The organism is Shewanella maritima, assembly GCF_004295345.1.
In the GTDB taxonomy this organism is placed as follows: domain Bacteria; phylum Pseudomonadota; class Gammaproteobacteria; order Enterobacterales; family Shewanellaceae; genus Shewanella; species Shewanella maritima.
Genome location: NZ_CP036200.1, coordinates 3,287,501 through 3,345,171, shown reverse-complemented (window position 1 = coordinate 3,345,171; position 57,671 = coordinate 3,287,501). Strand labels below are relative to the sequence as shown.

General features: G+C 46.1%; 45 protein-coding genes and 1 tRNA gene (2 of these 46 running past the window's edge). 21 read left to right on the top strand and 25 right to left on the bottom strand.

Annotated features, from left to right (window positions below; genetic code table 11):
- A protein-coding gene (locus EXU30_RS14250; protein WP_242620216.1) for a M16 family metallopeptidase crosses the window boundary here: on the top strand, positions 1-859 show its 3' portion. Its footprint begins 668 nt before the window's first position; only the last 859 of its 1,527 coding nucleotides appear in the window; its start codon lies beyond the left edge, outside the window; its stop codon occupies positions 857-859.
- On the top strand, positions 856-2,535 hold the full coding sequence (locus tag EXU30_RS14245) for a M16 family metallopeptidase (protein ID WP_165399025.1): 1,680 nt from the start codon (positions 856-858) through the stop codon (positions 2,533-2,535). Before EXU30_RS14250 ends, EXU30_RS14245 begins: the two co-directional genes overlap by 4 nt.
- A gap of 257 nt (positions 2,536-2,792) precedes the next feature.
- On the opposite strand, the gene EXU30_RS14240 is transcribed toward EXU30_RS14245, so the two are convergent.
- From EXU30_RS14240 to EXU30_RS14220, 5 genes are all read right to left on the bottom strand, one after another.
- On the bottom strand, positions 2,793-3,986 hold the full coding sequence (locus tag EXU30_RS14240; protein WP_130601119.1) for a polymer-forming cytoskeletal protein: 1,194 nt from the start codon (positions 3,984-3,986) through the stop codon (positions 2,793-2,795).
- Between the two features lie 122 nt (positions 3,987-4,108).
- Positions 4,109-4,489, bottom strand: coding sequence for a response regulator (locus EXU30_RS14235; RefSeq protein ID WP_130601117.1), 381 nt, complete (start codon positions 4,487-4,489; stop codon positions 4,109-4,111).
- On the bottom strand, positions 4,486-7,908 hold the full coding sequence (locus EXU30_RS14230) for a hybrid sensor histidine kinase/response regulator (protein ID WP_242620415.1): 3,423 nt from the start codon (positions 7,906-7,908) through the stop codon (positions 4,486-4,488). Before EXU30_RS14230 ends, EXU30_RS14235 begins: the two co-directional genes overlap by 4 nt.
- A 17-nt stretch (positions 7,909-7,925) precedes the next feature.
- Positions 7,926-10,988, bottom strand: a complete 3,063-nt coding sequence (locus EXU30_RS14225) for a transporter substrate-binding domain-containing protein (protein ID WP_165399024.1) — start codon at positions 10,986-10,988, stop codon at positions 7,926-7,928.
- A gap of 439 nt (positions 10,989-11,427) precedes the next feature.
- Entirely contained in the window at positions 11,428-13,611 is a 2,184-nt protein-coding gene (locus EXU30_RS14220) for a TonB-dependent hemoglobin/transferrin/lactoferrin family receptor (RefSeq protein WP_130601111.1), read from the bottom strand.
- A gap of 294 nt (positions 13,612-13,905) precedes the next feature.
- On the opposite strand from EXU30_RS14220, the gene EXU30_RS14215 reads away from it, so the two are divergent.
- From EXU30_RS14215 to hypA, 9 genes are all read left to right on the top strand, one after another.
- The gene (locus EXU30_RS14215) at positions 13,906-14,442 is read left to right on the top strand and encodes a MotA/TolQ/ExbB proton channel family protein (RefSeq protein WP_130601109.1); all 537 of its coding nucleotides are present in this window, start codon (positions 13,906-13,908) and stop codon (positions 14,440-14,442) included.
- 2 nt (positions 14,443-14,444) lie between these two features.
- On the top strand, positions 14,445-14,825 hold the full coding sequence (locus EXU30_RS14210; protein ID WP_130601107.1) for a DUF2149 domain-containing protein: 381 nt from the start codon (positions 14,445-14,447) through the stop codon (positions 14,823-14,825).
- A 12-nt stretch (positions 14,826-14,837) separates the two neighbouring features.
- Positions 14,838-18,833 (top strand): cobaltochelatase subunit CobN, encoded by a 3,996-nt coding sequence (cobN, locus tag EXU30_RS14205; protein ID WP_130601105.1) that lies wholly within the window; start codon positions 14,838-14,840, stop codon positions 18,831-18,833.
- A gap of 390 nt (positions 18,834-19,223) precedes the next feature.
- Positions 19,224-19,904, top strand: coding sequence for a penicillin-insensitive murein endopeptidase (locus EXU30_RS14200; RefSeq protein WP_130601103.1), 681 nt, complete (start codon positions 19,224-19,226; stop codon positions 19,902-19,904).
- A gap of 247 nt (positions 19,905-20,151) precedes the next feature.
- A complete protein-coding gene (gene hypB / locus EXU30_RS14195) occupies positions 20,152-20,913 on the top strand; it encodes a hydrogenase nickel incorporation protein HypB (RefSeq protein WP_130601101.1) in 762 nt (253 codons plus the stop codon).
- Positions 20,914-20,923: 10 nt separating this feature from the next.
- On the top strand, positions 20,924-21,226 hold the full coding sequence (locus tag EXU30_RS14190) for a HypC/HybG/HupF family hydrogenase formation chaperone (protein ID WP_130601099.1): 303 nt from the start codon (positions 20,924-20,926) through the stop codon (positions 21,224-21,226).
- 3 nt (positions 21,227-21,229) lie between these two features.
- Entirely contained in the window at positions 21,230-22,372 is a 1,143-nt protein-coding gene (hypD, locus tag EXU30_RS14185; protein WP_130601097.1) for a hydrogenase formation protein HypD, read from the top strand.
- A 24-nt stretch (positions 22,373-22,396) separates the two neighbouring features.
- Entirely contained in the window at positions 22,397-23,413 is a 1,017-nt protein-coding gene (gene hypE, locus EXU30_RS14180) for a hydrogenase expression/formation protein HypE (protein ID WP_423213346.1), read from the top strand.
- Between the two features lie 2 nt (positions 23,414-23,415).
- The gene (gene hypA / locus EXU30_RS14175) at positions 23,416-23,778 is read left to right on the top strand and encodes a hydrogenase/urease nickel incorporation protein HypA (RefSeq protein ID WP_130601093.1); all 363 of its coding nucleotides are present in this window, start codon (positions 23,416-23,418) and stop codon (positions 23,776-23,778) included.
- A 285-nt stretch (positions 23,779-24,063) separates the two neighbouring features.
- Here the strand turns inward: hypA and EXU30_RS14170 are convergent, their stop codons facing one another.
- The 20 genes from EXU30_RS14170 to EXU30_RS20295 all read right to left on the bottom strand — a co-directional run bounded on the left by EXU30_RS14170 (position 24,064) and on the right by EXU30_RS20295 (position 48,454).
- Positions 24,064-24,546, bottom strand: a complete 483-nt coding sequence (locus EXU30_RS14170) for a DUF3127 domain-containing protein (protein WP_130601091.1) — start codon at positions 24,544-24,546, stop codon at positions 24,064-24,066.
- Positions 24,547-24,771: 225 nt separating this feature from the next.
- On the bottom strand, positions 24,772-25,668 hold the full coding sequence (gene fdhD / locus EXU30_RS14165; RefSeq protein WP_207234071.1) for a formate dehydrogenase accessory sulfurtransferase FdhD: 897 nt from the start codon (positions 25,666-25,668) through the stop codon (positions 24,772-24,774).
- Positions 25,669-25,759: 91 nt separating this feature from the next.
- Positions 25,760-27,901 carry a sigma 54-interacting transcriptional regulator gene (locus tag EXU30_RS14160; RefSeq protein ID WP_130601089.1) on the bottom strand — a complete coding sequence of 714 codons (2,142 nt, stop codon included), beginning with the start codon at positions 27,899-27,901 and terminating at the stop codon, positions 25,760-25,762.
- A gap of 334 nt (positions 27,902-28,235) precedes the next feature.
- The gene (fdhF, locus tag EXU30_RS14155) at positions 28,236-30,395 is read right to left on the bottom strand and encodes a formate dehydrogenase subunit alpha (protein WP_130601087.1); all 2,160 of its coding nucleotides are present in this window, start codon (positions 30,393-30,395) and stop codon (positions 28,236-28,238) included.
- 52 nt (positions 30,396-30,447) lie between these two features.
- Complete coding sequence (locus EXU30_RS14150) at positions 30,448-30,996, bottom strand: 4Fe-4S dicluster domain-containing protein (protein WP_130601085.1); 549 nt, start codon at positions 30,994-30,996, stop codon at positions 30,448-30,450.
- A gap of 1,321 nt (positions 30,997-32,317) precedes the next feature.
- A complete protein-coding gene (gene hycI, locus EXU30_RS14145) occupies positions 32,318-32,806 on the bottom strand; it encodes a hydrogenase maturation peptidase HycI (protein ID WP_130601083.1) in 489 nt (162 codons plus the stop codon).
- 2 nt (positions 32,807-32,808) lie between these two features.
- A complete protein-coding gene (locus EXU30_RS20810) occupies positions 32,809-32,997 on the bottom strand; it encodes a formate hydrogenlyase maturation HycH family protein (protein ID WP_278044716.1) in 189 nt (62 codons plus the stop codon).
- Positions 32,998-33,085: 88 nt separating this feature from the next.
- Entirely contained in the window at positions 33,086-33,211 is a 126-nt protein-coding gene (locus EXU30_RS20805) for a formate hydrogenlyase maturation HycH family protein (protein ID WP_278044715.1), read from the bottom strand.
- Positions 33,212-33,217: 6 nt separating this feature from the next.
- The gene (locus EXU30_RS20915; protein ID WP_130601081.1) at positions 33,218-34,042 is read right to left on the bottom strand and encodes an NADH-quinone oxidoreductase subunit B family protein; all 825 of its coding nucleotides are present in this window, start codon (positions 34,040-34,042) and stop codon (positions 33,218-33,220) included.
- Complete coding sequence (gene hyfH / locus EXU30_RS14130) at positions 34,029-34,592, bottom strand: hydrogenase 4 subunit H (protein ID WP_130601079.1); 564 nt, start codon at positions 34,590-34,592, stop codon at positions 34,029-34,031. Before hyfH ends, EXU30_RS20915 begins: the two co-directional genes overlap by 14 nt.
- A gap of 9 nt (positions 34,593-34,601) precedes the next feature.
- The gene (locus tag EXU30_RS14125; RefSeq protein ID WP_207234070.1) at positions 34,602-36,398 is read right to left on the bottom strand and encodes a hydrogenase large subunit; all 1,797 of its coding nucleotides are present in this window, start codon (positions 36,396-36,398) and stop codon (positions 34,602-34,604) included.
- A gap of 13 nt (positions 36,399-36,411) precedes the next feature.
- Entirely contained in the window at positions 36,412-38,007 is a 1,596-nt protein-coding gene (locus EXU30_RS14120) for a hydrogenase 4 subunit F (protein WP_130601077.1), read from the bottom strand.
- A 5-nt stretch (positions 38,008-38,012) separates the two neighbouring features.
- Positions 38,013-38,663, bottom strand: a complete 651-nt coding sequence (gene hyfE / locus EXU30_RS14115) for a hydrogenase 4 membrane subunit (protein WP_130601075.1) — start codon at positions 38,661-38,663, stop codon at positions 38,013-38,015.
- A gap of 21 nt (positions 38,664-38,684) precedes the next feature.
- Positions 38,685-40,130 (bottom strand): hydrogenase 4 subunit D, encoded by a 1,446-nt coding sequence (locus EXU30_RS14110; protein WP_130601073.1) that lies wholly within the window; start codon positions 40,128-40,130, stop codon positions 38,685-38,687.
- 12 nt (positions 40,131-40,142) lie between these two features.
- The gene (locus EXU30_RS14105; protein ID WP_130601071.1) at positions 40,143-41,096 is read right to left on the bottom strand and encodes a respiratory chain complex I subunit 1 family protein; all 954 of its coding nucleotides are present in this window, start codon (positions 41,094-41,096) and stop codon (positions 40,143-40,145) included.
- Complete coding sequence (hyfB, locus tag EXU30_RS14100) at positions 41,096-43,123, bottom strand: hydrogenase 4 subunit B (RefSeq protein ID WP_130601069.1); 2,028 nt, start codon at positions 43,121-43,123, stop codon at positions 41,096-41,098. Before hyfB ends, EXU30_RS14105 begins: the two co-directional genes overlap by 1 nt.
- Entirely contained in the window at positions 43,110-43,790 is a 681-nt protein-coding gene (locus EXU30_RS14095) for a 4Fe-4S dicluster domain-containing protein (RefSeq protein ID WP_130601067.1), read from the bottom strand. Before EXU30_RS14095 ends, hyfB begins: the two co-directional genes overlap by 14 nt.
- 1,041 nt (positions 43,791-44,831) lie before the next feature.
- Positions 44,832-46,757 (bottom strand): selenocysteine-specific translation elongation factor, encoded by a 1,926-nt coding sequence (selB, locus tag EXU30_RS14090; protein WP_130601065.1) that lies wholly within the window; start codon positions 46,755-46,757, stop codon positions 44,832-44,834.
- The gene (selA, locus tag EXU30_RS14085; RefSeq protein ID WP_242620215.1) at positions 46,757-48,256 is read right to left on the bottom strand and encodes an L-seryl-tRNA(Sec) selenium transferase; all 1,500 of its coding nucleotides are present in this window, start codon (positions 48,254-48,256) and stop codon (positions 46,757-46,759) included. The genes selB and selA overlap by 1 nt, the downstream gene beginning before the upstream one ends.
- 106 nt (positions 48,257-48,362) lie before the next feature.
- Positions 48,363-48,454, bottom strand: a tRNA-Sec gene (locus EXU30_RS20295).
- A 324-nt stretch (positions 48,455-48,778) separates the two neighbouring features.
- Here EXU30_RS20295 and EXU30_RS14080 point away from each other — a divergent pair.
- The 10 genes from EXU30_RS14080 to EXU30_RS14040 all read left to right on the top strand — a co-directional run.
- Complete coding sequence (locus EXU30_RS14080) at positions 48,779-49,657, top strand: putative selenate ABC transporter substrate-binding protein (RefSeq protein ID WP_130601063.1); 879 nt, start codon at positions 48,779-48,781, stop codon at positions 49,655-49,657.
- A complete protein-coding gene (locus EXU30_RS14075; protein ID WP_130601061.1) occupies positions 49,657-50,454 on the top strand; it encodes an ATP-binding cassette domain-containing protein in 798 nt (265 codons plus the stop codon). The genes EXU30_RS14080 and EXU30_RS14075 overlap by 1 nt, the downstream gene beginning before the upstream one ends.
- 2 nt (positions 50,455-50,456) lie before the next feature.
- Complete coding sequence (locus tag EXU30_RS14070; protein WP_130601059.1) at positions 50,457-51,986, top strand: PhnE/PtxC family ABC transporter permease; 1,530 nt, start codon at positions 50,457-50,459, stop codon at positions 51,984-51,986.
- 338 nt (positions 51,987-52,324) lie between these two features.
- The gene (gene focA / locus EXU30_RS14065; RefSeq protein WP_130601057.1) at positions 52,325-53,236 is read left to right on the top strand and encodes a formate transporter FocA; all 912 of its coding nucleotides are present in this window, start codon (positions 52,325-52,327) and stop codon (positions 53,234-53,236) included.
- A 304-nt stretch (positions 53,237-53,540) separates the two neighbouring features.
- Entirely contained in the window at positions 53,541-53,705 is a 165-nt protein-coding gene (locus tag EXU30_RS20290) for a hypothetical protein (protein WP_165399023.1), read from the top strand.
- A 74-nt stretch (positions 53,706-53,779) separates the two neighbouring features.
- A complete protein-coding gene (gene selD, locus EXU30_RS14060; RefSeq protein ID WP_130601055.1) occupies positions 53,780-54,817 on the top strand; it encodes a selenide, water dikinase SelD in 1,038 nt (345 codons plus the stop codon).
- Between the two features lie 181 nt (positions 54,818-54,998).
- Complete coding sequence (locus tag EXU30_RS14055) at positions 54,999-55,829, top strand: phosphate ABC transporter substrate-binding protein (RefSeq protein ID WP_130601053.1); 831 nt, start codon at positions 54,999-55,001, stop codon at positions 55,827-55,829.
- Between the two features lie 15 nt (positions 55,830-55,844).
- Complete coding sequence (locus EXU30_RS14050) at positions 55,845-56,786, top strand: PstC family ABC transporter permease (protein ID WP_130601051.1); 942 nt, start codon at positions 55,845-55,847, stop codon at positions 56,784-56,786.
- Positions 56,783-57,628, top strand: a complete 846-nt coding sequence (locus EXU30_RS14045) for a PstA family ABC transporter permease (RefSeq protein ID WP_130601049.1) — start codon at positions 56,783-56,785, stop codon at positions 57,626-57,628. The genes EXU30_RS14050 and EXU30_RS14045 overlap by 4 nt, the downstream gene beginning before the upstream one ends.
- Before the next feature lie 13 nt (positions 57,629-57,641).
- On the top strand, positions 57,642-57,671 hold the beginning of the coding sequence (locus EXU30_RS14040) for a phosphate ABC transporter ATP-binding protein (protein ID WP_130601047.1). It continues 765 nt past the right edge of the window; the window shows 30 of its 795 coding nt (coding positions 1-30); the start codon lies at positions 57,642-57,644; the stop codon falls past the right edge of the window.

Genomic DNA, 57,671 nt, shown 5'->3' with positions numbered 1-57,671 from the left:
AGGGACGCCCTATGGCCACGCAGTCATTGGCTCCAAGGCAGATTTAATGCAGGCGGACAAAGCTAGCTTAATGGCATTCCATCAGCATTATTATCGCCCTGACTATGCGCAAATGACCTTGATCGGCGCCCTACCTGACAACACGCTTGAACTCATCGAGCATGAGTTTGCCGATTGGCAAAAATCGACTGCAGCGCCCAGTAGATTTAATGATTTACAGATAGATGCTAAAGCCAGTCATGGCAGTATTGTGGACGAGCGCGGCCCATGGCCAGCGGTACTAATGGCTTGGCATACAGTAGGGCGCAATCATCAAGACGCAGAAGCTATCGCCCTGCTCAACCAATACCTGTTTCAACAAAGAGACAGTTTACTGGCAAGGCGCACAACGAGAGCGCAGCAAACCATGCTGCATTTATCTTATCCCTTAGCCCTTGAGCATCATGGCGTCGCCAATATCGTCCTAGTACCTAGAGCCAACGAATCTCTAGATGAGTTAGCAACCATTGTCGAGACACTTATTGATGATGTGGTAAAAAATGGCATTAGTGAACCGCAACTGTGCAACGTCAAAGCCGCCTATTTAGAAACTAAGCTCGCTAAACTTGCATCACCATTAACCCTAGCAAATATGCTTTCTAACAGTCAGTTACGGGACAAACGCACGCCACTGACTTCACCCTGGCAAAGAACCAATCAGGTTACCAGTGACGACATGGCCCGAGTTGCTGCCAAGTATTACCAACACAAAGCCGTTAGATTAGACATGCTCCCTGCTTGGTACATTCGCAGTGGAAAAACCTTGCTTGAGTGGCTACCTAAATCCTGGTCTCAATGGTTAGAGGAGCAAGCCTTATGATGCGAATTGGCTCTCTAATCCCCTTGATAAATAAACTCGCTGCCACCTTTTTGCTGCTAATGCTAGTTGCCTGCCAGCACAAACAGACTAATGGTGAAAGCTCGGTCCAAGTCGCTGCCAACTCAACAAGTGATAGCGCCGCTACAATAACCCCAACCTTGCCGCAATTTGACTCACAAGCAACAAACTTACCGCCCCTTGCAGCAAAGCTAAGCTATCAAAGCCCGCCCGCGCCACTCAGCCATAAGCTTAATGATGCTAGCTATCAGCATTTGTGGTCTCTGAGCCAGTTTCCCCTCTCAACGCATCGTTTTTCGCTAGTTGGCATCAGCCAGACGCGAGCCATTGCCAACCCTGATATTTTGCTTAAAGCCTTTGAGCTGTATGCGCAGCAATTGGCGCTCATCGAACAAGCAGCTCTTAGGGAGTTGGCAGTAGTCAATGCTAAACCAGAGCAAATTACACGCTGCCTAAATAGCATCAGTTTTTCAGCAACTTTGCACCGCATTGTCATTAGCATGCATTGTGAGGCGAGTTATGAGACCAAGCTAAAGCTCGCTAAGCAGTTGTGGCAGCAGCTAGCTAACTTGCAGACCAAGACAAAAGCTGGGGATAAGATAACCGGGATCAACCTTGATTTGCTTAAGCGCAAACTCAAGCTAGATAGTCATATTGGCGCCTTTACTGGGAGTGAGATAAACTTAGCTTATCGTAAGCGCCTGTTAGGCATTAGTCATCCTTACGCAAGCGAGGTGAATAACCAGCAAGCCATCGACAGCCTAACGATAGAATCACTCACTGAGTTGTTCGCCAGTACCTATCAAAGCCTGCAGTGGCACGTGTTTAGCACAGCAGGTTTAAAGGAGCCAACACGCGACGTTCAATTTCTAAATACGCAATCTGTAGTAAGGCATGCTCAAACTAAAAAGCAGGCTAACCGTTCTGCAGATACGCAAAACTTGACCTTAAAACCCATTGCCATTATCGACAAGCCAGGCACAGTCCAGACTCAGCTGCGCATTGGCTATTTGTTTGCAAACTCGGTCACTGATGCGCGCTACAACCGCCTAGCATGTGAGTCATTGGCCGCACTACTTGGCCGCTCATACTCAGGACGCTTGTTTTATGATTTACGTGAAACGCGCGGGCTAACTTATGGCGTCTACGCCTATTGTGTCGATGCGCCACTTGGGCAATACCTCACCATATATGGCAGTACAGACAAAGCTGATACCACACAGTTCGTTAGCGGCATACTGCAGCACGTTGCCTTGCTGCAACGCCAATCACCTCAAGATGCTGAGCTCAAAGCGCTAAAAGACTATTTGCTTGGTAAACAACAACTGAGACATGATAGTCAGCGCGCGGTTGAAAATAGCTTTTTAACCCCATGGATTATGGGGCAAGTTGCACAAGGAACTGAGCTGCAAGATCGCGATCAAGCTTTTTATGATGCACTTGAGCAACTTAGTGCAGATGAATTGTCTCGCTTTGCTCAGCTATACCTAACCAACCCCGTCATCGTACTTAGAGGCGATAAAGATGACATTGCCAAGCCGCTGGTTAAAGGCCTAGAGGCATTGGCTAACAGTGGCGTGTTGGACAATAAATTGTCGGCAGACAAAGTGCTGGAAGTAGAAAGAAATAACTGGAAAATTGAAGAAATAAAGCCCTAAACGGGCGCTATTTACAGGGCGAACGCATGAGTAATTAATTATTAGCCATACACTAAGGGTTAAAGAACTTTGATTGCGCAAGACGCCGTATAATCATCCCCTAAGGTTACGTTAAGGGCTCCGCTTTAGCATCCCTGCTAAAGAGGCTTGCTTACTCAAAGCTCATTAATCCCATAAGAAAACGCACGAGAAATGCTCATGATCTTGCCCTGGCGCTATTTATCCTTACAAGTGAGGCTAAGCTTCAACCATTATGACTACTGACCTGCAGTATCATCTTGCACTGCAGGTTGTGGGTTATCCGAGCTATCTTTTTCTTCATTAAACAATTTAGGCTCAGCCACTTTTTCCAGCGCCTCTGTCGCTTGTTCAGCCTTGTTTTCAATACCGTCTGCTAACTCATTTTGCACGCTGTCTGCGCTCTTAACTACCGCACTTGCAGTTTGAGATGCTTGAGTAACCGAAATCGGCGCTCGTTTCTTCTCGGTTTGCGCGTTGGCATCAGGCGCGGCAAACAATTTCGGCTCACTGGCTTTTTGAACAGCAGAAACTGTTGGCTCTGCAGCCTCTAAATCATCTGAAGCCGCGCTTGTGTTTTCATCGCTTACAGCATCGTTGGCATTTGAAGTCGGTTCTGACTCAACTTCTGGCTTCGCTTGAGACTCGACTGCTGGCTTAGCTACCGGCAAAGGTTTTGCTGTTTGGGACGTAATCGTTGACGGTGAGGTTAACGGCGAAGCTGAAGTTGAATTAGTCGAGCTAGTCGATTGCAGCATTGGCCCGCCAATGATGTACACCACCACAGCCAGCATAGCGATAACGGCCACTAGGTACTTGGTAGGTAACTTATTGCTTGAACTTGACTCTGTAGCTAGTTCATCTGCTGCATTTGTTGGTGATTTAGCAGTGCTAGAGGAGACGCTAGCGGCATCGATACTTGCGCCAGCAGTTTGCGCTTCAAATCTGGCGCCTAAGCTATCGCTACTCTCAGCGGCTGATTCAATCTTAGGCGCAGGTTTACTAGATTTTGCGGCCTTGACGGTTTGCTTAGCTTGCACTGTGGTTTCGTCATCAGCAGTGTCATTAGCCTCAGAGTTGACCGTAAAATCTGGCAAGGTATCGGCATCAGGCCCTTTGGTGCGCTTACCAATAAACTGTCCGCCGTCATAGATTTCCATCTGATGGCTGGAAACCTCACCATCAACCACACCTGAGCTAACAATAATCAGCTTGTTGCAAAACAATTTACCTTTGAACTGACCACAGACTTTAACGCTTTGGCAATAAAGCTCACCTTCAACAAGGCCGCCTTGCTCAATCACAATATCGGCGCTAGAACGGATCACACCATTGGTATGCCCTGCAATCGTCGCTGGACCTTGAATATCCATCTCCCCTTGCAGGTTCATTTGCGCGCCGATCACTGTGGCTTGTTTGGCCTTGCTATTCATTACCTTGTCCTTGTGGGCAATCAAACTAAAGACAAAATACTAATCTAAAATGCATGACATAAAAAGCGTATAGCAGTCTGATTTGCTGCTCATCGGTATCAGGCTCAAATTGATAGTTCAAATTAAGCAGACTTATTAAGCAATTGTTTTCTAACAATAAGCCTCACTTCCTGAGGATTGATGGGTTTAGTGATGTAGTCTTCCGCGCCAAGATTTAATGCCCGCTGCGCATCACTGATTTCGGTTTTGGCAGACACAAATAACACTTTAATGTGCGCTGTTTTCGGGTCGGCTTTAAGGTACTGGCACACCTCAAAACCATCCATACCTGGCATCATAATATCGAGCAGAACTAAATCCGGCTGAGGTTTACGCGCTGCTATCTTCAACGCTGCCTCACCGCTAATCGCCGCTTTGACTTTATATTCGGGTTTGAGGACGCCGCTAATCACATCGATATTTTCCGGCGTATCATCAACGACTAAAATAACTGACTTACTCATGCATCAACCAGCCCAGCATCTGTAGTTTGCACACTGTTTTTAGCTTGCTCGCTGTGATCAACTAGTTCGCTGGGGCCAATTGGCTCACTGGTGTTAATTGGCTCGCTGATGTTAATTTGCTCATCGGTACTTTTCAGCGACATCGCCAAATCCTCGGTCGCAATAGTCTCAAGTAACTCACTGGCGGCGTAGTAATCATAACCTCCAATTAACGCAGACAGTGCATTAAACCTAGCAAGCACATCTTGGTTAAATGTAGCTTCATCATTGACTATCCAAGGTAAAACTTGCTCCATCACATCACTACTGTCAGTGTCATCATCAAGTAATAAGCGATATAACTCAGTAATTAGCGACTGTAGCTGCTGATCTGCTATGGATTTATTATTCAGGTTTTGGGTGATTGATTCCGCTTGTTGCTCAGTATCATCAGTGCCCAAACCTTTGCAAGTATCCACATCTAAATGCACTTTTATATCGGCAATAAGCGCGTCAACTTCGACACCAATTTGCTTAGCTTGCCGCTTGATTTCAGCACTATCAGCTTGAGATTCACAGGCAGCCTCTAGCGCTTTCGCCATCGCTTGAATACGCAGCGCCCCGATATTGCCCGCAACACCTTTTAGCGTATGCGCGTAGCGCTCAGCCTCAACAATAGAGCGCGCTAAAACATCAGTAAATTGCAGCTCAAACTCAGTATTTGCACGAACAAACTTAGCCAACAATCTGCAATACAACTTACTGTCATGCTGGCAAATGCTCAGACCAAGCCTTGTATCTAGACCTACAATAGTGATTTGAGCGGCTTGCTTTTCACATGCATCCAAGAGTGCTTGCTCAGTTGCAGGTTGCACTGTTGGTAACATTATTGATTGTTCAGCAGGCTTCTCAATAGTGTCATTACTCTTAATATCACAGGCTTGCAATACTGCTTCATCAGGCGCAGCACTTGTCCGTTCAACCCACTTGGCAATGGTGCGGAACATGTCCTTCACGCTAATAGGTTTAGCAATATGGTCATTCATACCAGCATCCAATACCTTGTCTTTATCACCCACCATGGCATTTGCTGTCATGGCAATGATAGGTATTTGCTGCCCGTCAGCATTAGTTCGTATGGCCTTGGCGGCTTCATAACCATCCATGACAGGCATTTGGCAGTCCATGAGAACGGCATCAAAACTGTGTTGACGCATGATTTCAAGTGCCTCTAAACCATCGTTGGCCACTTCAACTTTAAGCCCATTGCCCGTCAATAGCTCGTAGGCTAGCTCCTGATTAATGTCGTTATCTTCTACCAGTAAAATGCGCGAACCTTTAAGTTTGCGGGTATCGTTATTAAAAGAATCAATCGCCCCTAAACCTGTCACTGCATTGGCCTTAATACCATTTAGCTTATTAATGACAGAACTCATTAAGCTTGGAGCAAGCACCGGCTTATTAAGCAAACAATCGGGTGATAACTTATCTATTACACAATCTGCTAGCGCTTGCTCACTGCCACCCACGGTAACAATCACTGGTACCGCTTCTAGACTCTGTTTGTGTAATACTTCTTCGCGTATTTCAAGCGGTGCATCCGTTAAGGAGTGAGCGTCAAGCACAATCAAGTCAGCGTTAGCGACACTGCCTGTAGTCAATAATACCTTGGCCGAAGCCAGCGAAGGTTGACTGCTCACCTCACACCCAAATGACTGCAGCTGGCTATCAAGTACTGCCCGAGCGCTTGCACTATTATCGATAGTTATCACTCTCAGTCCTGCCAGTTTCGCTGGCACTTCTGGTAATAAAGGTCTATGAGTTTGTGTGGCGAAACTAGCTGTGAAGTGGAAACGACTGCCGCAATTTACCGCACTTTCAACCCCAATAGTGCCAGACATCTTTTCGACCAGAGATTTACTAATCGCCAATCCGAGTCCTGTACCACCATATTGGCGCGTGGTTGATGAGTCGGCCTGGGTAAAGGAGTTAAACAGGTTTTGTTGTTGCTCTTCACTTAAGCCAATGCCCGTATCTTGGATTTCAAAGCGAAGACATACATGCCCAGCGCGCTGCTGCTCAACTCGCACCTTAATCATCACCTGACCACTGTGAGTAAATTTTACTGCGTTATTACACAAGTTAATCAGTACTTGCCCAAGGCGAAGTGGGTCACCAATTAGGTTATTGGGGATTGATAGTGGCGCATCAATGAGTAGCTCAAGGCCTTTTTCTTCAGCTTTTAAGCCAACGAGATTACTTAAGTTTACTAGTACATCATTAAGCTCAAAACTCACCTGTTCTAGCTCAAGCTTACCGGCTTCAATTTTCGAAAAGTCGAGAATGTCATTGATAATTCCCAACAAAGACTTAGCTGATAGGTGCACTTTATTGACAAGGTTTTGCTGCTTGCGGTCAAGCTCAGTCTGCAGGGCTAAATACGACATGCCGATAATCGCGTTCATTGGCGTGCGAATTTCGTGAGACATATTGGCAAGGAAGTCGCTTTTCGCTCGATTTGCCTTATCTGCCATATGACGGGCGCTATCCGCTGCCTCTTTGGCTTCATCTGCCGCTTCGCGAGCACGCACCAATTCAGTCATATTGGTGGAAATACCGCCCACAGCAATGATTTCGCCGCGCTCATCCATAATGGGGAACTTGTGGGATAAATACACCCACTCGACACCGTCTTGCTTCATCCGCTCTTCAAAGGTAACCGTTTCACCGCTTTCAATCACTTCACGATCGTTTTGCCGCAAAGCGTCAGACTCTTCTTGGGTAAAAAATTCATAATCGTCATGACCAACGGCATCTATACCCTCTTTGCCAATCAGCTGATTCCACTTTTCATTCACCAATAAATAGCGACTCTCAGTGTCTTTTAAAAAAACCAATGCAGGCGAGTTATCCAAAACGGTTTGTAGCAAATTTCGGCTTTCAGCTAAGGCTTTTTCAGCGGCGACGCGCTCACTGGTATCGCGCAGTGAGCTAATAACGCGCAGTTCATCTTCGGTTTCAATCAAGCTCAGCTTAACATCAACCGGCACCTGCTCACCCAGTTTGTTCAGGGCAAACAAACTCAAGGTTTTATCACTGTCATATTGATTACCGCGAATGGTAATGGTGCGGTGACGATTAAAGTAAATATCGCGTAAATGAGTGGCGAACAGATGATCGACTCTTAAGCCATGCAGCTCTTGTTTACTAAAGCCTAAAATATCGCAAGCCTGACGGTTTACCATAGTTACGCGCCCTTGCTCGTCAGATACAATCATGCCATCTGGCGCCGACTCAATCAGGCTATGCAGCTGCGCCTGAGATCTTTTCAATTCAAGCGTTCGGCGCTCTACTCGGGTTTCTAACTCATCACGGGCATTAAGCAATACGCCATTTGCCCTTGCACCAATCCAATTAGTAAATGCGGTTAAAATCAACATCACTAGCAGTGAAATGCCTAACACGCCATAGAGTGTGTTGCGTGATAGATAATAGCCTCTAAAGCCTCATCTTCATCAATCTCAACCACCAGACCAAATTTGAATTTATCATCCCACAGCCAGGCTGAAATCGTGCGATAACCTCGGTAATCAAACGCACCATCCACATTGATACCGTTTTCGCCCAGTACAATACGCTGGGCCACTTTAGTTAATGGCAGAGGCTCGCCATCAGAATATCGCCAACCTTTATCAAGGGGTTGGCGCGGCACGGCAAGACGAAGATTAAGAATGCTCGACTCACCTCTTTGCAGTAAGTTGGCCTTGATAATGTCTTCGGTATAACGGCTTTCAGAAATCATCATCCCCCGCTGATTAACGGCGTATGTTTCACCTGTATGACCGATTTGCGTCTCCGACAAAATATGGTCGAAAGTTTTAAACGGCTCGGCCTTTGCCACAATGGCTGCGACGGGTTCACCCACATCATTTTCTAGCGGCGCAATAAAGTACATCTGCACCTTGTCGTTATTGACATTGCGCAGTGGCGGCACAAAAGTGGCACTACCGTCAGACATTTGTTGCTTGATCATGGGGGCTAGAGCCGGTAAGTCGGTACTGTTACCTACCAGAGCTTTGCCATCTTTATTCACCACCACCAGCTTCCATTCTTCTTGTTGCAGGTGATATTTTTCGTTAAGTTGCTCCAAAAGTGGTTGATGCTGCTGAGATGATTTAGTCTTGCTGATAGTATCTGCAAGATAGCTCAAATCTTGGTCGTGAGAGACTAAATCAATCAATTGGATGCGTGCATTAATCCAGGCATCCAGCGCGGTCTTGGTGGCATGCAAGGTGGCATCAATCGACTTTCCTGCCTGCAAACGTGCAATTTGCTCTTCTTTATTTAGCGACACCCAAGTGAGAGACTGCACCACAATAATGGTACAACCGATGCTAATGACGCCAAGAAAACGCATACGACCAGAACTATAAATCGCCATTGCATCACCGCGAGTGCGGCTCATAAACCAAGCGACTATTGAGAATGACAACACCACCACAAGGGCAATGAGTATCATCCGCTCGACCGGCACACTGTCAACGCGCTTCATATCAAGGCTATTGCTAACCCCTTCAAGCTCAATCCCAATCCATTTGTTGCGAATTGTATTGCGCTGAGCAGGCGTAATATCGGCTAATACCTTGTTCAGAATCGAAACTAACTGCGGCCAGTCTTTACGCACGGCAAAAGACAATTGATAGTTGTAGTTGGTCACAAAGTTCATCTTGAGATTATCTAACGCCATCTCATGAATACTGTCTAACGTAGACAGTTTGTTCGCCAACAAGCCATCAACTTTACCTTCGGAGACTAAACGTAAGCCGTCATTAATGGTGTCGACGTACCGATATGTTTGTTGTGGATACTGCTTAGTAACCCAGTCTGTACTTGAGTAGCCTTCAATAACAGCTAAGGTGCGATCGCCAAACTGCTCAAGATTTAGGTAGTTAGGTTCTTTTCTACGGGTAATGACCACAGCAGGTACTGTCATATGCGGCTGAGTAAATGACATATGTTGCTTGCGCATCTCTGTTGCGGTTGCTGAAGTCAAAATATCAATTTCGCGCTTCTCTACAGCAGTAAGCGACTCGTTCCAGGTGTCAGTGGGTTCAAGCTTAAAATTAACGTTTAGTTTTTCACTAATTAACGCTAGATAATCCGACATCATGCCTTGATGCTGACCTTGTTCATCAATGTACTCAAACGGCCGCCAGGCAGGGTCTGATGCAAAGCGAATGGTTGGGTGCTGGCGCAGCCACTCCAGCTCTGCAGCTGTCAACATGGTATTTTGCAGCTGCTTTTGCGCCACGGTTTCAGGGTTAAACCATTTTGATAAAATCGCTTGCCGTTCATAGCGGGTAATGCTGTTAATGGCTTTGGCGATAATGCCGTGTAATATTTGCTGTTCTCTGTGCACAAACATGCGCAAGCTATTGTGATCTAGCGGGCTAGCAAACGATCTCACACCGGTAATTTGATTCTCGCGGATCAAAAAGTCCACAACACTTTGCGAGTCCATCAAGGCATCAACTTCACCGCGCTGTAATCGCTCCATACTGTCTTGCAAATCGCGCGTTTCAATGACAATGACATTAGGCAGTAACTCTTTAATTTTGGCGATATTTTCATAGCCTGCTGGGATCGCAAGCGTTATATCGCTTAGCTCATCATAGTGTTGCAGTGTGCTGTTGGCGCGCACATAAATATGGTCACTTAATATCAGGTAGCTTGGGGTATGAATCGCTAAGTTATGGCGCTCTTGGGAATAATAAGCCGCAGCAATTAAATCAACCCGCCCTTGGTGAAACAAACGCTGTACATCTGCATAGCTACCGGGCTCAGATAACGTGAATTTGAGACCTGTTTTATCTTCAATGAGTTGTAAAAAATCATGGCTAATACCTGAAACCTGCCCATGCCTATCTTGGTACATAAACGGCGGCCAGCTAATCTCATTACCAATCACCACACTTGGGTTATTGGCTATCCATTGCTTTTCTGACTCGGTTAATTCAATTAGATGTAAACGGTTTTGTTGCTGCTTGCGCTGCACTTTAACGTACTGCTCAAGCTCACTGCTAAGCTGCTGGGTTGATTCAATTAGCCTAAGCTTTTTGTCTTTAAACTCGGCTGACTCAAGATACATTCGCGCTTTAGCAAACTGACCTTGGTCAACAAGCTCAAATACGTAACTATCAGCTTCCAATAGTTGTTTTGCATGCTTTAATAAAGCATCTAGAGTGGTGGGGGCAATATGAATATAGTCAACTTTAGTTTGAGCAATGGTTTGCTGAAACTGCTTGAGGGCAATACGATGTTTGTCGTACCACAACTCGTTACCTGTATAGGCATACATGGCCATCATGCGATTTAGCAGTTCAGTTTGGTAGAGAATTTCGCGATTAGATTGAGCAAGGTGAACAATTTGCTCATCGTTATAACTGACCCTTTGACTGGTATGAGCCTGAGCTTGGCTGATGAATTGACCCGCACCAAGCAAAGCGGGAAACCAAATCATCACCCCCATAAAAAGGATGACTCTAGTAAAACTCGACCACATTAAAAAGTACCACTCTAACAGCAATTAATCTGAGTTAACTCAGCCAAATAACTGAGTAATAGCCATGTAATCAACTGTCCTTGTGATCAACAAAACTTACCGCAAGCTTCTAATAGTTATAGGTTTATACGTGTTTAAACAATGCCTGCTTTTTTTCGCATACTAGACGATAAAACCAACAAAACCAACAAGTAAACTCACATAGAATTAACAACAAATTGACATCACCGCGTTCATATAAATTTCATGTCAATTCAAGATAAAGCGTAAACACTCACGGTCAATCAATCTACACATGTAACACTCTGTTTTTCATGTGTTTTACAAAATAAAAAGGGTACCTGATATCAGGTACCCTTTGTTTGCATCAGCTAAACTGAGCGAAATTTAACAAATGTTAAAAATTGTACGAAACGCTGGCGCTAAAGGTGCGACCTGCTTCAGTAATATCTTGCAAGGTATCATTGGTTTTATGACCTGCACCATTTATGTACTTAACGTACTCTTTATCTAGCAGGTTGGTGATCGCCAGATTAACTTTAAAGTCTTCAGTAACATTGTAGTTGACCAAGAAATCCATAGTTGCATAGCCAGGAATTTCTACGCTTTCTTCTGGCACTTTAGTCATGCGCGCAGCCCAGTTAACTAATAGCTCTGAGGTAAAGTCGTCATTTTCAAACCTAACGCCTGCGACACCTGATAGCGGTGAGATGCTGGTAATATAATCATCAGTTTGATCATCACGGCCATCGGTATATGCAGCGTTAGCGTACATAGACACGTTGTCGTTTAAGTAGTATTGGCCCGCAAACTCTAAGCCTTTAATAGTGACTGAATCAATATTTTGGTACTGATAAATATTGATATTCATCGGCTGCCCCGTGTATGGGTTAGTGCCCTCTTCAATATCAATCAAAGCCGTTGACAAGAAGTCATCATACTTGGTGTAAAACGCCGCAGCCGTGAAGTAAAAATCTTCTACGTGACCACGTAAACCTAGCTCAAAGGTGTCACTCTTTTCTGGCGACAAGTCATCACTTGGCTTAATTTTGTAGCCGTATAAAGAGTTATCATGATCAAGATACGCAAGATCGTAAGCCGGTACCTTGAACCCTTGACCATACTGAGCAAATAAGTTCATGGTAGGCGCAATACGATATAGCGCACCTAGGTTGAACGACACATTATTTTCGTCAAACTTTTTGTACTCAGTGCCATCTTCTTTAACCGCACCTTTAGGGTCCATTTTGTACATGTCAAAACGCACGCCTGGTGTCACGGTTAATGCACCGTCTAAAAAGCGCATTTCATCATTTACAAATACACCTGCGCGGAATACTTCAGTAGTCGGGAACTTATCTTCTTCTTGCGGATAACCAGGTTTTGGTGTGCCTTCAACTGAGTACAGCTTACTCTCATGGCGCTTCGACTCAGACTGCTCTACATCTAACCCATAACCTAGGGTGTGAGTATCGTTTAATTCAAGGCTGGCATTAGATAAAAAGCCAACTGTGTCTTGCTCGTAAACTGCAGTTTTCCACATATCGCGAATTTCAACGACTGGGTAACCAAAATTTGCATCGATATCTAGCTTGCCGTATTCGGTATCCGTTTGCTCTGTGCTATTACGATAAACCGACACATTTAATTGATCGTAAATCGCTGTAGCATCTGTACTTTGGTAACGCAGCTGCATTGACAGGTTATCTTTCTCGCCAAGACTGTTTTCTTCAAGCACGTCATAGCCATCTAAGGTACGGAAGTAACTTAACAAGCCATAGGCGGTATCGCCTTTTACGTCTTGCTTCCAGCTATCGACAATCAAGCTCAGGTTTTGCTTTTCGTTAATGTTGTATTTGGCTTTGTAAAGAATACTCGTAGAGTCGATATCCAGCGGCGCTTTAGTTTCTTTATAGTTTTGCTGCTCTTCACCTTTACGCACAGTCGCGCTCAGTAAATGCTCGAAATCACCAGTTTTCAGCGCTAAAGTCGTACCCAAGTTATTTTGCTTGGTATTTGAGCTATGGCCAGCTTTGACCTTACCTGCAAAGGTTTCGCCTTCTTCTAGGTAGTCAGATGCATCTTTAGTGGTGAAAACTACAATGCCACCTAGCGCGTCTGAACCATAAAGTGATGATGCTGCGCCTTTGGCTACCTCGACTTGTTTTAAAGTGTCTGTTTCAATAAAACCACGGCCAACAATATCGTTGAGTCCGTCCGCACCATAACCTTCGTTCATGCGCATGCCATCTTTAATCATCAGCACGCGATCACCACCCATACCACGAACAATAATGTTTTGCGCCTGACCAGCTGTACCTGACACCTGCACGCTTGGGTCGTACTTAAACAGCTGACTCATGTCATCAACTACCTGATTTTCAATCTCATCAGCGGTAACTACTGAGATACTGCCCGCAACGTCTTTCAGCGGTTTTTCAGTTCGTGAGCCACTGACGACAATCACTTCAAATTCATTCGCAACATCTGCTGAAGCTGACTCCTGCGCGATGACATTAGGCGCCATTACAAATTGGGCAGCAACTGCGCTAGCAAGTACGGTGCGCGTAAATTTACTCATGTTTTCAATCCCTAATTAACGTTTTTATTTTTAACTGATTTTTAAAAAGCAAAACTCGAGAGCATTGCTCTCGAGCCATAAAAATTTTTCCTAGCTAGTTAAAGTTCTTCATCGAGTGAGTGAACGCTTTAACTTCTACGATCACATTGTTAACAACTCGATTAGCTAGATTGCTTTTTTAGATTACACACTCCAAACAACCCTGTAAACACAAATAAGAATTAATATCATTTGCATTAACCAAATTATTCAATGTATGATCCGCGAGTCTTTTTTCCTGAGGAAGTATTTTTCGTGAGCATACAACTATTAGAAATCACTATGGCTGAAGCAGCTGAGCTGCTGATGGCACCTGTTATCGTTATTATTTGCGCCCTTGTCGTATACGCGTTGTTTATGTTTGGCCGCTTTAGCTCGCAGTATCTGCTGCGCAAAAAAGCGCGTCTTGCCTACACCAAACAAATCGCAGCAGCTGATGTGAACAATGCTAGCGCCCAGCCGGGTTACCCAATCCATAATTACTTTGTTGCGAATCCCAATGCCAGCGAAGATGAGCTTGAAGTCGTGGCACTGAAAGAGCTAGAGAACTTACGCGTAGTTACCCGTATCGCCCCAATGCTTGGACTTATCGCCACCATGATCCCGATGGGCCCAGCTCTGCAAGCCCTTGCCGATGGCAACATTCAAGGGATTAGTGAAAACCTGATCATCGCCTTTGCTGCGGTAATTTGGGGCCTGGTGATTTCTTCTATCACCTTTTGGCCAGCATCAGTGAAAAAGCGCTGGTGTGCTAACGAGTTAATCAATATCCGCAAACTGAAAGGTCAATAGTCATGCGCTTTTTAGATGAAGATGAAGAGCTAAACCCAATCGTCAGTGCGGTGAATCTTGTGGATGTGTTTTTGGTGATCATTGCCGCCTTGCTCATTGCTCTGGCGCAAAACCCACTTAGCGTGTTTTCAGCCGATGATGTCACCGTGGTGAAAAATGCCGGCAAGCCAAACATGGAAGTGATTGTTAAAGAAGGCAAAGAAATTAAGCAGTACAAGTCCACTGGTGACATTGGGTCTGGCGAAGGTATGCGTGCAGGTGTTGCCTACAAGATGGCGGATGGCAGTTTTGTATACGTACCAGAAGGCGGTGGTGAAACTAACGCACAATCTGCAACCCAACAACAACCACAGCCGCAACCTCAGTCACAACAATTAAAATAAGCGAAACCAATCATGTTGAAATATGCATTTGCATTGCTTGTCCTGCTCGCAAGCCAGTTGGCACTTGTTGTGCCAGCACAGGCTAGCGGTAACCCAACTGCTAGCGACAAGCCCAAAGTCTTACTAATGATGTCATCCCACGCATCGAAACCTAAAGGCGATTTACTCACTAAAGTGGCACAAGGCCAGCCTTTTGAGCTTGAAGTCTACTCCCTTAAAAACAAATCTGACGAAGAAGTTGAAGCCGCTTGGGCCAAGGCAGATTTGGTCATGTTAGATGGCATCAACCCTGCGCTATCAAAGTACATGTTTGCCAAATATGAGCCGATAGCCGACAAGCATAGAGTGGCGAGCATTTCACTGGGCGATTTGGCTAACAAAACCATGAACCAAGGCGTTGATGCCAAAATCAGCGCGCAAGTAGCCACATACTACAAAAACGGTGGCAGCCTAAACTACCGCAATATGATGGATTACCTTGCCAGAGCCCAGTTTAAACTCAGCAGTAAAGCGGCCGACGAGCCAGTTAAAGTGCCTAACATTGGTTTATACCACTATGGTTTCAAAGGTTTAGTCACTGACGATGAGCAGGCATTTTTTGATTACCTAGCACCCAAAACGGATCAAGTTGTAATCGCAGTAGGTATTCATCGCAGCATTGTTGACTATGAACAAGCACAAATTGTTGATGAGCTGCTTAAACGCCTTGAAGCAAAAGGCGCTAAAGCCTTTGGTTTCTTCTTTGAAGGTGAAGACAAAGACCTAAATTACACTGACTTACTATCAACCGAGGTTGAGGGCGAAACCATCTCCAGAGTTGATTTACTCATTAACTACCGTTCACTGCATTATGCTGCTAAGCGCCGTCAGGAGTTTGAAAAACTCGGTGTGCCAGTATTGCATGCCCTTAACTACACCGAAGGATCGCAGCAAGAGTTTGAAGACGACAACGCGGGTGTTTCTCCATCGTTAACACCGTTTTTCTTGGTGATGCCAGAAGATACAGGTAGCACCGATCCTACGATCATTGCCGCCAATAACGATGGTGTAAAAACCGTGATCGATTACCAATTAGACGCTCTAGTCGATCGCGCCTTCAATCATGCTCGCCTTGGTCACATCAAACCACAGGACAAAAAAGTCGCAACTTTCATCTGGAATTACCCACCGGGTGAAAAGAATATTGGCGCAGCGTTTTTAGATGTCCCGTCATCAATAGAAAACATTGCTCAAGCTATGCACAGCAAGGGCTACAGCATAGATGTAAAATCAAACAAATGGCTTATAGAATCGGCGGGTAAGCTACTTAGACCTTATTATCGAGGTGAAGATGCCGAAGGTTTAATCAGTCAAGATTTAGCTGAATATTTACCGCTCAGCACTTACTTAAACTGGTTTGATCAACTGCCAGAAAACGTACGCCAACCGATCATCGATCGCTGGGGTAAGCCACAAGACAGTGGCATGTTACGCGATGCTTCGATCGATGGTGAGCAAGTAAAAGCCTTTGTGATCCCGCGAATGAAACTAGGCAATATGATTGTTATGCCACAAGGTGTGCGCGGCGAAGATGAACAAGAGCACGCTAACCTGTATCACGATACTAAGCAGGCCATTAACCACAGTTATCTTGCAATCTATTTATATGCCCGCGAAGTATTTGGTACTGATGCTTATATTCACCTTGGTACCCACGGCAGTCAGGAGTGGTTAAGCGGTAAAGAGCGTGGGCTTTCTGTGTACGATGCGCCAAGCCTGGCTATTGGCAACCTGCCAGTGTTTTACCCATACATTATTGATAATGTCGGTGAAGGCATGCAGGCAAAACGCCGCGGCCGCGCAACTTTGCTCAGCCACTTAACTCCAGGTTTTGCCAAAGCAGGCCTGTATACCGAAGTGGCGGAGCTGTCTGAGAAAATCAACAACTACATGGTGCTGTCAGAGGGGCAAACTCAGCTCAACACTAAAAACGAAATCATCCGCATGGCAGAAAAGCTCAACATGCTCAAAGACCTAAGTCTTGAGAAAGCCGATGTTGAGGCCAACTTTGATGTCAGTGTGGTGAAAATTCAAGATCACCTTAATAACCTAGCGCAACTAGCACAGCCTCTTGGCGTGCATACTTATGGTGAACTCCCCGTTGAAGATCACCTGTACTCAACCATGCTGCAAATGCTCGGTAGCAAGTTCACAAAGCGCGCAGCTGAGTATGAGCAAAAACACAACTTAAGCTTGCCAGAAGCCGAGCAATTTGATGAACGCAACGTGCGTAACCTGCAAGCCCTTGAAGGTTTTCAACTACTCAAAGCTCACATTAACACTCCTGAGAAAATCACCGGCGTGAATGTGCAACTGGCGGCAGATTTAGCGCAAGCAACCGAGTATTGGCACAACTTCCAAAACATTGCCGAGCTTGAAAACTTATTGCTCGCGCTTGATGCGACTTACATTCCAATTAGCTATGGCGGCGACCCAATCCGTAACCCGCAAGCAGCGCCTACTGGTAGAAACTTAATTGGTTTTAACCCAGCAAAAGTCCCTTCAAAAGAGGCTTACGATGCAGGTGTAGAACTGATGAATCAAACCATTGATGCTTATGTTGCTAAGCATGGTAAGTACCCGCAAAAGCTAGCCTTCTCGTTATGGTCTTTGGAAACCATGCGTCATCAAGGCGCACTGGAGGCGCAAATTCTGCACGCGCTGGGCTTAAAACCTGTGTGGGACGAGCAAGGCAATATCACTGATACCGAAATAATCGAATACAGCGAGCTAAAACGCCCACGTATTGATGTGGTGATTTCAGCGACGGGTCTGTACCGTGATGCCTTCCCTAACGTGATGTTATGGCTAGCAAAAGCGATTGATAAAGTCGCCAAAATGAAGGAAGAAAATAACTTCGTATTCCGTAACGCTAACGCCTTAAAGCAAGAGCTGCTAGACAGTGGTAAGAGCGAAGAAGATGCAGATTATCTGTCGTCTATTCGTATCTTCTCCAACGAGACCGGCAACTATGGTACTGGCCTAGCTGATACTTCACTGGCGTCAGATACCTGGGAGACCGACGACAAGCTAGCAAACTTGTACTTAAAACGTATGGGTTACGCCTATGGTCATGACGAGAAACGCTGGAGTGAGCATGTTGCTGACACCTTTGGCGAAGGGCAAACCTTGTATGGCAAGGTGTTATCAGGCACCGAAGGGGTTATCTTTTCGCGCTCAACCAACCTGTATGCGTTAATGACCAATGACGACCCATTCCAGTACTTTGGCGGTATTGGCCTTGCGGTGCGTAACCTAGATGGCAAAACACCTGAAATGTACGTGTCAAACTTGCGTAAAAAAGACAAGCTTAAAACCCAAACGCTGGAAGAATTTGTTAACCACGAAATGCGTAGCCGCTACTTCCACCCTCGTTGGATTAAAGCGATGCAAGACTCAGGTTATGCAGGCGCGACAGCCATTCTAGATCGCATGAACAATATGTGGGGCTGGGAAGTGATGACGCCAGAGGCGATTCGCGACGATCAATGGCAAGAGTTCTTCGAAGTTTATGTTGAAGATAAATACGACATGGATATGCGTGAGTTCTTTGAAGAGCACAACGCGGAATCACTGGCGCAAATTCTTGAACGTATGCTGGAAGCCGTGCGCAAAGGTTACTGGCAGGCAGATGAAGCGACGATTAAGAAAATGGTCGAAACCTACACTGAGCTGGCCACTGAGTTTGACGTTGCCACCAACAACGAAAAGTTCAATGAGTATATGGATACCACAGCCGCAGGGTTTGGTTTAATGCCGCTGTCTCAAGCTTTAGCACAGGCGCTACAACCACCAGCCAACGCACAAGCTGCTCAGCCACAAATGGAGCAAGTAAGTGGTCAAAAGCTTGAAGAGCAAGCGAAAGCAGAGCCTGTTGAGGCTGACTACAAACTGGCTTACCTCATGCTATTAGTATTCGCTCTGGGCTTTATTAGTCATGCACAAAGTGCCCGTAAATTACTGAAATAGATCGAACTTTTGCTTAAATAGGACAGACTTTGATCTAGCTAGGTTTAGCTAAATCAGCAAAGTTAAAGCCCCAATACACTCGTGTATTGGGGCTTTTTAATCGCTAGACAAGCCTTAAATAATAGCTGTTATCTGGTTTAGGATTCTGGCACAGCCCATTTGCCGACCATCTGCGCAGGACGCAGTTAAATCATCCCTGATGGCTTCACCGCCGCATCCCTGCGGCAAAGACCTACTTAAATGGCGCGGCAAATAACTTATCGGCGCGATTTATGGCAAGTTTGATGCAACGTAAACCATTATTAACTTACTAATATATCTACTCTTTGCTACATTTTGTTGCTTGAAGTTAAAGCGATTTGCTCTATCAAGTAAAAGGATTATTACTTTATGACGAGAACACTTTTGGTCTTGCTGTCTATTGTTTGTTTCAACGTAAACGCAAATGCAAAGGAAAGTGTTTGCTATGGCACAACCTCAAATGGACGCTTAGAAAATGGTGTTGAGCTTCCAGCTAAAGGCGACAACTATGTTACCTACAGCTACGCAGCAAGATTAGCTGGGCGAACGTATGTTCATTCAAAAGTGCGTGACGTAATCGTGTCCTCCTATGCGCACTTATATCAGCAGCAACCGAACAAAATATTTAAATACGCAGAAACAGGCTTTGAATCCGGTGGTCGTTTCAGACCACATAAAACCCATCGGAATGGCCTATCTGTAGACTTTATGACCCCGGTAATCGATAACAAGGGGAACTCAGTACATTTACCCACAAACGTCTTTAATAAATTAGGTTATAACATTGAATTCGATGCTAACGATCAATATGACGGTTTAATGATTGATTACGACGCAATGGCTGCTCATATCGTATCTTTACACAAAGCCGCACTAGCGAACGAAATCGAAATTTGGCGGGTGATTTTCGACCCACAATTACAACCTCACCTCTTTAAAACTCGATACGCAAATTACTTAAAGCAACATATCACATTCTCAAAAAAGCGTTCATGGGTGCGCCATGATGAGCACTACCATGTTGACTTTAGCGTTCCTTGTAAAAATTAAGCTAGGTACTTATCACTACAAGACAGCAGTATTATCGAAATTTACAGTACTCTATCCGACTGATTTTAAATGTTATTTCAGCAAAAACGAAATAACGAATCCATCGCAACTTTAGCCATAAACTGATTCACATCAAGCTTTTATCAATAGCTCAAGAACAACGGCTAAAACCCGACCTAGATCAAACAACTCAGATGTTAATTAGATAACAATCAAGTAAGGATTATATGACAGGATAGAATACGATATGTGTACCGACTGTGGCTGTTCCATTACACGCTCTGACAAACATCATCACCATCACGATGACATCAGCAGCAACCCGCAACTCAATGACGAGAAAACCTTATCAGTGATCCACAAGATCCTCGATAAAAACGACGTTCAAGCTAATCACAACCGCGAGCATTTCCAAAAACACAATATCAGTGCCTACAACTTGATGAGTAGCCCTGGTAGCGGTAAAACCACTTTACTTGAACATTTGGTTGATCACTGCAAGCTTAATTACGCCGTTGTTGAAGGCGATTTAGAAACCTCTCGCGACGCAGACCGCCTAAAAGCCAAAGGCATTGAAGCCTTCCAAATTCAAACAGGCTCAGCATGTCACCTCGATGCCTTTATGGTGCACGATGCCCTGCACAATGTTTCTCTTGAAAAAGCTGACATCTGCTTTGTAGAAAACGTCGGAAACCTAGTTTGCCCAGCAAGTTATGATTTAGGTGCGCACAAGAATATCGTTTTACTGTCAGTGCCAGAAGGTGATGACAAAGTTGAAAAGTACCCTGTCATGTTCCGCCGCGCCGATTTAGTGATCATCAGCAAATGCGACCTGCTGCCTTACTTTGACTTTGATGTAGCAGACGCCAAAGCCCATATCCATAAACTCAATCCTGATGCGACGGTATTAGAGGTTTCGACTAAAGAGCCTGAAACCCTAAAAGCTGTTAACCAATGGCTAGAGCAAAACCATCAAGACATCATCAGCGCCAACGCTGAAACTGCGTAACGAGGCCGCTATGTGTTTATCTATTCCATCAAAAATTGTTGAGCTGCATCCAGAAGAAACCAGCATTACCGTTGACACTATGGGCGTTAAGCGCAAAGTGAGCTATCACCTGATTGATGAGCCACTGGCCATTGATGATTATGTATTGATCCACATCGGCTTTGCCATGAACAAAATAGACAAAGCCGAAGCGCTGGAAACGCTTGCTCTATATGACGAAATGGCGCAAAAAATGGAGCCAGAGATCGCAGCACAAAGAGAATCGCTACAACAAGAGGCTATGGCGTCACTAGATACAAAAAGCGAGGTCTAAGCCATGCTTGAGTTAAAACAACTTTATCAGGGCTTTCGTGAGCCAGAAACCATCGCCAGACTCGCAGAGCAAATTAAGCAGCAGGCGGAGTTAGTGAAGCAGCGCGATCCTGCTGAGAAAATCAACATCATGGAAGTGTGTGGTGGTCATACTCACACCATCATGAAGTACGGCCTAAACCAGCTATTGCCAGACAATATTGAGTTTATCCACGGCCCAGGTTGTCCTGTGTGTATCATGCCAAAAGAGCGTATTGATCACGCCATCACCCTCGCCTCACAACCAGATATTATTTTGGTGACCTTAGGCGATATGATCCGCGTACCAGGCTCAAAAGGCTCTCTGGCACAATGTCGCGCAAATGGTCACGACGTGCGCCCAATTTATGACCCGCTCGATACCCTACAAATCGCCAAGGATAACCCAGATAAAAAAGTGGTGTTTTTTGCCATTGGTTTTGAAACTTCAACGCCAATGACTGTGGTGCTGCTTGAACAGGCCGAGAAGTTAGCGATTACTAACCTTTACTTCCACATCAACCACGTATTGGTGCCACCAGCGATTAGCGCAGTAATGGCCGACCCAGCCGTGCGTGTTAACGCCTTTATTGGCCCATCTCACGTGAGCGTTATTCAAGGTAGCGAAATCTACCGCTTTGCCGTCGATAACTACAACACACCAGTAGTCGTAAGTGGTTTTGAGCCAGTGGATGTGATGGAGTCGATTTTACGTATTACCACTCAGCGCGCCAAAGGCGAAGCCGAGCTAGACAATCAATACACCCGTGCAGTTACGCCCGAAGGTAATACTAAGGCGCAAGAGTTAGTAAACACTTACTTGTGTGTGCGCGAAGACTTCCGCTGGCGCGGCCTTGGGCCAATCCCTGAGTCGGCACTGCGCCTTCGCGATGAATATCAGCACCGCGACGCCGAAATCAAGTTTGCAGACATCTTACAACACGAACCAATTGAAGATCATAAAGCTTGTCAATGTGGCGATATTCTCCGTGGTCTATGCAAGCCAAAAGACTGTAAAGTCTTTGCTCGAGGCTGTACCCCAGACTCGCCAATGGGTAGCTGTATGGTCAGCTCAGAGGGCGCATGTAACGCCTACTACCGTTACAGCGGCGTTACCGAAAACGCCTAACGTAGCTGAGCCAATGAAGGAAATATGATGAGCAATAACCCAAAAAAACAAGTCCAGCTAAGCCATGGTGGTGGTGGCAAGGAAATGAATGCCCTGATCCACAAGCTGTTTTTCAAAGCTTTCGACAATGAAATTTTATCCAGCGAAGAAGACGCTGCTGCACTAAATTTAAACGGCCCGACTGCATTCACCACCGACTCTTTCACCGTCGCGCCGTTATTCTTCTCAGGCGGCAATATCGGCAAGCTAGCCGTAGCTGGCACAGTAAACGATCTCGCCATGATGGCGGCTAAACCTGAGTATTTAAGCTGCAGTTTTATCATTGAAGAAGGCTTCGCCATTGACGATTTAAAAACCATCGTTGAGTCAATGGCCAGCGAGCTTGCCAAAAGCGGCGCCAAAGTCGTGTGCGGCGATACCAAGGTGGTACCAAGAGGCTGCGCAGACGGCATTTTCATCAACACCTCAGGTGTTGGCGAAATCCAAAAACAAGGCATTTCAGTTAAAAACATCCAGCCAGGCGATGCGATTATTGTCTCGCGCGATATCGGCCGTCACGGTGCTACCATTTTGATGGCACGTGAAGGCTTAACCCTAGACTCAGAGCTTACCAGCGACTGCGCAACCCTCTGGCCTATGGTTGAGTCTCTACTTAACGCAGATATTCCAGTTCACGCTATGCGCGATGCTACCCGCGGCGGTTTAGCGGCCGTGCTTAACGAGTGGGCAAACGCATCTGATGTTGGCATTACTGTGCAAGAGTCACAGCTACCGATTGCCGATGAAGTAAAAGGCCTATGTGAGCTATATGGCTTTGAAGCCTTTGATTTAGCCAACGAAGGTACCTTTATCATCGCGCTACCTAAAGAGCACGCTGAGCAAGCATTGAACCTTATTCAAGCCCATGAAGATGGCAAAAATGCCGCTATCGTGGGTGAAGTTACCGAGGCGCACAACGGCAAAGTTATTCTTAAAACCCCATGGGGCAGCAGCCGTTACATCGACTTACCACAAGGTGAGTTACTACCAAGGATCTGCTAGTTATGCATGAATACTCAATTGTATTAGCCCTGATTGAGCAATGTGAACAGCACGCGGCTCAGCATCAAGCGGATAGCATTAAACGAGTAAGTATCAAGGTCGGCGTCCTTAGCGGCGTCGAGCCAGACTTGCTTAAAACCGCTTTTGATACCTTTAAAGAAGAGGGTATTTGCAAAGGCGCCGAGTTAGAAATGCATATCCAACCGCTAGTGCTGCATTGTCAGGATTGCGATAGTAAGCAAGAGATCGGTGAGTACAATATCATTTGCCCTAAATGCCAAAGTAGCAATACCCGGGTGTTGGATGGCGAGGATATGTATTTGATGCAGTTGGAAGTTGGACCAAAAGTCGCAGAGCGACTTTAGCTTTTGGGGAATAACTTTTCCCCCCTTAGCCCCAAGTTATATTGTTTTCCAAACTTCGTTTGGATTAAAGTCGTGGGATTTCATCCCACACCCAAGTTTGGTTGTTAGTAGCAATTTCATTGCAGATTCACAAATTATAATGACTTCGTCATTAAAGCCTATAAGTTTCTGTGTAGTGGCCAATTTAACTTGACCGCTACAAAGATATAGATATCTATCAGATAAGGCTTCAAAGGGTATTAATAGAATTAACGCGACAACACTACAAACACTACAAACAGGGAATTAGAACGGAATATCGTCATCCCAAACATCACTTGAAAACTTTGACTCTTGCCCTTGATTCGCAGGCACAGAGGCTGCTGCAGAACTTGTTTGATTAAAATTTGTTGGCTGGTTTACGCTTGTTGCCTGATTATAGTTGTAATCAGGCTCGCTTGGCTGAGACTGAGCAGTTTGAGATGGTTGTGCCGCTGAAAGCTTCCACACCTGTAATGCATTAAAACACCGCTCAGGCTTACCAGCTGGTTGCCACAAGCGCCCAGTTAAGTTGAACATCACTTGTAATTCATCACCAATATTAAATTGGTCAAGCAAGCTACAGTTATCCTTAATGAGCTCTAAGGCAATATAGTTAGGGTAAGCACTATTTTCATCTGGGCCCGTGGCTTTTAATACAAATTCGCGCTTAGTAAAACCGTTGTTACCATAGGTAGTGGTCTCCCCCATGCTATGGATAATACCAGTCATTTCATAACTTTTTGACATATTGCTTTGCTCTTGTGTAATCAACTAATGAGACTTCTCGCCACTGCATTTTATGCATGGTGGCGCAAATAAACTAGCAACAGATCTTAACACGCTAACGTCAATATGCTGAGAGCAAAAATCAATAAAAGTAATAAATAGAGTTACCTCTATTTATTAATCAGCACTAACCAAAAAACTCGGCCATGCATGAATGAATTTAAACTTAAAACCGACTCCTTATGGCTAAAGCACCTCAACCTCTTCTTGCTCAATCCGGCTCACATGACTGTATACACACGCCCTACCTGGGCGGCAAAATCCTGCAAGGGTGAGGTTATTCGCCTCGGCCAATTTCACTGCCATTTCGGTGGCGGCGGAAATCGCCATTAACACCTCAATGCCAGCAAGTAAGGTCTTTTGCACCATCTCGTAACTGGCGCGGCTAGTCACCAATATTGCGCCGCCGCTTAACTGATGCTTGCAGATATAGCCAATCAATTTATCTAACGCGATATGACGGCCAACATCCTCATAAATCGCCACCAATTCGCCTTCTGGCGATAAATACGCGGCGGCGTGGGTTGCGCCTGTAAGCTGATTGAGCGCTTGATGCTCACGCAATTGCTCTAGGGCGCCATCAATCTTGGCGACATTTAAAGTGAGGTTAAAACCCAGTGGGGTGACGGGTTTAGCAAAGCGGTCAAGACTTTCTGTACCGCAAATGCCGCAGCCAGTGCGGCCTGTCATATTGCGTTTTAAATCTTTCAGTTTGTGCAAGCAGCGATTGGCAAGTTCAACATGCAGCTCAATGCCGTTGCAACTTGGCACCACCTCAATATCGTGAATATCTTGATAACTATCGATAATCCCTTCGGTAAGCGAAAAACCAACAGCAAGCTCTTCTAAGTCGTTATTGGTGCACATAAGCACCACGTGGGATACGCCGTTATAAATCAGTGCGACAGGGGTTTCGACCACCAGCATGTCTTGGGCTTGTTGGCAGTGACAGTCGCGATATTGGTGGACTTGACTGCGCTGGGCGACATCGCAGCAATTATCTGCGGCGTGATTGTGTTGCTTGGCATTTACCGCCTTAACCTTGGGGCTGGCACTTCGTTCAACGACTTCATTCATTTGCATAGTGTTGCCTATTTATATCGAAACTTGTGTCAATTCTTGAGTCAGGGTTGGCGGCAGTTTCGCAATCAATAGGCCAGTCAGTTGAAGCTCGTCAGCTGGCAAAACTCTTGGAAGAGATCCCTAGACGCTGCATGCGCGACAGTAAGGTGGTGCGTTTAAGCCCAAGCTTAATAGCTGCGCCCTTAGGGCCGGCTACAATGCCATTTGTCTCTTTCAAGATTGCGATAATTTGCTCGCGCTCTAAATCTTGTTCTTCTTGAGCAGCTTTTTCATCCTGCTCCATAGATGCATCAGCTTTTGGTTTAAGTACCTGCTCATGGCCACTGGGCAATAGTGCTTTTAGTTCACTGATTGGTATGCTCAGCACCTTGCCTTGGGTGGTAATCACCGCTCGCTCAATCACATTTCTCAGCTCCCGAATATTGCCGTACCAGGGCAGCAGAGCTAGTAGCCTCAGGGTTTCAGCCGGAATAGACGTAATCGTCTTATTCATCTTGGTAGCAATTTCGTTCACAAAGTGCTTTGCAAGTAAGCCGATGTCATCACGACGCTCTCGCAGCGGAGGCAGCACAATTGGGAACACGTTCAAGCGATAATAAAGATCGGAACGGAACTCCTTGTTGTTAACCATCTCTAACAAGTCACAGTTAGTGGCGGCGATTAAACGAGCGTCAACCGGAATTAACTGATGTTTACCAACCCGCTCAAACTCGCCTTCTTGTAATACCCGCAGCAGCTTTGGCTGCAAATCAAGTGGCATATCGCCAACTTCATCTAAAAAGAAAGTGCCCTGGTCAGCCATTTCAAAGCGACCGATCCGCTGAGTTAATGCCCCGGTAAATGCACCCTTTTCATGACCAAATAAATCACTTTCAAACAGGCCTGCTGGTACCGATGCACAGTTCATCTTCACCATAGGTTTCGCTTTGCGTGCACTGAGTTGATGTACAGCCCTGGCAATTAACTCTTTACCTGTACCGGTTTCACCTAAAATCAGCACGGTACAATCGCTTTGCGCCACCATTTTTACTTTTGCTAGCACTTCAGCCATGGCCTGAGACTGACAAACAATGTCGCTAAACTCACTCTGCTCGCCAATGTCTTCAGACACAACAGGCTCATTTAGTTGAGCCGTTTGCGCAAATTCAGCATTCAAATGGAAGTTGTTCAACCCCATGGCTGCCCGCGCTCCAACCTGTTGCAGCAGGTCCAAATCACAGTGCTTAAAGTAATCTTTGTCCTTATGGCAAAACTTTAGTGCACCCCAAATATGACCTCTAAATAGCAGAGGAATTACGCAGGCCGAATTCAAATTATGAGCAATGATATGCTCGCAAAACTTGTATTTAAGCTGATAACTTTGTAATTGCTCTTTACATATAAGCAGCGGCTTTTTTGTGTTAAATACAATTTCAGCCGGTGTTTCAAAAATTTTTATTCTACGAATATTAAGGTCAGTACCAAGTGAGTTAGATTTACTGGTCAGTGCCTGTAAGCTATTTACTTTATATACATCGTGACAAACTAACTCTTGCTGCTCATGATCAATGGACATCAAACTCAAGTGCTCGATACCAAAATGCTTTTTCATATGCGACTGCAGCGTTTTTGCTAGACCTTGTAAGCTGTCTTGGCTTAATACCGCATTGGTAATATCAACTAATACTTCGCAGCTCTTTTTTTCTTCTCTTAATTGCTTTTCTTTTGTTTTAGATTTTTCTTTATTAAGCACATTACCAATACCAATACTGATAATGTTGGCTAGCTGCCTTAATTTACTAACAACTAGACTATTAAACTCATCAACCTGATTGCTTTGGAACTCAGCCCAACCAACCACTCGCCTATCAACAAGCAAGGGAATACGACAATAACTTGAAAAATTTAAGTATTTCCTCTCTCCCGCTAGCAAGGGATAACTGTGTTCAAATTGCTCAGCGCTCATAATGGCTAAGCCTGGTTCATCGTCGAAGTCGAGTATTTCGTAGTTTTTATGGGTACAGACTTCGCCGTTGATGTAGTTATATTCACTGTAGCAATCGCTATTAATCTCATTGAGCGTGCGCAGCACTACGTGAATTCGGCTTACATTGACAAATTTGAATTGATATTTATTAACAATCGAAACTAACTGTTGCACATCTGTCGCCAGTAATACTTCTTGGGCAACATCAATAAATATCGGCTCCCACTTAGTGGAAATTTCATCCATCAAAGGTGTCATTTTCAGCATGTGCTCATCTCTCGAGTTTTATCTTTATAATTATCTAATATGATTATATTTAGACGTTAAAAATTCTCAGTGATAGAGATCGAACATTGCTAACTTTTAAGCAGCTGTAATAGTAATATTCCTCACTTTCTAACTTGGACTAAAAAATATTATTTCATCTATTTAATAGTCAGGTTATGCCTGACAGGTTTTACGCTGTCAGGCAAGCTAATGCGTAACAAAGTCAGCCGATTTTCGAGCTAAATAATGACCTGAATGTTTGGCCTAGTTAGGTATTGGTTTGTCACCCAACTAGGCCAAGTTTTAGCTCGTCATTATGGCAAACTGTTAGTGACTAGCTCACAGCCTCAGCCGTACCTTGAGCTGCTTTTTTGAGCTTAGACTTCAGTGCGCTGTATTCAGACTTCACATAGTTTTCAGCCCATGCTTGATCCTCAATGCCTTCAATCTTCACCGCACAGTACTTGTACTCAGGAGTAAACGACACGGGGTCAAGGTGCTCAATGGTTAGCTCGTTGCATGCACCAATCCACCATTGGTAAGTCATATACACTGCGCCCATGTTAACGCGATCGTTAATGGCAACACGGGTAATAACTTTACCGCGGCGAGATGAAATCCAAACCAACTGCTGGTCACGCAATCCCAGCGCACGGGCATCATCTGGATGAATTTGCACATAGCCTGGTTCATCAGCAAGGGTTTGTAGTGCGCTACAGTTACCTGTCATTGAGCGACAAGAGTAGTGGCCCACTTCACGTACTGTCGATAGTACTAGCGGATACTCATGATCTGGTTGCTCAAGTGGCGCGCGCCATTCAGTGGCGAATAGCTGTGCTTTGCCATTTGGCGTGGTGAACTTACCACCTTCAAACAGGTAAGAAGTACCAGGATGGTCTTCAGTTGGGCAAGGCCATTGCACCGACTTCAAGCCTTCCATTTTCTCGTAGGTTGCACCGGCAAACAGTGGCGCTAGACTACGAATTTCATCCCAAATTTCTTTGGTATTGTTGTACTTCATTGGGTAACCCATTGCGGTCGCCATGCGACAGAAGATTTCCCAGTCGTGTAATACACCTTCAGGCGGATTAACTGCGGCAAAGCTGCGTTGGAAGCCACGGTCAGCACTTGAGTAGACACACTCGTGCTCACCCCAACTGGTTGATGGGAAGATTACATCAGCCATTTCAGCGGTTTGCGTCATGAAGATATCTTGAACAATCACCAGCTCCATGCCGCGGATTGTTTCACGTAAGTGGGCTAAATCTGCTTCTGTTTGCGCTGGGTCTTCACCAAAGATGTAATAAGCACGGCAGCTGCCGTCTTTCACACGATGGCCAAGGGTAGTGAGCGTATATCCTGGGTTTGGCGATAGCTGTACGCCCCAAGCTTGCTCGAACTTCTCACGTACGGCGTCATCGTTCACAGCCTGATAGCCTGGGTAAACGTTAGGTAGCATACCCATGTCACAGGTACCTTGTACGTTGTTTTGACCACGCACTGGACCGCAACCTACACCCGGGCGACCAAAGTTACCGGTAATTGCTGCAATTGAAGCAATACCTTTAACTACGTCAACCGCTTGACCGAACTGAGTGACCCCCATACCCCATAGGATCATAGACTCTGATGCTTCAGCATAAGTGCGGATCGCTTTGCGGATTTCGTCAGCTGTGACACCTGTGATTGATTCAACATACTCTGGGGTATATTTCTTCACGGTTTCGCAGTACTGCTCGAAGTTGTCAGTGTTTTCAGCCACGAATTCAGGTTTGTATAGGCCTTCTTCAATCAACACGTTAGCAAACGCATTGATGATAGCCATGTTCGAACCATTTTTAAGCTGGATCCATTGGTCTGCGATACGCGCGGTTTCAATCTTACGCGGGTCACATACAATGATCTTAGCGCCATTGGCTTTCGCTTTAAGGATATGTTTAGCAACGATTGGATGTGAGTCCGCAGCGTTGTAACCAAAAATTAGTAAGCATTTTGTTTTTTCAATCTCGGTGATGGCATTACTCATAGCACCGTTACCAACTGTTGTTACCAGACCGGCAACTGAAGGGGCGTGTCACACCCTAGCACAGTGGTCGACATTGTTCGTACCGATAACGGCACGAGCAAACTTCTGCATTACAAAGTTAGCTTCATTACCAGGTCCGCGAGCAGAGCCGGTAGTCATGATCGCATCTGGACCATATTGCTTTTTGATTTTGCTTAGCTTGTCACTAGCAAACTTGATAGCTTCATCCCAAGAAACCGCTTCTAAGTCTGCATCTTTAGTGCGGCGGATCATTGGGCTTTTTAGGCGTGGGGTCAGTAAATTAGTATCATTTAAGAAGTCCCAACCATAGTAACCTTTTAAGCAAAGCTCACCTTGGTTAGTCCGGCCATCAGCTGGCTCGGCACCTACTAGCTTACCGTTTTCGGTAATGAGGTTTAATTTACACCCGGTACCACAATACGGGCACACCGTCAGGGTTTTCTTCATCTCTACACTCCGTTATTTCAAAACAAGAAAGTTTTAGAAATCACTCCAGTCATCACGCTGGTACGCCAGCTAAGGCAGCGACTGCTGCTTGCTTACGTTTATCTTGTTTGATTTGGTCCATGTCTTGCGGCTCGATAAGACGAATCGCGTTAGTTGGACAAACTTCAACACAAGCAGGGCCTTTATCACGCGTGCCACAAAGGTCACACTTCAGTGCTTGAGCCTTGATGGTATTCATCTTAAATAGCTCTGAAGGTCCTTGTTGCTCAACCGGGAATGCCACGACATTCATCGCACCATATGGGCAAGCAACAGAACATGTTTTGCAGCCAATACAGCGCGACTGAATAACATGTACTTGACCATTTTCACGGTAAATAGCATTGTTTGGACAAACCTGCTCACAGGGTGCATCTTCACATTGACGGCACATGATGGGTGTCGTCACGTCACCATTTCTCACCAAGTTAAGCCTTGGATAGAATTTGCTTGGATCAAGCGACTCTATCTTGCTTACCTCTTGATGAGATAAAACGCAGGCCACCTCACAGGTTCGGCATCCGATACACTGATTGGGGTCTGCAAACACAAATCGATTCATAAGTGATTCCTTCTTCAATCGATCAACCTAAAGTTAAATCTATGGCTTAAGTAGACCTAACCACTAACACGACAATTTGACAGTTCAGCTTGTCACTAAACACGGCAAGCCGAAGTTATAGTTGTTGTATATATCTGCTGTTTTAATTTCAGATACTGGTATAAAGCAGGATGTATACCAGTTGGAATGAAATCGATTAAATTTCGATTTAGATGATTAATTTCAAACACTTAAACGCACGTAATTAGTAAGAGGTTACTAATTTACAGGCAGTTTTGTCGGTGTCGACACCCAGCTTCGACATTGGCGTCGACACCAGTGTCGTCAGATCACATTTTTGGGTTCATGGGGAATTCCCATGATTGAATTTTTGATTGGGTTTGATTGCAGCGGTTTCGCTAGACCTACCAATCTTCGTTTTAGTTTGCGTTTGATGACTTTGTCATTTGCAACCAAGGGGCGTTGAAAGAGTACCAAGCTGCGCTTGGTGAAAAGTCGTGGGATTTCATCCCACACCCGACCAAGAGGGAGTCAACAGCAACTCCCTTGCCGCTCCGGCGAAATTTTTGAAAAGCGAAAATTTCCAACGGAGTATTATCGAGCGTCTGACTTCGCTTGTAGCCTGCTTCGCTCCATTAAAAAACACCTAACGCTTCCGATGGGGCGTCCCTTCCCTCGAAAGCTAGTCAGCCATCCATGGCTGAACTCACGGTATTTTTTAATTCCACTCTGGTGGTATGAAGACTCCTAAGAAAGCAATGACCCTTGATTAGAAATTTTTGTACAAGTGTCGCTGCAGGATACATGGGTCTCCGTTGGAAGTGCCCGAATGCCTAGAGCTAATTGACGTGATGGAGGCAGGACGCCGACATAGCCTCAGGTGAGCCATGGATGGCGAATATGAGGCGGTAGTCAATTCGCTCTTTTGGCATGAGGATTAGCACTTCGCCGGAGCGTTGCGGGTTTCCAAAGGGGAACAAACGCTTTTCCCCTTTGGTCGGGTGTGGGTGGAAAACCCACGACTTTGAGCAACGGCACGTTGCAAAATGACAAAGTCATTTAAATCTATGAAGCCAAAATGAAGTTTTAACTTACTATCAAGCTCGGGTGTGGGATGAAGTCCCACGACGTTGAGCAACCGCAGGTTGCAAATGACGCAATCATTAAAATACCAATCCAAACTAAGTTTGGCGACACTCTCAACCAACTGGCAAGTTACCAAAAAAAGTGACGAGCCCTCGCGAAAGAACCCGTCACAAACCTCAAACTATTGCTCGCTAAAGTAAGCGAGCTCTAGCGAACTAGTGGTAGCAAAGAACCACTAAATCACCGCGTAGCCACCATTACCTTGCCAATTAGGCAAACGTTGGTATAGGTCGCCAACGGCGTCTTCTACCATCTCTGTCATTGGGAACGAGAACGCAACAATCGCTGGTTGTACGCCCACAAATAACACTTCAGGTACAAAGGTTTTTAAATCTTCAATTAAGAAGTTCAGCGGCAAACTGTGTGTCGACATAATAAACATATCGGCAATGGCATCTGGGTCAATCACCCTCACCTCACCTGCTTGCTCACCAATTTCTGCCGCATCAAATACAATCACCCGTTCAGGGGCAAGTTGACGAACCTTGTACACGCAATTTTCAGGTGCGCTGCCGCCGTCAATTACCGCCCAATCTTCGATTGGATTTTTGAGCATCAGCTCTGCCAGTAAAGGGCCTGCGCCATCGTCGCCCATCATGCTGTTACCTACTGCTAACAACACGTTTTTGACTTTCGCTGGCGCATCTTGATTAATGTCAGTCATCACTATCTCTCCCTAATCATCATGTACATATCAGGCTCGCGGTATATCGCACCTAGCGCCTTAATAAAATCACGGCTCAATGTTTGATACTCGTCTGTTTGCTGCTCTATGGCAGCTTCAAACGCATTAGCCAATATATGAATATGCTCTGGAAAGATGGTAATTTCGCCAAAGGTGAAAAAACCTTCCATCTTACGCCTTGCCGTACTGCCTCTGGCAAATATTCAAGCCAAGTTTGATATTGACTGCGTGAGCAAGTAACCACTGCTTTTAAGCAATCTACGACCCTAAGTGGTGACCAATGGCTAGGCCATAATAAATCACCGATTTGGCTTCTTCCGGCACATCTGTTTGTTCGTCGACAAACTTGCGACTTAAAGCGTAAAACAGCACCTTGTCTGACATAGGCAATTACCCTTGATTTACGGCGACAGCTTCGCCCATTGATGCAGGTTGCCCCATACGATTTAACACAGCGCGATTAATGCTAGTGATAATCTCGGTTAAACGTGGGTCTTCTTTTTCGTCGAGATAAGCCTTGATTTTGGCATCGACATTGGATGGATCTGCACTGGCAAGTACAGTCATAAACTCATCAGCAATTTGGGCACCATAACGGTAACCAGCAAAGCGGCGGGCTTCACGTTCAATCAAGGTTTTGATCTCAAGTGGAATGCCTGTGTGCTTCAAGGTCACGACTTCGCCTTCACGCTCATCATGGTGTTTTGCTTTAAGTTTTTGGTCTAACAAACCAAGCGCCACTGCAAAGCCATAAATGGTTGCCGCTGGCGTTGGTGGACAACCTGGAATGTACACATCCACAGGAATGATCTTGTCAGTGCCGCCCCATACGCAGTAAAGGTCATGGAAGATACCGCCGTCATTACCACAGGCGCCGTAGGACACCACAATTTTAGGATCTGGCGCCGCTTCATAAGCGCGCAGTGCAGGCATACGCATTGAGCGCGTTACCGCCCCTGTGTATAGCAAGATGTCGGCATGACGCGGTGATGCCACAACCTTGATACCAAAGCGCTCAGCATCAAACACTGGCGTGATGGCAGCAAAGATTTCAATTTCACAGGCGTTACAACCACCGCAGTCAACTCGGTATACATACGCTGAGCGTTTAATGTCTTTAAGCAAGGTGCCTTTTAGTTTTGCAGCTTGTTCATCAATCTCGACTGGTACCGCTTGGGTGTGGTCATTGCCAACGATTTTCTTAATACCCTTCATTGACGACCTCCTGTTTCAAGGCATTGCCCTGCATCAGTCCGTCACCTTCAAGCATATTGGCTTTACGACGACAATCTGGGCAGGTGTTAAGTTGTTTAGCGCGAATATCAATTTGCTCTTGGTCGAGACCGGATTGAATTAGCAAATCAAGGGCATATTGCACCGCTTTTTTTGGCGCAAATGGCGTTTCGCACTCTTGGCAATGGGCTAATTTAAATACGGCTTGCTCGTATAAATCGGCTTTGTTGGCTACCGCCAGTTCAAAGTCTTGCGACAGTTTAATTGCACCAGTTGGACAAACCTCCTCACAGCGGCCGCAGTAGATGCAGCGCGCGAGGTTGAGTTGCCAACGACGTGAGTCGTCGGCTTCTTTGGTTTCCATAATCAGCGCATTGGCTGGGCAGGCGCGAGTACAAGCCGCGCAGGCAATGCACTGCTCTGGCTCGTACTCAGGACGACCACGAAAGTCGTCACTGGTTTCATAAGGAGCAAAGGGGTATTTAGTGGTCGACTCACCCGCTTTAGCAATCGTTTTAAATAATTTAAACATGGTGTCTCCCTACTTAAGCGGTGAATGCTTACGTTCCATGCCGTAGCGTTCAAACTCTTTGTAAGACAGAGTTTTAGACTTACTCTTACGCTTATCGACAATGGTGACGCGGTCAGTACACGAGTAACATGGGTCAAGTGAGCCAATAATCAGCGGCGCATCTGACACCGTATTACCACGTAGCATGTAGCGCAGTACTGGCCAGTTAGCATAGGTCGCCGCGCGGCAACGCCAGCGGAATAGCTTCTGGTTATCCCCTGTCATGCTCCAGTGTACGTTCTCTCCACGAGGTGCTTCTGTGAAGCCAAGCGCAAATTTATTTGGTTGATAATCAAAGCCTTCGATTAGCAACTTACCTGGTGCTAAATTGTCCAAGCCCCACTCAACCATGTTGAGTGAGTCATACACTTCGCGTACACGAACTAACACACGGGCACGCACGTCACCCGTGTTTTCGTGCTGCAGCTCCATTGGCATCTTGCCGTAAGATTCCAGCGTGCCGCCATGCACAATACGCGCGTCACGTTGCCAGCCAGTACCACGTATAGCAGGGCCTACAGGGCTAAAATCACGAGCAACTTGGCGGTCTAAAATACCTACGCCACTAATACGACTATCTAGGTTTGGCGTCGCCATTAAGAAGTCCACCAGCTCGTTAAACTCATCACGCACTTCACGCACCATCTTGATACCTTGTGAACGATGCGCGGCGAGAATATCGCGGCGCACACCACCAATCAGGTTCAGGCCGTAAGTTTTACGCGCGCCAGTTAGCAGCTCAGCCAGCTCCATGGTTTTTTCACGTACGCGGAAGAACTGCATGAAACCGGTATCGAAGCCCACAAAGTGACTTGAAAGACCAATGTTGAGTAAGTGCGAGTGCAAACGCTCAACCTCAAGCAGCACGGTACGGATCATCTTGGCGCGCTCTGGCACCTGAATGCCAAGGGCATTTTCCACACTGTTTGAGTAACCCACGCTGTGGGTAAAGCCGCAAATACCGCACACACGGTCAGTCAGGAACGCCACTTCGTGATAACCCATGCGGGTTTCAGCGAGTTTTTCCATGCCGCGGTGCACATAGAACATGCGGTAATCGGCATCAACAATGTCCTCACCGTCTACGAATAAGCGGAAGTGTCCAGGCTCATCTGAGGTAATGTGCAGCGGCCCCACTGGCACAATGCGGTTTGAGTCGTCACCTAATTGGTTATCAAATGGGTAAGTCTCATCTTCAGTAGTTGGCATTGGGCGCTGACGGTAGTCCATTGCATCTTTACGCAGTGGGTGTAAGTCTTCTGGCCAGTCATCCGGTAGCACTAAGCGGCGCTCATCCGGTAGACCAACAGGACGCAGACCATACATGTCACGGGCTTCACGCTCGCCCCACACCGCTGCTGGAATGTGCGGCGTGATTGATGGAAACTCCTGGGTTTTCTCATCAATTAAGATTTTCACCGTTACCCAACTTTTCACTTCACCTTCCATCGAAAGCGCGTGGTACAGGGCGAAGTGACCATTAATGCTACGTTCGTCATTACCCCATGACACAGCTAACCAGCCGCCTTGCTCGTAGTACAACCACTTCATCACCTCAATTAAGGAGGTTGGTTTCACAGTGATAGTGACCTGGTTTTCGGTTTGCCACTCTTCTTCAATAATTGCCGAAGGAAAGAATTGATGAACCCCTGCAACATAGCCGTAACCGATTTTATTATCTCTTTTATGGTTGGCATGGCTAAATGCTTGTTTCGCGCCCCCAACTGGGGCGTCTTCGCTGCTTTGATAATTAGTATTAAAATCCACAGGAACTCCTCGCTTATTGCTGCGCTAGTGGGATTTCAGTCAGATCGGCATTGGCCTGCTGCTGAGTTTGATGAAGAGACTTGAGAGGAAGATTCAAAGTATTCATCACGCTACTTTCTTCGCTATCAAGGATGACAAGCGCTGCACTATCAATCCCTTTTAGTACAGATGTTGGAATGGCTGTCCCCATTACAACTAGCATTACTACAATCGCAGCCATTGGCGCTAAGGTCATAAAGCCAAGCTCACCTTTTTCCACTTCTTTAGGTTGCTCGCCCATCACGCATTGGGCTGCCATATAAGCTAAACCGCCAAGAACAATGGTTAAGATCAGTAGTAATACGATGGTAAATAGCACTCTGTCGTCGCCAATGGCGGCTGTCACTAAGGTGAATTCACTGACAAAGATGCTAAATGGAGGCACGCCGCCTAGAGCTAATGCACCAATCACCACTAACACACCTGTGATAGGCGCAACACGCAAAATGCCTTTCACAATACCAATGTCGCGGGTGCCGTATTTCAGCAAGATATTGCCAGCACCGCAGAACATGAGGGTTTTAGCTAAGCTGTGGTTGATAACGTGCAGTAGTGCGGCAATCACACCTAGTGGTCCAAGTGCGATAGCTAGAGTAATTAAACCCATATTCTCAACACTTGAGTACGCCAGCAGACGTTTGATGTCGCGTTGGGTGATAATAAAAAATGCCGCAGTCGCTACCGAAAGGAAACCAAAAATCAATAACAGGTTCTGCGGCAAAGCTGGACCAATCGCTTTAACCGTGATGATGTAGTAACGTAGAATTACTAACAAAGCACAATTCAAAAGCCCTGCTGAAAGCAGTGCACTCACAGGACTTGGCGCCTCGGAGTGAGCGTCGGGTAACCAAGCGTGCATTGGGAACAAGCCCACCTTAGTACCAAAGCCAATCAGCACGAAGATGAACGCAAGATGTACTAGCGTTGTATCCAATGCCTGAGCATTTTGATGAATGTCAGTCCAGAAAATGGCGTTAGCAGGGTCAGCAAACACAGCTGCTGCGTTTGAGTAAGTTAGGATTGAACCGAACAAACCAAATGCAAGACCAACCGTACAAATCACAATGTACTTCCACGCGGCTTCCAGTGACGAGCGCTGACCGTAAAGACCAACCAAGAACACTGAGCAGATGGTGGTTGCCTCAATGGCGACCCACATCATAATCACGTTGTTTGCTGTTACCGCCACTAACATAGAAACGATAAACAAGTTAAACAGGCCGTAGTACAGCGACACCTTAGTGCCAGAGATTTCACCGTGTTTATACTCATGGCCAATGTAGCCAATTGAGTACATACCGGTAAGAATCGAGACTAGACCCAGTACCCCTAAGAACAGGCCAGATAGCCCATCTAGATACAACCAGCGCCCCTCAGATATCACAGGTCCATCAAAGAACACTGTGCCAGCCAAGGTAAATGACAACACTAAAATGGCAATCATCGACAGGGCGTGACAGCCTATAGCTATCTTGCGGCCACCCTCGCCGCCTTTAATGCTAGCGAATGAGATACCCGCTGCCACTAAAGGGATCACCATAAGTAATAGCAACATATCAGTTGGAGACATCTTGATTACCCCTTAAGTTGATTCAGTTGATTCACGTCTAAGGTGTTCAACTTGTTGAAGATTTGACGGGCAAGGATCACCATGAAGATCACTGCAAAAACAGCGTCGGTAGTGATACCAATCTCGACAATGCCTGGTGCTTTGTTAGCTAATAGCGCTAAGGTTAACGACGAGCCGTTTTCCATTAAGCAGTAGCCAAAAAGCTGTTTAAGAATGTTGCGCTGACTGACGATGCACAGCAGACCTAAGAAGAAGTGACCTACCGACACAGCAAGTGCTGGTTTTAGGTGCTCAACAATCGGCAAAGCAACTGACTCAACCGCCTGAAAGCTGGCGATACAGATGATGCCCGCAATTGGGATTATCCAGCTCATGCTCAGTGCTGGCTTATCTGCACTTGGGTCACTCATTTTGCTAAGCGCGTAGTAAAGCAGCGCAGGTAATGCAATCACCTTGGTGATGAATGCGGTTATCGACCAATGGTATAACTCGGTGGCGTCAACCGACTTGGCGATCGCCAAGAAGGTCAACACTAAAACCAGCGACTGCACCGAGTAGAGAATCGCGGCAGATTTCGCCTTACTTGAGCCAATGAGCATCACGCTGGTGATGATCAGCAAGCCGGCAAGGTTGTTAATTACAATATCTGGATTCATAAATCCTTCCTTTTCTCAGTGCTATACAAGCCAGTTAGCAGCGATAACGCTTGAACACAGTGACATCACAATCAAGAAGACAATCACCACTTTCATTGACGCTGGTAATGGTTTAGCGTTGGCAACCGCCTCTGAAGGCTCGCCGACAACTGACTTACCGAACCAGTACAAGATCCAACCGAAGCTCGCGACCGACTCAATCAATGCCAAAATCATGATTGGCATTAACCAGCTGTGCTCGGCAGACAATTCAAAACCTGCTGCAAACAGTGGGAACTTACTGAAGAAGCCGTTAAATGGAGGCACACCGGTAATTGCCAAGGTCGCAACACAGAAGCCGACAGCCAGTAGCGGCGACTTTTTCACCACACCTTTAAGTTGTGGCAACATGCGCGTACCCATGGTGTAACTGAATGCACCGGCAACTAAGAAGAACAAGCTCTTAGCAAACGCGTGGTTGAAGATGTAAGTAATACCGCCTTCTAGTGCTAGCTTAGAGCCGAAGATCGACAGGGATAGCGCTAAGAAGATGTATGAAAGTTGAGTGATGGTTGAGTAAGCTAATAGGCGCTTCATGTCCTTTTGTGGCAGGTACATGATGAAGCCGTAAATTAGCGTGATGATGGCACTGACAACACCGATAACACCGATGATTTCAGGAATTTCGCCGCCTTCCATGATAGCGCGAGCAAAGATGTACACGCCCACTTTAACCATAGAAGCTGCGTGTAAGTAAGCACTCACAGGCGTTGGCGCGTTCATCGCATCTGGTAGCCATACATGCAGTGGTAACTGAGCTGATTTCGCCCAAGCTGCAAACAAGATACCCATAAATACGATGGTCTTAGTGCTTTCATCCAGTGTGGCTAATGCGCTAATTGCGAACGTGCCAGTTGCATTGAATACAAAGGCTGCTGCCACAAATAAACCAATTGAGCCCACATGGGTCACCAACAATGCTTTAAGCGCAGCTTTAAGCGATTTAGGCGACTGGTAGTAACCAATTAGCGACCAAGAACAGGCACCTGTTACTTCGAAGAAGAACAGCTGACCTAAAATGGTCGATGATAATACTAAGCCCGCCATTGCACCGATGAAGATAAGCAAGAAGGCGTAGTAACGTGGCATTCCCTCATGTGGATGCTCGCGGTTACCCTCTGACATATAGCCAAGTGAGTACAAACTCACCAGTAAACCAAGCACCACAACGGCAACGGTAATTAACGAACTAACTTTATCGATGGTGATGCCAAATAATTCAACTTGGCCAATCGACAATAATGAATAACTCACACTGGATTCGCCGCCACTTAGTAGCGTGATGGCGATACCAATCGCACCTGCAGATGCTATACCTGCAAAGCACTGACAAACCCACTTGGCGGTGTCTTTCGGCACTAATACCGTTAGGATTGCCCCGATAAACGGTGACAAAATGGTGAGTAGAGCAAGAGTTTCTAACGTCATCTTATTTGCTCCCTATAGACCGATTAAGTAGAAGATGAAGCCAAGTACAGCGATGCCAAATCCTACCCAAGTCAGGTGATATGTTTTTAAGAAGCGGGTACGAGCAACACTGTTCTCGATAACACCGGCGATTAAGAACACCACGAATAACTTGGCAAGTAAGATAGGCGTCGCCATGAGCACACCGCTAAAGGTCAGCTCAGCGGCTTTACCAAATGGGATGAACAAGGCAAGGAAGAGTTGTGCAACCACCAGCTGCTTAAGGCCAAGAGCCAGTTTGACTAAAGCAAAGCCAGAACCTGAGTACTCAGTTACCGGACCTTCTTGTAGCTCTTGCTCAGCTTCAGCGCTATCGAATGGCAGCTTACCCATTTCAATGAACACAGCGAACGCACATGCAGCACCGGCTAGCAACACCGCCCCAGGCACTTGCCAGGTTTCGGTTGCCATATAAGTACTGATGTAACCTAAGTCGAAGGTGCCTGCAGATAACGCCATAGTGAAGATAGACAGCATTAAAATTGGCTCGACTAACACGCCTAAGGTCAACTCACGGCTTGAACCCACACCAGCGTAAACACTGCCTGAGTCCAGACCCGATAGAGAGAAGAAGAAGCGGAAAATTGCGAATAAGTAGATATCGGTAATCACGTCACCGGCAATCGGGAACGGTGAGCTATTGGTCACTGTTGGTAGCGCCATGCCGACAAGCAACATAGTTGCGATCAGCACCATTGGCATTACCTTAAAGACTAACCCAGATGGATTTGGAGCAACTTCTTGACGACGAAGCAGCTTAGCGATATCGCGGTAGTCTTGCAGCACGCCAGGACCTTTACGAGAGTGCATCTTAGCGCGAAGCACACGAGTAAAACCTGTGGCCAGTGGAGCAAGACCAATCATGAATAATGCCTGAAAGACTGCTAAAGCAATCCAATCAGGACTTGGCATTTCAAGCCCTTGCATTAGTTTACTCCTAAGTTAAGTGGGACGAATAGCAACACCAGCAGTGCCACAATGATGTACAGACAGTAAGCGCGGAAGTCACCGTACTGTAGGTTTTGCACCACTCGGCCAACTCGCTGCACTAGGGCAACAACAGGCAGAATCATCTTGTTATCGAATTGCGGCTCAAGTGAGCCTGCACCGTTAGTTGTACCGGCTAAGGTTTTAGCCATTAATGGTGCTGGGTCGATGCGTTTACGTAAGGTATAAAGCGGCTTGAACATCGAGCGTACAGGCTGAGTCACACCACCTGCAGACACTGACATCTTGTCTTCATAACCATAACCACACGCCCATGGGTCACCGGCATTGCGACTCGCCATTTTTGGACCTTTAAACATGGCCACAAGCGCAATCGGTACGATGAATAGTGCAGTTAACGTGATAACAATGACTGGAGTAGACAGAATTGCTTGGCTTGCATCGCTTGGGATAAGCGCAAAGCCTTGAGTAACCGTAACAGCTTGAGTATCCACCAAGGTGCTCGCAACCGTTGAGATAACGGGCGCAATCCAAGGAGAACCTACACCTAGGATGATACAAAGCACGGCTAAGCTGCCGGTACCAAATACCATGGTCATAGGCACTTCAGTGGCTTTGGCAGCTTGTGGACTGCGCGCGCCGCCGCTAAAGCAGATACCAAATACCTTAACGAAACACATACAAGCTAACGCGCCAGTAATCGCAAGCATGACTACAGCGATTGGCGCAGCGCTTTGCATTGCAAGTGTGCCTTCTTTACTCATGGTTAATAGTGATTGATAGATAAACCACTCACTGACAAAACCGTTAAGTGGAGGCAGAGCAGAAATCGCCATAGTACCGATTAAGAAAGCAATTGCAGTTAACGGCATTAGCTTGGCAAGACCGCCCATCTTTTCCATGTCTTTGGTGTGTACGCGGTAGATAACCGAGCCAGCACCTAAGAAAAGTAGGCCTTTAAACACAGCGTGGTTAAGTAAGTGGTATAGACCACCTAATAAACCTAATGTGGCAAGAATTGGCATATCGTGAGCGATACCAATCATACCGATACCCACACCAATTAAGATGATGCCGACGTTCTCAACAGTGTGATAAGCAAGTAGACGTTTAATATCATGCTCAGCAAGGGCGTAAAGTACACCTAGCACTGACGATACGCAGCCAAAAGCTAATACCACATAACCCCACCAGGCAGTTTCAGCACCTAGGAAGTCGATGCTTACCTTGATGATACCGAACACACCAATCTTAACCATCACACCTGACATCATTGCCGATGCATGAGAAGGCGCCGCCGGGTGAGCTTGAGGTAGCCAGCCGTGCAGCGTGATGATGCCCGCTTTCGCGCCGAAACCGAAAAATGCTAATAAGAACACTGCAGATGCCTGCATGTCTGTTAGCTCAGCTTTAGCGAACTCAGCAAAGTTCAAGCTGCCTGTTTCGCGGTACAGGATGTAGAAGGCAATCATGATAAGTACAGAGCCTGCGTGAGCAATCAAGAAGTATTGCAGACCTGCTTTAACACTCTTCTCGTTTTGCTCAGCGATAACCAGGAAGTAAGACGCTAGCGACATCATCTCGAAGAACACGATGAAGTAGAAAGCATTGTCACAAACCACCAAGGCAACCATAGAGGCGATGAAGCTGTACATAAAGAAGCCCATTGCATAGGCACCTTTACCAAAGTACTCCTTCATGTAAGAGATAGAGTAAACCGAGGTCGCCACCACCAATAGTGAAATCACCATCAGCATGAAGGCCGACAAGCCATCAAGGCGAATAACAAAGTCAGAGAAATAGAACGGGCTGTAAATCGCCTTAACGATTACCTCACCCGATAACAGGGTTGGAATACTGGCTGCGATACCGGCAATACCTGCGCAGGTACCCAGCACGCCAGACAGCTTGCTCGCTAATGCCTCTTGCTTATAAAACAGCAAAGAGCCGCACGCAGCCGCCACATACAAAATGATAGATAAGAGTAAAAAATCAAGCGATGTCATGACTGTCACCCTCCGCAACGTTGGCTGGGTTACTTGCCACCAGCACAGGTTGTTTTGGCGCATCAACACCTAAAGTGATGTTGGCACCAGTGCAAGCAGCTTGCTCACGCTTATGATCAGATGCGCCAGCTAGGTTGCCCTCGTTAGCAAAGAAAATCGCTCGAGTAGGACAAGCCGCGACGCACGCAGGGCCTTCAGGATTGCTGTGGCAAAGATCGCACTTAATCGCGATACTTTTTACCCCAGGCTCCCAGGCCAATAGGTCATTACCAAAGCAGCTCGGCGTTGATGTCGACGGGTTACTTGAATGAATATCTGATGGGATATGAATGTCGTAAGAATTTGCCATCGCGATGGGGCGGCTACCATCGAGTGAAATCGCCCCGAATGGGCAGGCAATTGCACATAATGTACAACCGACGCATTCGGTTTCATTCAGAAGCACCTTCCCGTCCTTCTGAGTGATAGCTTTTACTGGGCAAACAGTGGCACATGGAGCGTCTTCGCAATGACGACACATCACAGGCGCTGTTGCGCTCTTGTGCCGCATTACCGTCAATCTTGGTTTTGCTTGCAGTCCTTTCGCCTTATGCACTGTGGAACATGCTGCCATACATGTCCCGCAACCAATACATTGCGTCGGATCTGCAATAAGAAAACTATTCATAATCAGCCTTTTGTTTTTATTGCAGTACTTGGCCTGTTATTACAAGTTCCACACCAAGTTTTAAACGCACCTCTCAGTTTGGAAAAAGCAGTTTTAAATCAATGTTTTTATTAAGATTTTTAATCAAGCAAAAATAAGATGGTGCTAATGAAAGCGTTAGATTTGGTTTAAAAATTAAACTTTGTTTAATGCTGTCGACATTAGTGTCGATGGCGAGATTCTGGGGTGACAGTGATGGGGATCACAGCTGGGAGGTTGATCCAAACCAAGTTTGGAATGTGGATTTTCCAAACTTCGTTTGGATTAACAATTAATGACTGCGTCATTTGCAACCTGCGGTTGCGAGAGGATGACCAAGCTGCGCTTGGTGAAAGTCGTGGGATTTCATCCCACACCCGACCAAGAGGGAGTCAACAGGAACTCCCTTGCCGCTCCGACGAAATTTTTGAAAAGCGAAAATTTCCAACGGAGTATTATTTAGCGTCTGACTTCGCTTGGAACCTGCTTCGCTCCATTAAAAAACACCTAACGCTTCCGATGGGGCGTCCCTTCCCCTCGAAAGCTAGTCGGCCATCCATGGCCGAGCTCACGGCGTTTTTTCATTTCACTCTGGTGATATGAAGGCTCCTAAGAAAGCAATAAAATCCAAAAGCGGTTTTTAATACCAATGTGGTTGCAGATTACAACAACCCCCTTCGGAATTGCCGAAGTGCGTTGAAGAAAATAGCGTAAGCCTGACAGGACGTCAGGCTAGCTTTCGTTTGGCCATGGATGGCCTATCGAAAGCGTTAGGTATTTTCGAATAAGCAATGAGGAAAAACAATTTCGTTGGGGCGGCACGGGGAGATGCAAGAGGGGATTGCTGTTGATCCCCTTCTTGCTCGGGTGTGGGATGAAATCCCACGACTTTACACCAAGCGCAGCTTGGTACTCTTTCAACGCCCCTTGGTTGCAAATGACGAAGTCATTAAGTGGCAATCCAAAGGAAGTTTGGAACAAGATAAGTAATTTGGAATCCCAAAAAACCTTTATTCAAAGGTTTTATGAAACCAACTTTAACACCAAACGATCATTCTCTTGTCGTCTCACCCAACCATCTCGTTCCATACGGTTAGCTAACGGAATAGCATATTTACGACTCAAATGACTGCGGTCTTTAATCTGCGCCATCGACAATAAGTCGAGCTTTTCACAACCGCTGAGTACATCTTCAACCAGTTGATTATAAAGCTGGGTGTCGTAATAAATATGGTCATCCAACAGGGTGACGTATTTAAGCCGCGCTAGGTTTTTAATCAGCTTTTTATCATTGCCCACTAGCTGTTTGTCAGCAGCAATGCCGGCACGCTCGGCATCGCGCACTTTGGCCAGTAGGCTCTGACTGGCAGGGCATAAGTCATCTTCACTCATGCCCTGCTCTGCTACCCAGGTATCAAAACTTAGATGTACTTTTTCCTGCGCTTTTAGGCGCTGCAACACCAAATCAATCGTCACTGGCGATAGTTTCAAGCGTGAGACAAACTCGGCACTGGTAATTGCTGCTGCAGGTTCAGCCAGTAGCATTAATATTTTCTGCTCAGCCTCTTCAACAAGGCTGGTGAGTAAATAATGTTTATCGGTTTCAATCAACTTTAAATCACTGACAACATCAGAGCCTTTAACACAGGCAAATTGCTGCTTTTCAAGTACGCCATTAAGCTGCAGCTGCACCTTGGTTTGATAAGGCGAGCTAAACTCTTGCGGTAGTTGGTTTAGCAGATGATACAGCTGACGACGTTGCCAGCGCATAATCGGTGTCAGCCAGGCGATGCGACCACCAGCAATTAAGCGACTGCCACCTTGCTGAATAAGCGCCACCGACTGACCGAAATAACAGGTTACTGGCGCTTTTAGCTTAAGACGTACCAGCTGAGTGTCGGTAATTTTGATCATCTGCGCGATACCATTCCAGCTGCCAATGGCGACTTCCAGCTGACAATTGCGCAGCTTGTCGGTGCGTTTATTCAACCGCAAAATGATCTCTTGGGTGCCTTGATGCACTTGCGGCTCATTAGTTAAGCAATCGCCGCGGTGAATTAGCTTAAAGTTAACCCCTTTAATCCCCACTGCGACGCGGCTGGTGCCAGCAACATGCTCAACACTTTTATTGTAGGCTTGTAGGTTACGCACCTTAACCACTTGATTGCTTGGCATTAAGTGCAGCTTGTCGCCAACACTCAACTCACCGCCGACCAAAGAGCCTGTGACCACAGTGCCGATACCACTAATGCTAAAACTGCGATCCACATACAAATGACAAGATTGTATGCCCGTGGCAGATAACGCCTGCTCCGCTGCAGATTCAGCCCCCGCTTCTTGAGCTGCGCTAACAATTGAATCATCGTTTAGCTCATCGCTTATCAGCTGCTTTAGCTCATTAATATTGTCACCACTATGGGCGCTGACACAGATGACATTAGGGATCTGCTCACAGGTGTCCATCACCCGTTGCAAACATTCATCTTCAAGCTCGCTCAAACGGCGCTTATCAACCAAGTCCGATTTAGTAATACATACCAACACCTTGGCATGACTCATGGCGTTGACCACTTCAAGGTGAGCTTGAGTCATTGGCATCCAGCCTTCGTTGGCGGCAACAACCAACAGCACTAGATCAATACTCCACAGACCTGCCACCATATTGCGGATATAGCGCTCATGCCCCGGCACATCAATAATGCCTATTTGATGATCTTTAGCATCTTTAAAATGCGCGAAGCCAAGGTTTTGTGTCATGCCGCACTCTTGCTCGGCCTTACGCGCGGTCATAATGCCAGTCATGGCATAGATAAGCGCAGTTTTACCATGGTCAACATGCCCTGCTAACGCCACCACTGACGACAGGCTTGAGTTTTGCTCAGCTTGAGTTAGCGCGTTAGCTTGCCCATGGGAGTGATGAGTTGCGTGAGAGTCTGTTTGCAATGTCATTAGCTATTACCCTCTTGTTGTTTCCCTTGCCCAAGCTCTTGACTAACTCGCTCTTGACTAAGCGCCTTTTGACTAACAGGCTGTTGCTCAGGTGCAAACAGCGCGCAAAGTTGCTCAAATAACACTTCAAAATCATCTTCGGTCACGCTGGCTAAGTTGAGCACAAAGCGGTCGCGATTTATCACCCCAATAACAGGTATAGGACATGCGCGCAGCTGCTCACTAAGCAATTTCGCCTCACCCACTATGGCGACGCCATAACAGGGGTAATCACAATCAGGTAGCGTGCCACCGCCAACTACCGCGGTCATCGGCTGCACTTCAACCTTATCGCCAAAGTAGCAGGCAAGCTTTTCAGCGTAACGCTTAGTCAGTGGTAAGCGCTCGATTTGCGCCTGAGAAATACCCTTGCCCATGTCGCTGCGATTAAGCTTTTCAACTAGCAAGGCTTCTAGCAGCGACAAGATAATTCGTCCCGGCCTAAAGGCGCGCATCATCGGGCTTTTTTCAAGTATCTGAACTAAATCATCACGGCCACACACGATGCCGGCTTGTGGGCCGCCAATAATCTTATCGCCAGAAAAACACACAAGATCTGCCCCTTGCTTGATGTAGCGGCCTATGTCTTTTTCTTCTGGGCAAAAATCTTCAGTGGATACGCCTGAGCCTTGGTCAACCGCCAAAATCACATCTTCAGGCAATCTGGCTTTCAGCGCCTTGATATCTACCGACTCGGTAAAGCCGCGAATGGCAAAATTAGACTGGTGTACCAGCAGCACCATGGCAGTATTTTCGGTAATGGCGTTGATGTAGTCACCGCAGGTGGTGACATTGGTAGTGCCCACTTCAACTAACTTGGCACCTGACATAGCTAAAATATCAGGGATACGAAAGCCGCCGCCGATTTGAATTTGCTCACCGCGGGAAACAATCACTTCTTTACCTTGGGCTAACGCCAACAAAATTAGGTACACAGAGCAGGCATTGTTATTAACCACCAGCGCATTGTCAGCGCCAGTTAGCGCCTGAAGTAGCTCGGCGATTAGCCCCTTGCGCTGGCCACGCTTGCCTTTATGCAAAGCCAACTCAAGATTGTTGTAATGGGTGTTGACGTCTTTAACTTGATCCCACAGCTCAGGGCTAATGGGTGAGCGCCCTAAATTGGTATGAATAATAGTGCCAGTTGCATTAATCACTCGCTGCTGACGCACGAGCATCAATTTAGACAACTCACGAGTAATACCCGCTTCTAAATCAAAATGGGTAATGGTTTGCGACTGCTGGCTCGCGCGCACTTTAGCGAAATACTCTCGCACAGCCTGAGTCACTAATGGCCGACTCAACTGAGCTATGAATGGGGTAATAAAAGGGCGCTGCAGGACTTGCTCAACTTGGGGAAGGCGCAGCCTTCCATTTGAATAAATATTCATATCAGAGGAAGAAACATCACCAGTTTCACTATTATCATCGCTGACATCACTAATTTTATAAGTAGTCATTACTTATTGCTCCACTCATTGATGAAACCATCTAAATAAAGCGGAAATTAACAACATCTGCAGACGTCACATCAATAATAAACTATCAACTGGCATTGTATAAATTTGGCGGAAGAGGCAGGAATCGAACCTGCCAAAGCCTATTAGGCTCACATCGGTTTTGAAGACCGAGAAGGCCACCAGACCTCATCAACTTCCTTAATTGGCTTTCAGTATAACCACTAAGAAAAATAAATATTTGAACCAAGTCTCAATATATAAAACAAAGACAAATTTTTTAATTACCAGCAAAGACTTGATACATGTAAATAATTTTAAAACACCAATACTTACTTGAACAACGTTCAATATAATTTTCCGTGCTATGTGATTAACATCACCCAAATATAAAATTGCCCTGTATATTATTTAATAAAGGTCATGCCGAATTGACTGGTTACAGATATTAGCTTTTATCTTTGAATCATCACGATAAAAGCTTATGAGTTCGTAAACACTCGTTTACCTATTTATGGAGTAACTATGTTAAATCGCAAACCAAGCCAAGCGTTCGCAAAATTCTCAGCCATCGCTACCCTGACTTTAGCTCCTTTCTTCTGCGTAGAAGCGGCGACCTTTACCTTTACCGCCATTCCTGATGCAGATGAAAGCCAACTAAGAACCCGCTTTGAAAAAGTGGCAACCTACCTTGAGCAGCAGCTTGGGGTGGATGTTAACTATGTGCCAGTAAAATCCTACTCGGCAGCGGTCACTGCCTTTAGAAACAATCAGGTACAGCTAGCCTGGTTTGGCGGTCTGTCTGGCGTGCAAGCGCGTAAGCTAGTGAAGGACTCACAAGCCATCGCTCAGGGTTATGAAGATCAATTCTTCAAAAGCTACATCATTGCCCACCAAAGTACTGGGCTAACAGCGAGTAAAGACTTCCCCAACATTAATGGCACCACCTTTACCTTTGGCTCTAAAGGCTCTACTTCAGGCCGCTTAATGCCGCAATACTTTATTGAGCAGCACTTACATAAGTCACCAAAACAAGCCTTTAAGCGCGTAGGTTTTTCTGGCGATCACAGCCGCACCATTGCCCAGGTGCAGTCAGGTGCTTATCAAATCGGCGCGGTGAATTACAAAGTGTGGGAGAAGGAACTTTCTGAGGGCAAAATCGACACCAGCAAAGTCAGCGTGATTTGGGAAACACCCACCTACCCTGACTATCAGTGGACTATTCGCTCCGATGTGGATGCAAAATACGGTGACGGCTTTATCCAGAAGGTGAAAACAACCCTGTTAGAAATGGATAACCCAGATCTACTCAAAAGCTTCCCACGTTCGTCATTTGTTGAAGCAACCAATGCCGACTACCAACCGGTAGAAGATGTGGCAAAACAAATAGGATTAATTGACTGATGCTAACACTTCGCGACCTTAACCTATTTTACGGCGCTGACTCTGGTTCAGAGACACAACAAACGCAGGTGATCTTTAATCTCAACCTCGACTTCAGTAAAGGGGAAAAGGTCGCGATTATCGGACCATCGGGCGCTGGCAAGTCTAGCTTGCTGCATCATATTTATCAGCAACTACAAGACCAGGCAGCGCTTTGCTCGCAAGCCCAGGGCTTAGTAGATAACTTAAGTATTTATCACAACATTTATATGGGCGCGCTTGCGCGTCACCATTGGAGCTATAACTTAGTCAACCTTATCAAGCCCTTTAAAAGCCACTTGAATAAGGTACAAAGCATTTGCCAGCAGCTGGAGTTAGACCAAGCGCTTGATAAAAAAGTCGATCAACTCTCTGGCGGCCAGCGCCAGCGCGTTGCGCTAGGACGCGCGGTGTATCAACAACAAGCGGTATTCATTGGTGATGAGCCCTTCTCGGCCATCGACCCGCTTATGGCGCGGCGGCTGATCACCAAGTTATTCGATTTGCATGAAACCGTCATCATGGTAGTGCATGACAGAGATCTGGCCTTAAGTCATTTTGATAGAGTCATCGCCCTGTGTCAGGGGCAGTTGGCGCTTGATAGCCACGAAGAGACAGTCAATCAAGCTAAGATTACCGAGCTGTATCAAAAAACACTGGTTGCCAGCCAACAAGCCCTATTCACTGATCCACAAACAAAAGTAACTGATCCACAAGCAAAAGCTCTTGATACGGAAAACATTAAGCACTCTGACGAGCAGCTTAAGGACGTAGGTTAGCAATGACTCGCACGCTAAACACCAAAGCCTATGCAGCTAACAATTCAGCCCGCTACCACCTAGGGTACTGGCAAAAGGTCACCCTTGGGATCTGGCTAATCGCGCTGCTCGCACTACCTTTTGCTGACATTGAAATAGTGAGCTTTAATCCCTGGCATGAGCTTGGACTAATGGCACAAGGCATATTAGCACCTGACTTTTTTGCCACAGAGTATTTAATGTCTGCAGTTGTGCAAACCATCAACTTTGCCCTGTTAGGCATCACCTTTGGCCTACTATTTGGCGCGCCTTTGTCACTCATATACCGCCATAAAGCGGTGTCGACCTTATGCTCACTCGCTCGCGCGGTACATGAGATATTCTGGGCATTATTATTTTTGCAAATCTTTGGTTTATCGCCGGTAACCGGCATCTTGGCGATCACCATTCCCTTTGCCGCGACATTTGCCAGGGTGTTTAGTGACATTCTCACCCAATCATCTAACGCTCCTATCGATAGCATCTCCAAGCAAAGCGACATTATCAGTCGCTATAGCTACGGCAAGATAGCGCAAGTGCTGCCACAGATGATTGCATACACCCGTTATCGATTTGAGTGTGCCCTACGCAGTAGCGCCGTGCTGGGCTTTATTGGTATGCCAACACTCGGTTTCTATCTTGAAACCGCGTTTAGGCAAGGTAACTACCATGAAGGTGCGGCATTGCTGATGATTTTTATCACCCTGATTGGTTGTATCCGCTACTGGTGCAAACCCAAGTTACTGCCAATTTACTTGGTCATTGCCTTGGTCACCCTAAGCGACATTCCGCCAATTGATGGCAGTTTATTGGTACGGTTTTTCACTGAAGATATTTTGCCGCCAGCTATCGCCAATGCACAAGATATGCAGAGCATAGATTGGTCTGCCCTTGGCAGCTGGATTACCAGGTTGATTAGCGAGCAAGCCCTGCCGGGCGCCGTTACCACTGTCATTCTTGCAGTACTCGCCTTAGCCGCTAGCCATTTTGTTACCCTCAAAGGCCATGCTGTTGCCAGTCGACACCTATGGTCAAAGCCTGTAGCAGGCTTAGGTCAGTTGCTGTTGTTAGTCGGTCGCTCGGTGCCTGAGTACATTTTGGCATTTGTATTCTTAATCTTGTTTGGCCCATCCATGTTGCCGGCGATTATCGCCTTAGCCATTCATAATGGCGCGGTTATCGCCTATCTCGCAGTGCGCCAAAGCGATCAACTTAATCCGCAACAAGTCGCACAAGGTAAGTTCAACCTGTTCCACTACCATATGCTGCCAAGTATTTACCCTAATTTAATGGCACTGATGTTTTATCGATTTGAAATTATCGTAAGAGAAACCGCCGTTTTTGGCATGTTAGGCATCATGACTCTAGGTTTTTACATCGACAGTAATTTCAGTGAGATCCGCTACAGCGATGCGATTGTGTTAATCGCCTGCACCGCATTACTTAACCTGGCGATTGATACCACCTCAAGACGCTTGCTAAGCATGCCGAAAAACACCCAAGCAAGCTGCTAACCCAGTTATTGTAACCATCCTCAAGCTGTGACCGGGTTAAAAGTATCCTAAACATTCTGCATGTCGATCACATTTTAGATACCACTCGACATTAGTGTCGACACCTCGCAACCACCAGCACTTACCAGTAAAACCATCAAACACAAAAGCTATATAAAACAATGTATTAAAAATATACAAAACACTTGGCGCGGCAGTTGCTTTAAAGGGCTACCAACTTAATTTGGTATGACCTGAGAAATAATGCCAGCAGTTTGCTGGCGCACAATAAAAACGGCACCAAAGGCTGGTCAGTCAAAGTGTGCCAGGCCATAAAAGCAACCTAAGGAGGGTGCAATATGGATAACAATCCTTTTGACGCACTGCTGCCACCGGCGATGACCCGTAAAGCAGAAGATGTAGGTGTTGGTAAAGCAACCAAGAAACCACTTCAAGCGTTATTCTTAGCCATGTCGGCTGGAGTATTTATCTCAATCGCTTTCGTATTCTACGTGACCGTCACCACAGGCGCTGGGGACGCGCCATGGGGCATGACCAAATTTGTTGGCGCTATCGCCTTTAGTTTGGGATTAATCTTAGTGGTTATTTGTGGTGGTGAGCTATTTACTTCCACCGTACTTACCGTGGTTGCTAGAGCCAGCGGCAGGTTAACCAACGGCCAAATAGCCCGCAACTGGAGCGTGGTTTATCTTGGCAACTTCATCGGCGCAGTATTGTTTGCAGTAGTTATCTTCCTCGCTGGACTTTACATGGGTAAAGGCGGTGAATGGGGCATTAATGCAATGAAAATTGCCCAGCACAAGTTGCATCACACCTTCTTGCAAGCCGTAATCTTAGGCGCCTTGTGTAACCTACTTGTTTGCTTGGCCGTATGGATGACGTTCTCTTGCCGAACTAACACAGACAAAGTAATGGTGATGATCTTACCTGTGGCTATGTTTGTTGCTTGTGGATTTGAGCATAGTATCGCCAATATGTTTATGATCCCAACCGGCATTCTAATTCAAAACTTTGCAACGCCTGAGTTCTGGTCAATGACTGGTTATGACCCAGCACAATTTGCAGATCTGACTATTCGCAACTTCTTCCTAGCTAATTTAATCCCGGTAACTATCGGTAATATTATCGGCGGTGGCTTGTTAGTTGGCTTTGCTTATTGGGCGGTTCATAGAAGACCTGAGTTAGCTTTAGAAAAGTTAAAAGAGAACGCTCAGCAAAGTGAAAAACTAACCAAACAAAAAGCACGTTAGTAGTTTCCAAATATAAAAATAAATTTTATTAAAAACTATCAACTCGCTAAAAAATAAGTAAGTTGCCAAAGTATTTTTTCTAAACAAGCTTTCTAACCAAGCTATAGAAAAGGCAACTTACTTAAAAACCAAATTAGCAAATACGTTATTGTGAACAGCATCATTAGAAACTAACCCACTTTTTGCTATAACGTTATTTGCTAAATACTTTAAATAAAAAATGTTATTTATTTGCATATATCTTGGCAATAACAACGCCAACAATGAATGAATATTTATGCACAAAAATTGTTTAGGAGATATCATGAAAAAGTCATTAGTCGCTGCCAGCTTGTTTGTACCATGCGCGGCCTTCGCCCATGAAGGTCACGGCGGCATTGGGCTATTCCATCACATGTATGACTTACTGCCAGTTGTTGGCGCAGTGATTATCGTGGCAGGTCTTTGGCTTGCTAAAAAGCGCGGTTAGGCGCATCAAGGGCAATATCGCTCACTTAAGTTTTGCAGTTAGCAAACGCATACCAACGCCAAGGAGCTCAATCCATGAGTCAAGACACAGTTAAACTTACCGAATTCAGTCACGGCGCTGGATGTGGATGTAAAATCTCCCCGAAAGTTCTCAGCACTATTCTCGCTTCATCCCTACCCGAGTTTAACGACCCAAACTTGTTGGTAGGGAATTCAAGCCGCGATGACGCAGCAGTTTACAAGCTAGATGAACACACAGGCATTATTAGCACTACCGACTTCTTTATGCCGATTGTTGATGACCCATTTACCTTTGGTCAAATTGCGGCTACCAATGCCATTAGCGACATCTACGCCATGGGCGGCACACCGATAATGGCCATTGCCATTTTAGGCTGGCCAGTCAATAAAATTGCACCAGAGGTTGCGCAAAAGGTTATCGAGGGCGGACGACAAAAATGCGCTGAAGCGGGCATCATGCTTGCTGGCGGCCATAGTATTGATTCACCAGAACCAATCTTTGGTTTAGCGGTCACCGGACAGGTCAACCTTAAGCAGCTCAAGCAAAATGACACCGCTAAAGTGGGAGATAAGCTCTATCTCACCAAGCCGCTTGGTATAGGTGTACTATCTACAGCCCAAAAGAAAAAGCTCGCTGAAACTGCCGACATTGAAAACGCCATTAATGCCATGTGCACCCTCAATAAAATCGGCCAATTGATAGCTGAAATTGATGGTGTTAATGCACTGACTGATGTTACTGGTTTTGGTCTCGCAGGGCACTTAATTGAGATATGTCAGGGCGCGAAGCTACAAGCTAAGCTCGACTTTAATGCGATTCCACTACTGGATAATGTTGATAAGTTCTTGGCGCTGAACTCGATTCCAGGTGGCACCTTGCGTAACTACGACAGTCTCAAGCATCTAGTTGAGTTCAGTGACGAGCAGCGCAATATTCTGTGCGATCCACAAACCAGTGGCGGCTTATTAATTAGCGTCTCGGCTGATGCCGAAGCGAGCTTACAAGCACTACTCAGTGAGCAAGGCATTCGGCCTCAGTGCATCGGTGAACTCGTTACACCACAACCAGATAACAGCATTATTCAACTCTAGTGCTGTAAGTTTTACGATTAAACCCAAAACACGATTGAGATCCAGGTCTGGCTCTCGCCCGCCTGAATACGCCGTAATATCAAGGGGTATTCAGGCTCAATAAACAAACCAACTAGCACGGCCCTAGCCATAGTCATCACTATCACCTGCCCGTGCCATCTATAAATACCTAGGAATGATTATGCGCACTAAATTAACTTTAGCTGGGCTACTTGCGTGTAGCCTCAGTGTTTTGCCTACAGCTTTTGCAGCCGATGTCGACGTATTTAATGGCCAATCTGGCACAATTAATATCGCTGGCGGCACCGCTCATATCCCAGTGATGAAGCAAGCGGCCAAGTCGATCATGAAGTCCAACCATCAGGTTCGCGTCACCATTGCAGGTGGCGGCTCAGGTGTGGGGGCAAAACAAGTTGCCAAAGGTTTGGTGGATATTGGTAACACAGGACGCCCGCTAAAGCCTGGCGAAGCCAAACATGGTTTAGTGTCGTTCCCGTTTGCGATTGACGGTGTAGCCATTATTGTTAACCCGCACAATCCAGTACAAGGACTGACTCAAAAGCAAGTTAGCGACATTTATGCCGGCATTATCACTAACTGGCAACAGGTCGGTGGCGAGAACCGTGACATCAACCTATTTACCCGTGATGAAGCCAGTGGCACCCGCTCTGTATTTGTGAAAAAGCTGCTGCACAAATCACCTGTGATCAACTCAGCGAATGTTGTTCCGTCAAATGGCGCAATGAAAACGGCCATTGCTCGCGATCCTGGCGCGATTGGCTACAGCAGTGTTGGCTACATAGACAATACCGTAAAAGCGCCAATGCTAGATAAGGTCAAGCCGACCAATGAAGCCTGTGCATCGGGTGAATATCCTGTGGTTCGTAAGCTGTACATGAACACTAAAGGAGAGCCTCAAGGGTTAACCCGCAAGTTTATCGATTACATTTACAGTGCAGATGGAGCCAAGTTCATTCAAGAGTCTGGCTACATCCCGGTGTCAAAAAGTTAATCGATAAACTTAACCATGATGGCAGAGCGACTACAACAGATATGCAGCGCGGTAGTATTAATACTTATCCTGGCGCTATTCGGCTTTTTGTTTTGGTTTGCTCTGCCAGTGTTTATCAATCCCAATAGCTCGACATTTTCCCTCGCATGGCAGCCAGAGCAAGGTCAGTTTGGCATCTTATCTATGCTTGCTGCCTCATGTCTCCTAGGACTTGTTGCGCTCATTATTGCACTGCCTGTTGCGCTAGGAGTGTGCGGCTTTTGCCAACTCGAACAATATAAAAAGTACTCAGTATGGATTCGACGACTCATCCGCTTCATGGCAGGTATTCCAACCGTGGTATACGGCATTGCTGCAGTTTTCTTACTGGTACCTTTTATTCGCGAAACCTTTAACCAAGGCTCAGGCTTTAGCTTATTAGCCGCAAGCTTGATGTTAGTGCTGTTAATCTTGCCAGTGATGGTGATGGTACTCGATGCCTACTGCCAACCTTTGACGGCTCGATTATCTCAGACAGCTGCATCCATGGGCTTTACATCGCCGCAATTACTATTTCATGTCACCCTTCCAGCGGCAAAACCCGCCATATGCAGCGCGGCGCTACTTGGCTTTAGCCGAGCAATCGGCGACACCTTACTGCCTTTAATGCTAGCAGGTAATGCACCTCAACTAGCTAGCAGCCTGTTTGACTCTGTGCGTGCACTCACAGCGCATATTGGCTTAGTTATCGCGACTGAACACGGCAGCGCAGAATACAACTCATTATTCGCTGCAGGCTTCTTATTACTCTGTATCAACCTCTTCATCACTTTGTCGGTAAGAAAGTTAGGGCAGAGCCAGCAACAAGGCGCCGGTAAAAAAGTCCGTTCAGATTTAGCTCTAGCCACGACTCAAGTAACAAACGTAAACACCTCGATAAATACACAAAGCTGCTCTGACAACAGGCAAACAACATGAACGCAAAACTATTCCAGCTTTGGTGTTTAATGTCTGTCGCTATTTTGCTGTTGTGCCTGAGCTTAGTTATCGGCTTCATAGTGATTAAAGGCGCACCAACGCTAGGATTGAGCTTGTACTTTGGTGACACACCTATGCTAGAAGCAATACTTGGGCTAGCACCAATCTGGGATGGTATTTGGCCTGCCTGCATTGGCACAATCTCAGTCGTGCTAGGGGCCATATCTTTAGCAATCGTGCCAGGTATTGCGACAGGTATTTGGCTGACCTACGCTAAAGCATCAATATTCAAACAAGCGCTAGAGCTTAGCGTGGTAATCCTCGCTGGAGTACCATCAATTCTCATGGGGCTGTTTGGCTTCACCCTGATTGTGTTGTTAAGAAATACCATCGCCCCATCTGCCAATTCAAGCTTATTATTATCATCACTATGCTTGGCGATGCTGATTATTCCTTACCTTAGCGTCACTACCCGCACCGCACTGCAGGCACTGCCCAAGTCGCTTTCGATCTGCGCATCAGCACTCGGTATGACACCATGGCAACAGCAGCGCTATGTGTTATTACCTCAAGCAAAAAAAGGTATCGTCAGCGGCGTGATGCTATCTATAGGGCGAGCAGCGGAAGATACTGCCGTTATCATGCTTACAGGCGCAGTAGCCAATGCAGGCTTGCCTGGCGGTATATTTGAACGTTATGAAGCCCTACCGTTTACTATTTTCTATTTTAGTTCTCAGTATCAAAGCCAAACTGAACTTAATATGGCCTTTGGCGCAGCCTTGAGTTTGCTGTGTTTCACTACAATTATTTTTTCAAGCGCCAGTGCAATGGCACGTCGTTAACAGGGTTTAGAAAATGCAAACTGTAATCAACAAGCTAATCCCG

What these genes read in the sequence shown, in the direction of transcription:
- EXU30_RS14230 (WP_242620415.1), bottom strand. Translation starts at nt 7,908, where the DNA reads ATGTTGATTTTAACCGCATTTACTAATTGGATTGGTGCAAGGGCAAAT.
- hyfH (WP_130601079.1), bottom strand. Translation starts at nt 34,592, where the DNA reads ATGTTTAAATTATTTAAAACGATTGCTAAAGCGGGTGAGTCGACCACT.
- EXU30_RS14080 (WP_130601063.1), top strand. Translation starts at nt 48,779, where the DNA reads ATGTTAAATCGCAAACCAAGCCAAGCGTTCGCAAAATTCTCAGCCATC.
- hypD (WP_130601097.1), top strand. Translation starts at nt 21,230, where the DNA reads ATGCTTGAGTTAAAACAACTTTATCAGGGCTTTCGTGAGCCAGAAACC.
- EXU30_RS14245 (WP_165399025.1), top strand. Translation starts at nt 856, where the DNA reads ATGATGCGAATTGGCTCTCTAATCCCCTTGATAAATAAACTCGCTGCC.
- EXU30_RS14235 (WP_130601117.1), bottom strand. Translation starts at nt 4,489, where the DNA reads ATGAGTAAGTCAGTTATTTTAGTCGTTGATGATACGCCGGAAAATATC.
- EXU30_RS14210 (WP_130601107.1), top strand. Translation starts at nt 14,445, where the DNA reads ATGCGCTTTTTAGATGAAGATGAAGAGCTAAACCCAATCGTCAGTGCG.
- selB (WP_130601065.1), bottom strand. Translation starts at nt 46,757, where the DNA reads ATGACATTGCAAACAGACTCTCACGCAACTCATCACTCCCATGGGCAA.
- EXU30_RS14105 (WP_130601071.1), bottom strand. Translation starts at nt 41,096, where the DNA reads ATGCAAGGGCTTGAAATGCCAAGTCCTGATTGGATTGCTTTAGCAGTC.
- focA (WP_130601057.1), top strand. Translation starts at nt 52,325, where the DNA reads ATGGATAACAATCCTTTTGACGCACTGCTGCCACCGGCGATGACCCGT.
- EXU30_RS14200 (WP_130601103.1), top strand. Translation starts at nt 19,224, where the DNA reads ATGACGAGAACACTTTTGGTCTTGCTGTCTATTGTTTGTTTCAACGTA.
- EXU30_RS14225 (WP_165399024.1), bottom strand. Translation starts at nt 10,988, where the DNA reads ATGATTTGGTTTCCCGCTTTGCTTGGTGCGGGTCAATTCATCAGCCAA.
- EXU30_RS14150 (WP_130601085.1), bottom strand. Translation starts at nt 30,996, where the DNA reads ATGAATCGATTTGTGTTTGCAGACCCCAATCAGTGTATCGGATGCCGA.
- EXU30_RS14055 (WP_130601053.1), top strand. Translation starts at nt 54,999, where the DNA reads ATGCGCACTAAATTAACTTTAGCTGGGCTACTTGCGTGTAGCCTCAGT.
- EXU30_RS14050 (WP_130601051.1), top strand. Translation starts at nt 55,845, where the DNA reads ATGATGGCAGAGCGACTACAACAGATATGCAGCGCGGTAGTATTAATA.
- EXU30_RS14170 (WP_130601091.1), bottom strand. Translation starts at nt 24,546, where the DNA reads ATGTCAAAAAGTTATGAAATGACTGGTATTATCCATAGCATGGGGGAG.
- EXU30_RS14190 (WP_130601099.1), top strand. Translation starts at nt 20,924, where the DNA reads ATGTGTTTATCTATTCCATCAAAAATTGTTGAGCTGCATCCAGAAGAA.
- EXU30_RS14045 (WP_130601049.1), top strand. Translation starts at nt 56,783, where the DNA reads ATGAACGCAAAACTATTCCAGCTTTGGTGTTTAATGTCTGTCGCTATT.
- EXU30_RS14095 (WP_130601067.1), bottom strand. Translation starts at nt 43,790, where the DNA reads ATGAATAGTTTTCTTATTGCAGATCCGACGCAATGTATTGGTTGCGGG.
- EXU30_RS14120 (WP_130601077.1), bottom strand. Translation starts at nt 38,007, where the DNA reads ATGTCTCCAACTGATATGTTGCTATTACTTATGGTGATCCCTTTAGTG.
- EXU30_RS20810 (WP_278044716.1), bottom strand. Translation starts at nt 32,997, where the DNA reads ATGGAAGGTTTTTTCACCTTTGGCGAAATTACCATCTTTCCAGAGCAT.
- hyfE (WP_130601075.1), bottom strand. Translation starts at nt 38,663, where the DNA reads ATGAATCCAGATATTGTAATTAACAACCTTGCCGGCTTGCTGATCATC.
- EXU30_RS20805 (WP_278044715.1), bottom strand. Translation starts at nt 33,211, where the DNA reads ATGTCAGACAAGGTGCTGTTTTACGCTTTAAGTCGCAAGTTTGTCGAC.
- selD (WP_130601055.1), top strand. Translation starts at nt 53,780, where the DNA reads ATGAGTCAAGACACAGTTAAACTTACCGAATTCAGTCACGGCGCTGGA.
- EXU30_RS14240 (WP_130601119.1), bottom strand. Translation starts at nt 3,986, where the DNA reads ATGAATAGCAAGGCCAAACAAGCCACAGTGATCGGCGCGCAAATGAAC.
- EXU30_RS20915 (WP_130601081.1), bottom strand. Translation starts at nt 34,042, where the DNA reads ATGAAGGGTATTAAGAAAATCGTTGGCAATGACCACACCCAAGCGGTA.
- EXU30_RS14110 (WP_130601073.1), bottom strand. Translation starts at nt 40,130, where the DNA reads ATGACGTTAGAAACTCTTGCTCTACTCACCATTTTGTCACCGTTTATC.
- selA (WP_242620215.1), bottom strand. Translation starts at nt 48,256, where the DNA reads ATGACTACTTATAAAATTAGTGATGTCAGCGATGATAATAGTGAAACT.
- hyfB (WP_130601069.1), bottom strand. Translation starts at nt 43,123, where the DNA reads ATGACATCGCTTGATTTTTTACTCTTATCTATCATTTTGTATGTGGCG.
- hycI (WP_130601083.1), bottom strand. Translation starts at nt 32,806, where the DNA reads ATGACTGACATTAATCAAGATGCGCCAGCGAAAGTCAAAAACGTGTTG.
- fdhD (WP_207234071.1), bottom strand. Translation starts at nt 25,668, where the DNA reads ATGCAAATGAATGAAGTCGTTGAACGAAGTGCCAGCCCCAAGGTTAAG.
- hypE (WP_423213346.1), top strand. Translation starts at nt 22,397, where the DNA reads ATGATGAGCAATAACCCAAAAAAACAAGTCCAGCTAAGCCATGGTGGT.
- EXU30_RS14220 (WP_130601111.1), bottom strand. Translation starts at nt 13,611, where the DNA reads ATGAGTAAATTTACGCGCACCGTACTTGCTAGCGCAGTTGCTGCCCAA.
- hypA (WP_130601093.1), top strand. Translation starts at nt 23,416, where the DNA reads ATGCATGAATACTCAATTGTATTAGCCCTGATTGAGCAATGTGAACAG.
- cobN (WP_130601105.1), top strand. Translation starts at nt 14,838, where the DNA reads ATGTTGAAATATGCATTTGCATTGCTTGTCCTGCTCGCAAGCCAGTTG.
- EXU30_RS14160 (WP_130601089.1), bottom strand. Translation starts at nt 27,901, where the DNA reads ATGCTGAAAATGACACCTTTGATGGATGAAATTTCCACTAAGTGGGAG.
- hypB (WP_130601101.1), top strand. Translation starts at nt 20,152, where the DNA reads ATGTGTACCGACTGTGGCTGTTCCATTACACGCTCTGACAAACATCAT.
- EXU30_RS14075 (WP_130601061.1), top strand. Translation starts at nt 49,657, where the DNA reads ATGCTAACACTTCGCGACCTTAACCTATTTTACGGCGCTGACTCTGGT.
- EXU30_RS14070 (WP_130601059.1), top strand. Translation starts at nt 50,457, where the DNA reads ATGACTCGCACGCTAAACACCAAAGCCTATGCAGCTAACAATTCAGCC.
- EXU30_RS20290 (WP_165399023.1), top strand. Translation starts at nt 53,541, where the DNA reads ATGAAAAAGTCATTAGTCGCTGCCAGCTTGTTTGTACCATGCGCGGCC.